The organism is Bradyrhizobium diazoefficiens, assembly GCF_016616885.1.
GTDB classification, from domain to species: Bacteria; Pseudomonadota; Alphaproteobacteria; order Rhizobiales; family Xanthobacteraceae; genus Bradyrhizobium; species Bradyrhizobium diazoefficiens_F.
This window is the reverse complement of sequence record NZ_CP067102.1, coordinates 1,020,586-1,076,198: the sequence shown is the minus strand read 5'-3', so window position 1 is coordinate 1,076,198 and position 55,613 is coordinate 1,020,586. Positions and strand designations below refer to the sequence as shown.

The 55,613-nt window shown below is 64.9% G+C and carries 53 protein-coding genes, 1 rRNA gene, 1 pseudogene and 1 riboswitch (2 of these 56 only partly in view); of the genes and pseudogenes, 23 read left to right on the top strand and 32 right to left on the bottom strand.

All coding sequences use genetic code 11. The features are described from left to right. Positions 1-70 (bottom strand): 16S ribosomal RNA (locus JJC00_RS05015) (it extends 1,419 nt beyond the left edge of the window). Between the two features lie 1,035 nt (positions 71-1,105). Here JJC00_RS05015 and JJC00_RS05010 point away from each other — a divergent pair. Further along, positions 1,106-3,184, top strand: a complete 2,079-nt coding sequence (locus tag JJC00_RS05010) for a M23 family metallopeptidase (RefSeq protein WP_200471634.1) — start codon at positions 1,106-1,108, stop codon at positions 3,182-3,184. 33 nt (positions 3,185-3,217) lie between these two features. Here JJC00_RS05010 and JJC00_RS05005 read toward each other — a convergent pair whose 3' ends face one another. After that, a complete protein-coding gene (locus JJC00_RS05005; protein WP_200471633.1) occupies positions 3,218-3,631 on the bottom strand; it encodes a hypothetical protein in 414 nt (137 codons plus the stop codon). Between the two features lie 268 nt (positions 3,632-3,899). On the opposite strand from JJC00_RS05005, the gene JJC00_RS05000 reads away from it, so the two are divergent. Next, positions 3,900-4,166, top strand: coding sequence for a hypothetical protein (locus tag JJC00_RS05000; protein ID WP_200471632.1), 267 nt, complete (start codon positions 3,900-3,902; stop codon positions 4,164-4,166). 80 nt (positions 4,167-4,246) lie between these two features. Here the strand turns inward: JJC00_RS05000 and clpB are convergent, their stop codons facing one another. Further along, complete coding sequence (gene clpB / locus JJC00_RS04995; RefSeq protein WP_200471631.1) at positions 4,247-6,886, bottom strand: ATP-dependent chaperone ClpB; 2,640 nt, start codon at positions 6,884-6,886, stop codon at positions 4,247-4,249. Between the two features lie 244 nt (positions 6,887-7,130). Between clpB and JJC00_RS04990 the strand changes: the two genes are divergently transcribed. Next, positions 7,131-7,919, top strand: a complete 789-nt coding sequence (locus tag JJC00_RS04990) for an MOSC domain-containing protein (protein WP_200471630.1) — start codon at positions 7,131-7,133, stop codon at positions 7,917-7,919. A 208-nt stretch (positions 7,920-8,127) separates the two neighbouring features. On the opposite strand, the gene JJC00_RS04985 is transcribed toward JJC00_RS04990, so the two are convergent. Then, positions 8,128-8,784 (bottom strand): TIGR02594 family protein, encoded by a 657-nt coding sequence (locus JJC00_RS04985; RefSeq protein ID WP_200471629.1) that lies wholly within the window; start codon positions 8,782-8,784, stop codon positions 8,128-8,130. Between the two features lie 218 nt (positions 8,785-9,002). Between JJC00_RS04985 and JJC00_RS04980 the strand changes: the two genes are divergently transcribed. Continuing rightward, positions 9,003-9,866 (top strand): alpha/beta fold hydrolase, encoded by an 864-nt coding sequence (locus JJC00_RS04980; protein WP_200471628.1) that lies wholly within the window; start codon positions 9,003-9,005, stop codon positions 9,864-9,866. A gap of 111 nt (positions 9,867-9,977) precedes the next feature. Here the strand turns inward: JJC00_RS04980 and metW are convergent, their stop codons facing one another. After that, the gene (gene metW / locus JJC00_RS04975) at positions 9,978-10,640 is read right to left on the bottom strand and encodes a methionine biosynthesis protein MetW (RefSeq protein ID WP_200471627.1); all 663 of its coding nucleotides are present in this window, start codon (positions 10,638-10,640) and stop codon (positions 9,978-9,980) included. 15 nt (positions 10,641-10,655) lie between these two features. Beyond that, positions 10,656-11,858, bottom strand: coding sequence for a homoserine O-acetyltransferase MetX (gene metX / locus JJC00_RS04970; RefSeq protein ID WP_200471626.1), 1,203 nt, complete (start codon positions 11,856-11,858; stop codon positions 10,656-10,658). Positions 11,859-11,951: 93 nt separating this feature from the next. Continuing rightward, positions 11,952-12,031, bottom strand: a riboswitch (SAM riboswitch). Between the two features lie 205 nt (positions 12,032-12,236). Here metX and JJC00_RS04965 point away from each other — a divergent pair. From JJC00_RS04965 to JJC00_RS04955, 3 genes are read left to right on the top strand one after another with little or no spacing between them, the layout of a single operon-like run. Then, on the top strand, positions 12,237-13,085 hold the full coding sequence (locus JJC00_RS04965; RefSeq protein WP_200471625.1) for a chorismate mutase: 849 nt from the start codon (positions 12,237-12,239) through the stop codon (positions 13,083-13,085). Between the two features lie 34 nt (positions 13,086-13,119). Further along, positions 13,120-14,214: a histidinol-phosphate transaminase gene (hisC, locus tag JJC00_RS04960; protein ID WP_200471624.1), complete on the top strand. Its 1,095-nt coding sequence runs from the start codon at positions 13,120-13,122 to the stop codon at positions 14,212-14,214. Further along, entirely contained in the window at positions 14,211-15,152 is a 942-nt protein-coding gene (locus JJC00_RS04955) for a prephenate/arogenate dehydrogenase family protein (protein ID WP_200471623.1), read from the top strand. The genes hisC and JJC00_RS04955 overlap by 4 nt, the downstream gene beginning before the upstream one ends. Here the strand turns inward: JJC00_RS04955 and JJC00_RS04950 are convergent. From JJC00_RS04950 to JJC00_RS04940, 3 genes are all read right to left on the bottom strand, one after another. Further along, positions 15,149-15,592: a hypothetical protein gene (locus tag JJC00_RS04950; protein WP_200471622.1), complete on the bottom strand. Its 444-nt coding sequence runs from the start codon at positions 15,590-15,592 to the stop codon at positions 15,149-15,151. The genes JJC00_RS04955 and JJC00_RS04950 overlap by 4 nt on opposite strands. 17 nt (positions 15,593-15,609) lie before the next feature. Continuing rightward, positions 15,610-17,181, bottom strand: coding sequence for a hypothetical protein (locus JJC00_RS04945; RefSeq protein WP_200471621.1), 1,572 nt, complete (start codon positions 17,179-17,181; stop codon positions 15,610-15,612). 439 nt (positions 17,182-17,620) lie between these two features. After that, positions 17,621-18,805, bottom strand: a complete 1,185-nt coding sequence (locus tag JJC00_RS04940) for a DUF2125 domain-containing protein (protein ID WP_200471620.1) — start codon at positions 18,803-18,805, stop codon at positions 17,621-17,623. A gap of 110 nt (positions 18,806-18,915) precedes the next feature. Between JJC00_RS04940 and JJC00_RS04935 the strand changes: the two genes are divergently transcribed. Further along, positions 18,916-19,527, top strand: a complete 612-nt coding sequence (locus JJC00_RS04935) for a gamma-glutamylcyclotransferase (protein ID WP_200471619.1) — start codon at positions 18,916-18,918, stop codon at positions 19,525-19,527. Here the strand turns inward: JJC00_RS04935 and JJC00_RS04930 are convergent. The 4 genes from JJC00_RS04930 to ftsE form a co-directional block, all read right to left on the bottom strand. After that, on the bottom strand, positions 19,524-20,297 hold the full coding sequence (locus tag JJC00_RS04930; RefSeq protein ID WP_200471618.1) for a lysophospholipid acyltransferase family protein: 774 nt from the start codon (positions 20,295-20,297) through the stop codon (positions 19,524-19,526). The genes JJC00_RS04935 and JJC00_RS04930 overlap by 4 nt on opposite strands. An 11-nt stretch (positions 20,298-20,308) precedes the next feature. Beyond that, entirely contained in the window at positions 20,309-21,013 is a 705-nt protein-coding gene (locus tag JJC00_RS04925; RefSeq protein ID WP_200471617.1) for a YdcF family protein, read from the bottom strand. Positions 21,014-21,085: 72 nt separating this feature from the next. Next, a complete protein-coding gene (locus JJC00_RS04920; protein WP_200471616.1) occupies positions 21,086-22,054 on the bottom strand; it encodes a cell division protein FtsX in 969 nt (322 codons plus the stop codon). Then, positions 22,047-22,706: a cell division ATP-binding protein FtsE gene (gene ftsE / locus JJC00_RS04915; RefSeq protein WP_092288863.1), complete on the bottom strand. Its 660-nt coding sequence runs from the start codon at positions 22,704-22,706 to the stop codon at positions 22,047-22,049. Before ftsE ends, JJC00_RS04920 begins: the two co-directional genes overlap by 8 nt. Before the next feature lie 187 nt (positions 22,707-22,893). Between ftsE and JJC00_RS04910 the strand changes: the two genes are divergently transcribed. Both JJC00_RS04910 and JJC00_RS04905 read left to right on the top strand, forming a co-directional pair. Next, complete coding sequence (locus JJC00_RS04910) at positions 22,894-23,772, top strand: MJ0042-type zinc finger domain-containing protein (RefSeq protein ID WP_200471615.1); 879 nt, start codon at positions 22,894-22,896, stop codon at positions 23,770-23,772. A 36-nt stretch (positions 23,773-23,808) separates the two neighbouring features. After that, on the top strand, positions 23,809-24,183 hold the full coding sequence (locus tag JJC00_RS04905) for a response regulator (protein ID WP_200471614.1): 375 nt from the start codon (positions 23,809-23,811) through the stop codon (positions 24,181-24,183). Between the two features lie 149 nt (positions 24,184-24,332). Here JJC00_RS04905 and JJC00_RS04900 read toward each other — a convergent pair whose 3' ends face one another. Continuing rightward, positions 24,333-26,951: a TIGR02302 family protein gene (locus tag JJC00_RS04900; RefSeq protein ID WP_200471613.1), complete on the bottom strand. Its 2,619-nt coding sequence runs from the start codon at positions 26,949-26,951 to the stop codon at positions 24,333-24,335. A 169-nt stretch (positions 26,952-27,120) separates the two neighbouring features. Between JJC00_RS04900 and JJC00_RS04895 the strand changes: the two genes are divergently transcribed. The 3 genes from JJC00_RS04895 (at position 27,121) to JJC00_RS04885 (ending at position 28,877) form a co-directional block, all read left to right on the top strand. Then, positions 27,121-27,504 carry a carboxymuconolactone decarboxylase family protein gene (locus JJC00_RS04895; RefSeq protein ID WP_200471612.1) on the top strand — a complete coding sequence of 128 codons (384 nt, stop codon included), beginning with the start codon at positions 27,121-27,123 and terminating at the stop codon, positions 27,502-27,504. A 214-nt stretch (positions 27,505-27,718) separates the two neighbouring features. After that, a complete protein-coding gene (locus JJC00_RS04890) occupies positions 27,719-28,627 on the top strand; it encodes an NAD(P)-dependent oxidoreductase (protein WP_200471611.1) in 909 nt (302 codons plus the stop codon). A gap of 85 nt (positions 28,628-28,712) precedes the next feature. Continuing rightward, positions 28,713-28,877 carry a hypothetical protein gene (locus tag JJC00_RS04885; protein WP_210347355.1) on the top strand — a complete coding sequence of 55 codons (165 nt, stop codon included), beginning with the start codon at positions 28,713-28,715 and terminating at the stop codon, positions 28,875-28,877. A 39-nt stretch (positions 28,878-28,916) separates the two neighbouring features. Here JJC00_RS04885 and lysA read toward each other — a convergent pair whose 3' ends face one another. The 3 genes from lysA to argH form a co-directional block, all read right to left on the bottom strand. After that, positions 28,917-30,182 (bottom strand): diaminopimelate decarboxylase, encoded by a 1,266-nt coding sequence (lysA, locus tag JJC00_RS04880; RefSeq protein ID WP_200471609.1) that lies wholly within the window; start codon positions 30,180-30,182, stop codon positions 28,917-28,919. A 23-nt stretch (positions 30,183-30,205) separates the two neighbouring features. Further along, positions 30,206-30,496: an LPS translocon maturation chaperone LptM gene (gene lptM, locus JJC00_RS04875; protein WP_200471608.1), complete on the bottom strand. Its 291-nt coding sequence runs from the start codon at positions 30,494-30,496 to the stop codon at positions 30,206-30,208. Between the two features lie 93 nt (positions 30,497-30,589). Further along, positions 30,590-31,987, bottom strand: coding sequence for an argininosuccinate lyase (gene argH / locus JJC00_RS04870; protein ID WP_200471607.1), 1,398 nt, complete (start codon positions 31,985-31,987; stop codon positions 30,590-30,592). A gap of 101 nt (positions 31,988-32,088) precedes the next feature. On the opposite strand from argH, the gene tlpA reads away from it, so the two are divergent. Continuing rightward, on the top strand, positions 32,089-32,754 hold the full coding sequence (gene tlpA / locus JJC00_RS04865; RefSeq protein ID WP_200471606.1) for a thiol:disulfide interchange protein TlpA: 666 nt from the start codon (positions 32,089-32,091) through the stop codon (positions 32,752-32,754). A 5-nt stretch (positions 32,755-32,759) separates the two neighbouring features. Here the strand turns inward: tlpA and JJC00_RS04860 are convergent, their stop codons facing one another. From JJC00_RS04860 to JJC00_RS04835, 6 genes are all read right to left on the bottom strand, one after another. Beyond that, the gene (locus JJC00_RS04860) at positions 32,760-32,954 is read right to left on the bottom strand and encodes a hypothetical protein (protein ID WP_148751685.1); all 195 of its coding nucleotides are present in this window, start codon (positions 32,952-32,954) and stop codon (positions 32,760-32,762) included. Between the two features lie 76 nt (positions 32,955-33,030). Further along, positions 33,031-33,912: a 3-hydroxybutyryl-CoA dehydrogenase gene (locus JJC00_RS04855; protein ID WP_200471605.1), complete on the bottom strand. Its 882-nt coding sequence runs from the start codon at positions 33,910-33,912 to the stop codon at positions 33,031-33,033. 208 nt (positions 33,913-34,120) lie between these two features. Beyond that, entirely contained in the window at positions 34,121-35,071 is a 951-nt protein-coding gene (locus JJC00_RS04850) for an electron transfer flavoprotein subunit alpha/FixB family protein (protein WP_200471604.1), read from the bottom strand. Further along, positions 35,071-35,820 carry an electron transfer flavoprotein subunit beta/FixA family protein gene (locus JJC00_RS04845; RefSeq protein WP_200471603.1) on the bottom strand — a complete coding sequence of 250 codons (750 nt, stop codon included), beginning with the start codon at positions 35,818-35,820 and terminating at the stop codon, positions 35,071-35,073. Before JJC00_RS04845 ends, JJC00_RS04850 begins: the two co-directional genes overlap by 1 nt. 126 nt (positions 35,821-35,946) lie before the next feature. After that, the gene (locus JJC00_RS04840; protein ID WP_200471602.1) at positions 35,947-36,519 is read right to left on the bottom strand and encodes a cob(I)yrinic acid a,c-diamide adenosyltransferase; all 573 of its coding nucleotides are present in this window, start codon (positions 36,517-36,519) and stop codon (positions 35,947-35,949) included. A 67-nt stretch (positions 36,520-36,586) separates the two neighbouring features. Then, complete coding sequence (locus JJC00_RS04835) at positions 36,587-36,781, bottom strand: twin transmembrane helix small protein (protein WP_200471601.1); 195 nt, start codon at positions 36,779-36,781, stop codon at positions 36,587-36,589. A gap of 164 nt (positions 36,782-36,945) precedes the next feature. On the opposite strand from JJC00_RS04835, the gene JJC00_RS04830 reads away from it, so the two are divergent. Beyond that, positions 36,946-37,839, top strand: coding sequence for a YihY/virulence factor BrkB family protein (locus JJC00_RS04830; RefSeq protein WP_200471600.1), 894 nt, complete (start codon positions 36,946-36,948; stop codon positions 37,837-37,839). Here the strand turns inward: JJC00_RS04830 and JJC00_RS04825 are convergent. Together JJC00_RS04825 and gluQRS are read right to left on the bottom strand one after the other, a co-directional pair. Beyond that, the gene (locus tag JJC00_RS04825) at positions 37,766-39,049 is read right to left on the bottom strand and encodes an ATP-binding protein (RefSeq protein WP_200471599.1); all 1,284 of its coding nucleotides are present in this window, start codon (positions 39,047-39,049) and stop codon (positions 37,766-37,768) included. The genes JJC00_RS04830 and JJC00_RS04825 overlap by 74 nt on opposite strands. Before the next feature lie 73 nt (positions 39,050-39,122). Next, positions 39,123-40,028 (bottom strand): tRNA glutamyl-Q(34) synthetase GluQRS, encoded by a 906-nt coding sequence (gene gluQRS, locus JJC00_RS04820; RefSeq protein ID WP_200471598.1) that lies wholly within the window; start codon positions 40,026-40,028, stop codon positions 39,123-39,125. Between the two features lie 172 nt (positions 40,029-40,200). On the opposite strand from gluQRS, the gene JJC00_RS04815 reads away from it, so the two are divergent. The 6 genes from JJC00_RS04815 (at position 40,201) to JJC00_RS04790 (ending at position 46,692) form a co-directional block, all read left to right on the top strand. Then, positions 40,201-40,866: a DNA-3-methyladenine glycosylase family protein gene (locus JJC00_RS04815; protein WP_200471597.1), complete on the top strand. Its 666-nt coding sequence runs from the start codon at positions 40,201-40,203 to the stop codon at positions 40,864-40,866. Between the two features lie 75 nt (positions 40,867-40,941). Further along, positions 40,942-42,027 carry a DUF2855 family protein gene (locus JJC00_RS04810; RefSeq protein ID WP_200471596.1) on the top strand — a complete coding sequence of 362 codons (1,086 nt, stop codon included), beginning with the start codon at positions 40,942-40,944 and terminating at the stop codon, positions 42,025-42,027. Positions 42,028-42,246: 219 nt separating this feature from the next. Beyond that, positions 42,247-42,804: an HNH endonuclease gene (locus JJC00_RS04805; RefSeq protein ID WP_018316280.1), complete on the top strand. Its 558-nt coding sequence runs from the start codon at positions 42,247-42,249 to the stop codon at positions 42,802-42,804. Positions 42,805-43,036: 232 nt separating this feature from the next. Beyond that, positions 43,037-44,281 carry a glycosyltransferase family 87 protein gene (locus tag JJC00_RS04800; protein ID WP_200471595.1) on the top strand — a complete coding sequence of 415 codons (1,245 nt, stop codon included), beginning with the start codon at positions 43,037-43,039 and terminating at the stop codon, positions 44,279-44,281. Between the two features lie 107 nt (positions 44,282-44,388). Continuing rightward, positions 44,389-44,610, top strand: a complete 222-nt coding sequence (locus JJC00_RS04795) for a dodecin (protein WP_200471594.1) — start codon at positions 44,389-44,391, stop codon at positions 44,608-44,610. 180 nt (positions 44,611-44,790) lie between these two features. Beyond that, positions 44,791-46,692: a sensor domain-containing diguanylate cyclase gene (locus JJC00_RS04790; RefSeq protein ID WP_200471593.1), complete on the top strand. Its 1,902-nt coding sequence runs from the start codon at positions 44,791-44,793 to the stop codon at positions 46,690-46,692. 13 nt (positions 46,693-46,705) lie between these two features. Here JJC00_RS04790 and JJC00_RS04785 read toward each other — a convergent pair whose 3' ends face one another. Both JJC00_RS04785 and JJC00_RS37790 read right to left on the bottom strand, forming a co-directional pair. Next, entirely contained in the window at positions 46,706-50,107 is a 3,402-nt protein-coding gene (locus tag JJC00_RS04785; protein WP_283816796.1) for an autotransporter domain-containing protein, read from the bottom strand. Continuing rightward, positions 50,068-50,589, bottom strand: coding sequence for a hypothetical protein (locus tag JJC00_RS37790; RefSeq protein WP_246774332.1), 522 nt, complete (start codon positions 50,587-50,589; stop codon positions 50,068-50,070). Before JJC00_RS37790 ends, JJC00_RS04785 begins: the two co-directional genes overlap by 40 nt. Positions 50,590-50,744: 155 nt before the next feature. On the opposite strand from JJC00_RS37790, the pseudogene JJC00_RS38675 reads away from it, so the two are divergent. Next, positions 50,745-51,428: pseudogene (locus JJC00_RS38675) on the top strand (AraC family ligand binding domain-containing protein); the annotation flags it as partial. Here JJC00_RS38675 and JJC00_RS37780 read toward each other — a convergent pair. After that, positions 51,372-51,575, bottom strand: coding sequence for a hypothetical protein (locus tag JJC00_RS37780; protein ID WP_246774087.1), 204 nt, complete (start codon positions 51,573-51,575; stop codon positions 51,372-51,374). The pseudogene JJC00_RS38675 and the gene JJC00_RS37780 overlap by 57 nt on opposite strands. A 31-nt stretch (positions 51,576-51,606) precedes the next feature. Here JJC00_RS37780 and JJC00_RS37775 point away from each other — a divergent pair, with 31 nt between their 5' ends. Further along, on the top strand, positions 51,607-51,951 hold the full coding sequence (locus JJC00_RS37775; RefSeq protein ID WP_246774086.1) for a helix-turn-helix domain-containing protein: 345 nt from the start codon (positions 51,607-51,609) through the stop codon (positions 51,949-51,951). Positions 51,952-52,353: 402 nt separating this feature from the next. Here the strand turns inward: JJC00_RS37775 and JJC00_RS04775 are convergent, their stop codons facing one another. The 4 genes in view from JJC00_RS04775 to JJC00_RS04760 are tightly spaced (each overlapping or abutting the next) and all read right to left on the bottom strand, a layout consistent with a single transcriptional unit that may run on beyond the window. Then, on the bottom strand, positions 52,354-53,322 hold the full coding sequence (locus JJC00_RS04775; RefSeq protein WP_200471592.1) for an ABC transporter ATP-binding protein: 969 nt from the start codon (positions 53,320-53,322) through the stop codon (positions 52,354-52,356). After that, a complete protein-coding gene (locus JJC00_RS04770; protein ID WP_200471591.1) occupies positions 53,319-54,314 on the bottom strand; it encodes an ABC transporter ATP-binding protein in 996 nt (331 codons plus the stop codon). Before JJC00_RS04770 ends, JJC00_RS04775 begins: the two co-directional genes overlap by 4 nt. Further along, positions 54,314-55,231, bottom strand: a complete 918-nt coding sequence (locus JJC00_RS04765; protein ID WP_200471590.1) for an ABC transporter permease — start codon at positions 55,229-55,231, stop codon at positions 54,314-54,316. The genes JJC00_RS04770 and JJC00_RS04765 overlap by 1 nt, the downstream gene beginning before the upstream one ends. Then, positions 55,197-55,613: the 3' portion of an ABC transporter permease gene (locus JJC00_RS04760; protein WP_200471589.1), read on the bottom strand. It continues 543 nt past the right edge of the window; 417 of the gene's 960 nt are visible here — the last part of the coding sequence; its start codon lies off the right edge, out of view — the gene reads right to left on this strand; it ends in the stop codon at positions 55,197-55,199. Before JJC00_RS04760 ends, JJC00_RS04765 begins: the two co-directional genes overlap by 35 nt.

The window sequence follows — 55,613 nt, the reverse complement described above, 5'->3', positions numbered from 1 at the left end:
CCCGCTCGACTTGCATGTGTTAAGCCTGCCGCCAGCGTTCGCTCTGAGCCAGGATCAAACTCTCAAGTTGGACTTGAACTTTGAACCGGCTGATCACAACGTTTGACGAGGTCCCACCATTTTTTCATCGACCGAAATCGATGTGCTGCCTGCGATTCACATCGCTGGCAACGATGGTGTTTCCTTTGAAACGTGTACCGCCGAAGTCTTTCGTCCGGTCTCGATCAGAAAAGCCGAAGCTTTCGAGATGCGAGACCCGCAAGGACTCCGCCGTCCACGTTTCTCTTTCTTCATCTTCACTTGTCAAACAGCCCGGGACCAGGAGGCCCCAACCTTCCAGAGTGGAAGGGTTCCGACACCCTTACCGGCGACGAATGAACTCCAACCGATTTGTGTCGGCTGTTGTGCACTCAACGAGGTGAGGAGCATCAGTGGCGCGTTCGCTCGCCTTGGTCAGTGACCCGGCGGCGCCGCGCTCAGTGGTCGGGTTATAGGCCCCCCCGCCCGGGATTGTCAACGCCCATCGTCAACAAAACGTCGCACAGTGGATTGTCGAAAATAATCCAGCGATTCCAGTCGATTAGAAGATCGTGGAGGCGGCGGAGCGAAGCCGCCCGGTAAAAAATCTGAAAAAAATTGGCTCGCAGGGGGCTGGGAAAGGGCTCCGGAGGGGCCCGGGTGGGAGTCCGGGATCGGGCATGGGCGGGGACTTGGGAAGCGGCTTGCGGCGCCCTCGGCCTGGGGCCCTCGCGCCCGGCCGTTCAGGAAACTTTTTCCATATTAGGCGCCGTACTTGAGCCACATTCCCGCGGCGTTCTGATAAGAGACAAGCTTGAATCGCGCGGATGCCAGTGAGGGCTGCCCGCGATTTTCATGGGGTTCAGAGAAGGCGATCTGATGATGACGCGGCCTTCTTCGGACATTCGAAAGACATCGAGAGACCTTCACCTGCCTTGCTGTTCGTAAATTCGGCCGGGCCCTCATCCGGGGCCTACTGAGCGCGAACACCTGTGCGGCACGGCTTTTTCCGCGATACCCCTGCAAGAGGGCGACCGGAGAGAGGGGTGAGGCGAAGGATCTCGGGTCGTTGATTGGGGGACTTGGGTTGAACCAGAGGACGTCACGCGGCGCTTACGGGCGTGAGACCGGGATCATCGATCTCGGTCACGAGCCGCCGCTGTCGGTCGATGGTTCCGAGGCCGCCGTCATCGATCGCCGTCGCGTCTCGGTGCAATGGTTCAGCGGCACAATTCTGACCGGACTCTGCGGCGCAGCCCTGATCGGCGGCGCCGTTTTCGCGTCTCTCGACGGCGAAATGACCTTCGCCAAGGTGCCGGAGCGGGTCGAGGGCGCGCTGCGTGGTGCATTCGGCGCCGCCGATCGCACCGCCACGCTGCACAAGAGCGACCGCCTGCCGCCGCCGAACGACTCCACCGCCTCGCGCAACATCGTGCGCGTCTCGACGGTCGCCCGCGTCGGCAACCGCGACGTGATGCGCGTGCGCCCCTTCGTCCGGATCGCCGGCAATCTGTCGATGACGACCAGCGACCTGTCGGCGAAGATTCCGCCGTTCAATGCGCAGCGTCTGCTCACCGACGTCGGCTCCGATCCGAAGACCGCCGCTGACGATCCGAACAATCCTGAAGCCGTCGAGCCCGACGCCGAGGTCTCCTTCGTCACCAAAGACCTCTCGCCGGTGCTGCCGAAGGCCAAGATTTCCGCCGTGGTGGCGCTCGACGACATCCTGATGCGGGTGCGCGACGCCGCCAATTGGCGCGGCAATGGCGGGGTGCGCTACGCCTCGCTCGCAAATGCCACCGCCGACGTTTCCGGCGTGACTGGCAAGTCTGACATCAACAGATCCGACATGAAGATGGCCTACGCCACCGAAGTGTCGCCGTCCGATCCCTATGCCGGCTTCGAGACCCGCGTGGTGCCGGAAAACGTCACGCTGCTGCCGAAAACCAAAGAGCAGATCACCGGCGGCAATCCCAACGGCGAGCGCGTCCACGTCGTCAAGAAGGGCGACTCGGTCTCCTCCGTGCTGCGCGATCTCGGCGCCACGCCTGACGAAATCAAGTCGATCGCCGCAACGCTCGGCCCCCGCGGCCGCGACGGCGGCATCAAGGAAGGCGAAAAACTTCGCATCCTGATGGCGCCCGCAAGCCCCGGCGCACGGCTGCAGCCGTTCCGGGTCATCGTCGCCAACGACACCACGGTGCAGGCCATCGCCGCGCTGTCCGATCTCGGCAAATACGTCGCGGTCGACGTCTCCAGCATGAACACCGTCGCCGAGGCGACCGCAAACGCCAACAGCGACGACGATGAGGATGATGACGGCAGCGGCGTGCGGCTCTACCAGAGCATCTACGAGACCGCGATGCGCAACAAAGTGCCGATGCCGGTCATCGACGACATGATCAAGATCTACTCCTACGACGTCGATTTCCAGCGCAAGGTGCAGCCGGGCGACTCGTTCGACGTGTTCTATGCCGGCGAAGACGAGGGCTCGACGGCGGTCGACAAGAGCGAAGTGCTGTTCGCCTCGCTCACGGTTGGCGGCGAAACCAAGAAATATTATCGCTATCAGAGCTCCGATGACGGCGTCGTCGATTACTATGACGAGACCGGCAAAAGCGCGAAGAAGTTCCTGGTCCGCAAGCCCGTCAACAGCGCCATCATGCGCTCCGGCTTCGGCGGCCGCCGCCATCCGATCCTCGGCTTCGTGAAGATGCACACCGGCGTCGACTGGGCCACCGCCTACGGCACGCCGATCTTCGCCGCCGGAAACGGCGTGATCGAAAAGGCCCAGCTCGAAGGCGGTTACGGCAAATACGTCCGCATCAAGCACAACAACGGCTACGAGACCGCCTACGGCCATATGTCGGCTTTCGCCAAGGGCATGGAGCCCGGCAAGAAGGTGCGCCAGGGCCAGGTTATCGGCTTCGTCGGTTCGACCGGCCAGTCGACCGGCCCCCACGTGCACTACGAAATCCTCGTCAACGGCCGCTTCGTCGACCCGATGCGCGTGAAACTGCCGCGCGGCCGTTCGCTGGAGGGCCCGATGCTGGCGGGCTTCGAGAAGGAACGCGACCGTCTCGACGGCATGATGAGCGGCCGCAACGGCGCCATCGCCCGCATGTCGGACGCCACCGGTGGCCCGCTCCAGGTCAGCAACCGCTAGGCCGGCAATCCCTCGCCTCTGTTGACCTTGCGGCTAGGACAAGACCTGCGCCCGCACGATCACGAAGACGATCCCGATCGCCGTCAGGCCGAGCGACACGGCCATCAGCGGCAACAGGACGTCGATCGCAGCGTGCGAACCGCGAAGTCTTGCGCCCCAAACCTTGAATTCTCCGGCCTCCCAGTCGTGCAGCGGCATCGGCCGGAGGTGCGGTTCATGCGGCATCCGGTACCTCCTCCAGACCCGCGACAATGTCCACGGCAGCAGGATCGCGACCACGAACAGCAACGTGACCAAGCCGAGGGACAGGCTGACATCACTGCTGCGGTCGAACAGCAGCCAGGCCATCAGCGCGAACCAACCGACAAGGCCGGCTGCGGCCGCGTAGATCTTGGGATGAAGCTCGTCGAAGACAGGATGTTTGGGAGCGACGAGATCTCGTTTCATGGCGATATCCTGAGCTGGCTATGAGCAGGCTTCGCCGACGATGATTATGCTGACACCGATCGATCAGCAGGGATCTTGGCACTTGATCGCAGCACCTGATTGCAGCACTTGGATTGCAGCACTTGGCGGCGAACCTGTGTATGGGGCAATCCCGGTTCACGGCGACGGTTTCATTAAATCGAATGGCACGGATAGCCAGCTGGACCGGTGGAACTGTTAGGCGATCTTCACGATTGATCGGTGCGAGTCCGCCAAGAGGAGAACGACCATGCCGCACCTCTCACGCGACGACGTCACCAAGGCCGTCAGCGGAGCTGACGACGTCACGATTGCACAGATCATCGGAACCGGCGCGACCGTCGAGGAACTCGCCGAAGCCCAGGCCTGGCTCGCCAATGACGAGCCCATGATCAACGATCTCCGCCCGCTCGCGCGTGGTCGTGTGCGCGAGCTCGTGGACATCCTGTCGGAACTCGAACAGGACGGCGACGAGGAAGGGCCAGCATCCCCCGGATCCGTCTCTCCAGTCAGCTAGTCAATAGGCCTGACTAAACAATTCGCCCCGGAGAGAATGACCTCTCCGGGGCGATTTTATCTAGCGGTGCACGCCGATGCTCAGTTCAGCTTGCGCTTCGATACCGGCGCTTCGAACTGGGCGATTTCCGCGGTCTGCGGCGCCTTGCCGTTGAAGGTCAGCACGTTGCCTTCGGACGAGATCGCGACCGTGTCGCCATCCCTGACGTCGCCGGCCAGGATCATCTCGGCGAGTGGATCCTGGAGATAGCGCTGCACCACCCGCTTCAACGGGCGAGCCCCGTAGGCGGGATCCCAGCCCTTTGCGGCGAGCCAGTCGCGCCCCGAGGCATCGAGCGTCAGCACGATCTTGCGATCGGTCAGCAGCTTCTGCAGCCGCGCGAACTGGATCTCGACGATCCGGCCCATCTCGCTCCGCTGCAGGCGATGGAACAGGATGATCTCGTCGATGCGGTTCAGGAACTCGGGGCGGAAATGTCCGCGCACCATCCCCATCACCTGCTCACGCACGGCAGACGTGTCCTCACCCTCGGGTTGATTCACCAAAAACTCCGAACCGAGGTTCGAGGTCATGATGATCAGCGTGTTGCGGAAATCGACGGTACGGCCCTGGCCATCGGTCAGCCGGCCGTCGTCGAGCACCTGCAACAGGACGTTGAAAACATCCGGATGCGCTTTCTCGATCTCGTCGAACAGCACGACCTGATAAGGCCGGCGCCGCACCGCTTCGGTCAGCGCGCCGCCCTCGTCATAGCCGACATAGCCCGGAGGCGCGCCGATCAGCCGCGAGACCGAATGCTTCTCCATGTATTCGGACATGTCGAGACGGACCATCGCGGTCTCGTCGTTGAAGAGATATTCGGCGAGCGCCTTGGTCAGCTCGGTCTTACCGACGCCGGTCGGGCCTAAGAACATGAACGAGCCGGTCGGCCGGTTCGGGTCCTGCAGGCCTGCGCGCGAACGGCGCACGGCGGTCGCGACCGCGCGCACGGCCTCTGCCTGGCCGACGACGCGCTGTCCGAGCTGCTCCTCCATCTTCAGGAGCTTCTCTTTCTCGCCCTCCAGCATCTTGTCGACAGGCACACCGGTCCAGCGCGAGACCACCTGCGCGACGTGGTTGGCGGTAACCGCCTCCTCCATCATCTCACTGGTGCCGTCACGCGCCTCGATGTCGGCGAGCTGCTTCTCGAGCTGTGGGATCCTTCCATAGGCCAGCTCGCCGGCCTTCTGGAATTCGCCGCGCCGCTGCGCGTCGGCAAGGTCGACGCGCAGGGCGTCGAGCTCCGACTTCAGCTTCTGGGCGTTGGAGAGCTTGTTCTTCTCTGCACTCCAGCGCGCGGTCAGCGCCGCGGACTTCTCCTCGAGCTCGGCCAGCTCCTTCTGGAGCGACTCGAGACGGGACTTGGAGCCGAGATCGCTTTCCTTCTTGAGGGCCTCCTGCTCGATCTTGAGCCGGATGATCTCGCGGTCGAGCGAATCCAGCTCTTCCGGCTTGGAATCGACCTGCATCTTCAGCCGCGCAGCCGCCTCGTCCATGAGGTCGATCGCCTTGTCGGGCAGGAAGCGGTCGGTGATGTAGCGGTTGGACAGCGTCGTCGCTGCCACGAGCGCGGAATCGGTGATCCGCACGCCATGGTGCTGCTCGTACTTGTCCTTCAGGCCGCGCAGGATCGAGATCGTGTCCTCGACAGAAGGCTCGCTGACGAAGATCGGCTGGAAACGCCGCGCCAGCGCCGCATCCTTCTCGACATGCTTGCGGTACTCGTCGAGCGTGGTCGCGCCGATGCAGTGCAGCTCGCCGCGCGCGAGCGCGGGCTTGAGCAGGTTGGAGGCGTCCATCGCGCCATCGCCCTTGCCGGCGCCAATCAGCGTGTGCATCTCGTCGATGAACAGGATGAAATTGCCGTCGCTCGCGGTCACTTCCTGGAGCACGGCCTTCAGCCGCTCCTCGAACTCGCCGCGGTATTTTGCACCCGCGATCAGTGCGCCCAGGTCGAGCGACAGCAGCTTCTTGTCCTGGAGGCTCTCCGGCACGTCACCATTGACGATGCGCAGCGCGAGCCCTTCCGCGATGGCGGTCTTGCCGACGCCGGGCTCGCCGATCAGGACGGGATTGTTCTTGGTCCGGCGCGAGAGCACCTGAATCGTACGGCGGATCTCCTCGTCGCGGCCGATGACCGGGTCGAGCTTGCCGTCCCGCGCAGCCTGGGTCAGGTCGCGGGCATATTTCTTCAGCGCGTCATAGGCGTTCTCGGCCGTGGCGGAATCCGCGGTGCGGCCCTTGCGCAGCGCCTCGATCGCGGCGTTGAGATTTTGCGGGGTGACGCCGCCCTTGGCGAGGATCGTACCGGCCTCGCTGGTCTTCTCCAGCGTGAGACCGAGCAAGAGCCGCTCGACGGTGACGAAGCTGTCGCCGGCCTTCTCGCCGGCCTTTTCGGCCGCGTCGAAGGTACGGGCGAGCTCGGGCGCCAGATAGATCTGGCCGGCACCGCCGCCACTGACCTTCGGCACCTTGTTGAGGGCGTCCTCGGTCGCCTTCAGAATTGCGCGGGAATTGCCGCCGGCGCGGTCGATCAGACCGGAAGCCAGGCCCTCATTGTCGTCCAGCAGAACTTTCAGGACGTGCAGGGTCGAAAACTGCTGATGCCCTTCGCGCACCGCAAGCGACTGCGCGGACTGGACGAAGCCCCTGGAGCGTTCGGTATATTTGTCGATATTCATGTCGTTTCTTTCCCTCGGCCTGCCCTTGGGGCCCTCTAAGGCACCCCGAACGGCATCTTCATTGGGTTTCCGCTTGATAACGTTGACGTTCCTCAACGCATCAGGCGGTCGTTATCAGCCGACGCTGGCGCCGGCCTGACCGAGATGTGGGAAGCGTGCCCTCGGATCGAAAGAGGCGGCTTCACAATTTCGTGCGTGGATCGGCCTGCTTGGCAGGCGCGAGGCGAATCCCCTAAGTAGGCCTATGACAACCAGCCAGACCGCCGAGATCACCGGCCTTTACCGCTACCCGATCAAGGGCCTGACGCCGGAATCCCTGCCCCGGGTCCCCTTGCGAACCGGCCAGACCCTCCCCGCCGACCGCCGCTACGCCATCGAGAACGGCCCGAGCGGGTTCGATCCCGAGGCTCCGGCCTGGAAGCCGAAAATCCAGTTTCTGATGCTGGCCCGCAATGAGCGGCTGGCGTCCCTCGACAGCCGGTTCGAGGACGCGACCAACAGCCTCATCATTCGAAAGGACGGCCAGATCGTCGCCAGCGGCGATCTCGAGACCGCGGCGGGGCGCGCCGCCATCGAGGACTACTTCACGGAGAATTTCCAGCCGGAGCTGAACGGCCCGCCGAAGGTGCTGTCTGGCCGGGGCCACAGCTTTTCCGACGTCGCCCGCAAGGTCGTGTCGATCATCAATCTCAACAGCGTCCGCGCCATCGAGACCATGCTCGGCGGCGTCGCCGTCAATCCCCTGCGCTTCCGCGCCAATCTCTACGTGAAGGGCTGGCCGGCCTGGTCCGAGCTCGACCTGGTCGGCGAGACGCTCGCGATCGGGCAGGCCCGGCTGAAAGTGGTCAAGCGCATCGTCCGCTGCCCGGCTACCAACGTCGATCCCGACACCGCCATACGCGATCTCGAGATCCCGCCGACGCTGTCGCGCAATCTAGGCCACATGGATTGTGGCATCTATGCCGAGGTGGTGGCGGACGGCGAGATCGGCGTGGGTGATGCAGTTGTGGTGGAAGAGCCGAGATTGGTGTGAACTTCTTCTCGTCATCCCGGACAAGCGCGCCCTTAAGCGCGCGCCGATCCGGGACCCATAGCCACGGGGAGTGGTTTGGCGAAGACTCGTGGTTGCCAACTCGCGCGACGATGCGAGCCTGTGGTTATGGGTCCCGGATCTGCGCTGACGCTTGTCCGGGACGACAACCTCATGTGACGCGAGGGCCCGCCAAACCTACGATCTCACCTCAATTCGGCATCACATACGCATAGATCCGGCCGCGCGAGATCGGGGCCTCGCGGACGCGGTTGCCGTTGTTGCCGGAGATCATGATCGGATTCCCCTGCGCATCGATGCCGGTGATGATGCCGACATGACCGCCGCGGCGGCCGCGCGACATCACCGCGATGGCGCCGACCTGCGGGCCGGAGACACGCGTGCCGTAACGCGCGAACGAGCTCGCCATGTCGGAGCCGGTGCCCTGATGGCCGGTGTGCTGCAGCACCATGTTCATGAAGCGCGCGCACCACAGGCTGCCGCGTCCCGTCGGATTGCCGCCGATATAACGGCGCGCCTCCGACACGAGGCCCGACCCACCGCCGAAGCCGCCGCTGGCAGCCATGCCGTTGTTGGCCATGCCACTATTGGCGTTCGGATCATAGCTGGCCTGCGTGTTGCCGAATCCACTCGTCTGCAACTGCGCGGCGCTGCGCTCGAAGCGCGATCCGCGTGCATGGTGGCGATAATGATGATGTCTGGCGTGATGCACGTAACCGTGCCGCTCTGCGCTATGACGATGATGCGGCCGCGCTGAGGCCGGAGAAACGAACGCGGCAACCGCCGCGAAGACAATCGCCAGCGCGACAACAGAACGCGACAGGCGAGACGCAAACAACTCGAACATACTTCATCCTTCGTTGACACCCCCACTTCCAATCGGCCCCGTGCCGTGGCCGACATCCGTCCGGCCGTTAAGCCGCCCGATGTGGCGAGAAAAAGACGCCGCTAGCGGCGAATAGCTGCGATGATTTTGCGTCAGTGCTGGCTCGAGGCCGCCTCATTGCGGACAACAGCATTAACTGCGATCCTCGAAATGCGGCTTGAAGAAAGGGAAAACAGTTAATGCCCCACGCCACGACCAGGGACGACGTCCGCATCTATTTCGAAGAGGCGGGTCAGGGAACGCCGATACTTTTTCTGCACGAGTTCGCGGCCGACTACACCAATTGGGAGCCGCAGATGCGTTACTTCTCGCGCGGCCACCGCTGCATCACTTATTCCGCGCGCGGCTACACGCCATCTGACGTGCCTGATGGCGAGGTCTACACCTACAAACATTTCTACACCGACACGCTCGCCGTGCTCGATCATCTCGAGATCGAGCGCGCGCATCTCGTCGGCCTCTCGATGGGCGCCTACTCATCGCTGCAGATCGGATTGAACGCGCCGCAGCGCGCGCTGTCGATGACGCTCGCCGGCGTCGGCTCAGGCTCGGAGATCCAGAATCTCGACAATTGGCGCAAGCAGTGCCGCGCCAATGCCGAGCAATTCGAGACATCAGGCTCTGCCGAGGTCGCAAAAGTCACGCGCGAGGCCCCGAGCCGGATTCCCTTCCTGGTGAAGGACCCGCGCGGCCACGCCGATTTCTACGCCGCGCTGGCGCGGCACGACGCCAAAGGCTCCGCCAACACGATGCGCGGGTTTCAGGGCGGCCGCCCCTCCATCTACACGCTGACGGACGCGATCAGAGGCGTTGTCACGCCGGCACTGATCATCTGCGGCGACGAGGACGACCCTTGCGTCGGGGCGAGCCTGTTCCTGAAGAAGCATCTACCGGCGGCAGGCCTCGCGATGTTTCCGAAGTCTGGCCACGTGCTCAATCTCGAGGAGCCTGCGCTGTTCAACGAGAGCGTGGAGCGGTTCGTGACGCTCGTGGAAGCCGGACGGTGGCCTGTGCGCGATCCAAGGTCGCTGGCTGTTGGTTAGTCGTCGTTCCGGGGCGCTCGAAGAGCGAACCCGGAACCTCGAGATTCTCAGGTGCGCAAGAGCGCACCATAGTTCGATGCTTTGCATCGCCCCGGAATGACGCCCACGGCGTCACTTCCCCTGCCCGCGGCTCAGCAGAAACACGCCCTGCTCGCCGAACAGATTCCACACCCACCATGGCAATCGCAGCCGCAGCGGGCGGCCGTAGAGGTCGAGCGCCTCGGCGCGCTCCATCTTGACGTGGATTTCGTCGCAGAGCTCGACGAAATCCTTGATGGTGCAGAAATGGATGTTGGCAGTGTCATACCAGCTCGCCGGCAGATTCTCCGTGCGCGGCATATGGCCGCCGACCAGGAGCTGCAGGCGCATCCGCCAGAAGCCGAAATTGGGGAACGACACGATGGCGCGGCGGCCAATGCGCAGGAGATTCTCCAGCACGACCTTGGGCTGACGCGTTGCCTGCAGCGTCTGCGACAGGATCACGTAGTCGAAAGCATCGTCCGGATAATTCACGAGATCGGTGTCGGCATCGCCCTGCACCACCGCGAGGCCCTTTGCCACGCAGCGGTTGACGCCCTCGCGTGACAGCTCGATGCCGCGGCCGTCGATGCCGCGGGTCTCCAAGAGCTGAAGCAGATCGCCCTCACCGCAACCGACGTCGAGCACTTTCGAGCCCGGCTTGACCATCTCGGCGACCAGCAGATGGTCGGCGCGAAATGGGCCGGACTGTTCAGAGGCAAGGCCGTTCAGCGGCAGCACTTCCTGTACAGACATCGCTAGCTGTCCTTGTCAGTCATTCTTGCCGGTGAGCCCGCGCGCCTTGCCTGCCGATTGCAGGAAGGCACGGGAGATGTCGAAGAATTCGGGCACGTCGAGCAGGAACGCATCGTGGCCACGATCGGTCTCGATCTCGGCGAACGACACCCGCGCGCTCGACGCGTTCAGCGCGTGCACCAGCGCGCGCGATTCCGAAGTCGGGAACAGCCAGTCGCTGGTGAAGGAGACCACGCAGAAGCGCGTCTGGACTCCGGCGAACGCCTTTGCCAGCACGCCGCCGTGGTCGGCGGCGAGATCGAAGTAGTCCATCGCGCGGGTCAGATAAAGATAGCTGTTAGCGTCGAAGCGCTCGACGAAGGACGAGCCCTGGTAGCGCAGATAGGACTCGACCTGGAAGTCGGCGTCGAACGAGAAGGTCGGCAGCTCGCGGTCCTGCATGCGGCGGCCAAATTTGCGATGCAGCGCGGCGTCCGAGAGATAGGTGATATGCCCGGCCATCCGCGCCACCGCAAGGCCGCGATGCGGTTGCGTCCCTTGATCGACATAGCGACCGCCGTGCCAATCCGGATCGGCCATGACCGCCTGCCGGCCGAGTTCGTGGAAGGCGATATTCTGTGCCGAGTGGCGCGTGCTGCACGCGGTCGGGAGCGCGGAGAACACGCGTTCCGGATAGGCCGCGGTCCATTGCAACACCTGCATGCCGCCCATCGAGCCCCCGACAACACAGAGCAGCGTGTCGATGCCGAGGCGGTCGAGCAGCATGGCCTGCGCCCGCACCATGTCGGGGATGGTAATGACCGGGAAATCCAGCCCCCAGACCTTGCCGGTCGCCGGATTGGTCGAGGCCGGGCCGGTCGAACCCATACAGCCGCCGATCACGTTCGAGCAGATGATGAAGTACTTGTCGGTATCGAGCGGGCGGCCGGGGCCAACCATGATTTCCCACCAACCCGGCTTACCGGTCAGCGGATGCACATTGGCGACGTGCTGATCGAGCGTCAACGCATGGCAAATCAGAATAGCGTTGGAGCGATCGGCGTTGAGCTCGCCATAGGTCTTGTAGGCGATCTGGAACGGGGTGAGATCGATGCCGCAGTCGAGCCGCAGCGGCTGGTCGGCGCCGAACTTCGCGACCTCCGAACTCGGATGATCGACCTCATGGGACCGATCGTCGGCACTGATCGCGGGACTGGGGACAGACTTGACGCCAACCATCTCTGACCATCGACCTCGTTTGCGATCGGACTTCAGATCGCGACTGACATCAGGCCATAAAAAACCCGGCCTGAACGATAGGTTCGGCCGGGATCGAAAGCGTCCCCGGCCTGTTTAGCGAGTTTTTTAACGTGGCTGCAAGCCGGCCGGCTCAAATGACCACGGAACGGACAAAAACCTACCGGCTTGGGCGCTTTTCGTCAAGTCGTGGTCCGGATTAGCCAAAATTGTCTCTCTATGGGCAGCCTGGCAGGTCGTCATTTCTCTTTGCTTTCGCCGCCCTGACTGCCTAATCAGGACAGTGACCGCAGCTGATCCGGCCTTACCAGTCTCGTTGCCCGATCCGCATTGGAATGCCTCTCAACAGTCTTGTCAGATATGTCCCAACGTCCGCCCGCGCCACCATCGCTCCAGGAATTGCGCAAGGAGATCGACGCGATCGACGAGGGCATGCATCGCCTGTTGATGCAGCGCGGCGACATCATCGACCGCCTGATCCAGGTGAAGCAGACCCAGGAGGTCGGCTCAGCGTTCCGCCCGGCGCGCGAAGCCTCCATGATGCGTGACATCGTGCAACGCCATCGCGGCATCCTGCCGCTCGACACGGTCGAGAGCATCTGGCGCGTCATCATCTCGACCTTCACCTATGTCCAGGCGCCGTTCTCGGTGCATGCCGACATCTCGGTGAGCGAGCCGGCGATGCGCGATTCCGTGCGCTTCCATTTCGGCTTCACGGTGCCTTACGTTGCGCATTTCAGCGCGCAGGCCGCGGTCGAAGCGGTGGCGAAATCCAAGGGCGATCTGGCGCTGGTCTCGGCGACCTCGAGCCGCACGCCATGGTGGCTGGAGCTGGAAGCGGACGGCGCGCCGAAGATCATCGCGCGGATGCCGTTCGTCGAGCGTGCCGACCATCCGGCCGCACTGCCGGTGTTCGCGATCTCGCGCGTCGCCGACAGCGCCGTGGTGACGGAGGTCGAGACCTTCAGCGTGCGCGTGTCCGGGTGGAACGCCGAGGTCGCGCGGGCGCTGTCGCCGCTCGCCGAGATCGTGGCGGTGCCCGATACCGCATTTGACGGCGCGGCGCTGCTGATCTCGGTCACGAGCGCCACCAGCATCGACAAGATCAAGGCTGCCCTGATCGACGCGGGGGCCTCGGTGCGCTCCACGGCCCTCGTCGGCAGCCACGCAACGCGCTATACGGTGCCCCCGACCGGGTCGAAATCGTAAATCGCGAACTGACCTAGCCTTTCCGGAGTTGAAGATGTCCCGCCCCGTGCCGAATCCCGGCATTCTCGATATTGCGCCCTACACGCCCGGCAAGAGTCCGGTCGCGGAGCCGGGCCGCAAGGTGTTCAAGCTCTCGGCCAACGAGACGCCGTTCGGACCCTCGCCCAAGGCGATCGAGGCCTTCAAGAACGTGGCGGACCATCTGGAAGACTATCCGGAGGGAACCTCGCGCGTGCTGCGCGAGGCGATCGGCCGTTCGTTCGGGCTCGATCCGAACCGCATCATCTGCGGCGCCGGCTCGGACGAGATCCTCAACCTGCTCGCCCACACCTATCTCAGCCATGGCGACGAGGCGATCTCGACCACGCATGGCTTCCTGGTCTACCCGATCGCGACCATGGCGGTCGGCGCCAAGAATGTGATTGCGGCCGAGAAGAACCTGACCTGCGACGTCGACGCCATCCTCAAGGCGGTGACGCCGAAGACAAAGCTGGTCTGGCTCGCCAACCCCAATAATCCGACCGGCACCTATATCCCGTTCGACGAGGTCAAGCGCCTGCGCGCCGGCCTGCCCTCGCACGTGCTGCTGGTGCTGGACGCCGCCTATTGCGACTATGTCTCGCGCAACGATTACGAAATGGGGATCGAGCTCGTCGCCACCACCGACAATACGGTGGTGACGCACACTTTCTCCAAGATCCACGGCCTTGCCGCCCTGCGCATCGGCTGGATGTTCGGTCCCGAGCACATCATCGACGCGGTCAACCGCATCCGCGGTCCCTTCAACGTGTCGACGCCGGCGATGTATGCCGCGGTCGCTGCGATCGAGGACACCGCGCACCAGGCGATGTCGAAGCAGTTCACCGAGACCTGGCGCAACTGGCTCACCGAGGAGATCACCAAGCTCGGGCTGAAGGTGACCCCGGGCGTCGCCAATTTCGTGCTGATCCATTTCCCGCAAGAAGGCAAGACTTCGGACGCGGCCGACGCTTATCTCACCAAGCGCGGCCTCGTGCTGCGCGCGTTGAAGAATTACGGCCTGCATCATGCGCTACGCATGACCATCGGCACTGAGGAGGCCAACCGCCTCGTCGTCGGGGCCTTGCGCGACTTCATGGCCGGCAGATGAGCGTGGACCCGCACTTCCAGCGTGTCGCGCTGATCGGATTCGGTCTGATCGGCGGCTCGATCGCCCGCGCCGCGAAGCTTCAGGGCTTGGCTTCCGAGATCGTCACCACCGCGCGCTCGGAGAAGACGCGCGCGCGGGTGATGGAGCTCGGCATCGTCGACCAGGTCGTGGCGACCAATGCGGAAGCGGTGAAGGATGCCGATCTCGTCATCCTCTGCATTCCCGTCGGCGCCTGCGGGCCGGTGGCGCAGGAGATTGCTGGCTTTCTCAAGCCCGGTGCGATCATTTCCGACGTCGGCTCGGTCAAGGGCGCGGTGGTCAAGGACATGGCGCCGCATCTGCCAAAGACCGTTCATTTCGTGCCGGCGCACCCGGTCGCGGGCACCGAGCACTCGGGGCCGGATTCCGGCTTCGCCGAGCTCTTCATCAACCGCTGGTGCATTTTGACGCCGCCGGAAGGCACCGACGCCGCGGCCACCGCGCATTTGCGCGCCTTCTGGGCGGCGATGGGCGCCAAGGTCGAGGTGATGACGCCGGATCACCATGATCTCGTGCTCGCGATCACCAGCCATCTGCCACATCTGATCGCCTACACCATCGTCGGCACCGCCGACGAGCTGCAGCAGGTGACGGAATCGGAGGTCATCAAATTCTCCGCCGGCGGTTTCCGCGACTTCACCCGCATCGCGGCCTCCGATCCGACGATGTGGCGCGACGTGTTCCTCGCCAACAAGGACGCCGTGCTGGAGATGCTCGGCACTTTCACCGAGGATCTCGCAAAACTCACCCGCGCGATCCGTCGGGGCGACGGCGAGGCGCTGTTCGATCACTTCACCCGCACCCGTGCCATCCGCCGCGGCATCGTCGAGATCGGCCAGGATTCGGCGGCTGCAGACTTCGGCCGCCAGCACGGCCAGCTCGACAAGAAACCCGACTAACCGCGGTCCTTGACCCGCGCGATACGGCGCCGGCCGGCAAGACCGGCGCCGATCTGCATGCACACGCCCAGCATCCAGGTGGCGCCGAACAGAAGATTGCCGGCGGGATCGGACGTCTCGTCGAGCACGAACGCATAGAGCGCGAGCAGGCCCGCTCCGGCGGCGAGGAACGTGCCGGTCGCGCTGGCGAGACCGATCGCGAGCGATCGGTGCGCCGGCCCCGCCTGAAGCTGCGGCCAGCGCGGGATGTCGATCCCGAGATAGGCGCCGATCATTCCGAGCACAATCAGCAGGACAGTGAATTCGACGGTGTCGAACCAGGGCAGCTCGACCCGCATCAGCAGTGCGGCGACGAAGGTGGCGCCGACCGCACCCGTCATCGCCAGGCCAAGCCGGGCGACGACGTGTGCGAGCCGAAGGATCAGAAGACCGTCGGACAATTGCCGTCCTCTGGAGATTAGAACGGATAGTATCGGATCTGCGTCATGACGATGTTGTCGTCAGTCTTGGGCGCGCCGCCGACACCGGCGAAGGCGAACCGCTGCGTGTAGGAATACTGCACGCCGGCTTTGAGCGTGCCGTAATTGCCCTGGTAGATGGTGTCGTAGATGCCTGCGGTGACCTGCCGGACTTCCCTGGTGTTCCCGTTGCAGGTCGCGGCCGGCGTGTTCTCGGTGAAGCAGCCGGTGTTGTTGTAGAGCGGATTGCCGTAACCGAACGGCGTGGTCCCGACATTGGCGAAATTGGCCTTGGCTTTTTCGAGGCCGGCGTAGCTGTAGACGTCGAGGCTCGGCGTCGCGTGCCAGATCAGGCCGACCGCGGCCGCCGTGATCGTCAGCGGCAGCACCGTGCCGTCCTGCGCCACCGCCGCATCGGGGAACGGCGTCGCCGTGAAGCGGCCGAGCACGCCATGCGCGCCGTAGAGCTGGAGGTCGAGGGTCTTCGGAATCAGCTCCGCGAACACGTGGCCGCCAAAGCTGCCGGTGTCGTAGGTGTGGTTGGTGCCATTGAAGCGGTCGAACAGCTGGCGATAGAGCGCCCAGGCTTCGACATGCAGCTTGTAAGGTCCGAGCCGCGGATCCCACGCCGCCTTGACGGTGACGTCAGGCACCTGATTCAAGCTGACATTGTTGAGGTTGTTGAAGAAGCTGCCGCCCGGCCCGGTCAGATTGACCTGAAGGTTAGGGTTGAGCACGCCCTGCGGGCCCACCGCCGGCGTGCCGACCGTCGGCGTGTTGCCGCCGAAGAACGCGGTCTGCGGATTTTCGACCGACGCGGCGAGCTTGAACTCGGGCCCGAGATCCTTCCAGACGCGCAAACCAGGCTGCCGTGCCGCCAAGAATCCCGGAACGGATTCGAAGTCGATGACGCCGGGCGCATCGACGCCGCGCGGATCGATGCCCGTCTTGGTCGGCGCGTTCAGCGACCAGGATTGGCCGGCGAGGAAGTGAAGGCCGAGATCGGCCCGGTCGAGTTCGAGACTGAGCTGCCGCATCCGCGGATTAAACGAGTTGGTGGCAACCGAGCTCGCCGTCTGCGCCGCGCCCTCGAAATCGATTTCGCCGTAGCCGGCAAGATGCGTATCGGGATCGGCGTTGCCTTCGGCCAGGACCGAGAACCGGCTCTGGCGCGCGGAGAAGCGCGCCTCCGGGAAGTAGAAATTGTGGCTCTGCTGATAGGGGATGAAGTTGTAGACCGAGCCGGTGTCGGAGGCGATGTTGCGCGAGCGGTAGATGCCGGTGAGATCGACCCAGCCACCGAATGTCAGCGTCACCCCCTTGTAGCAGACCTTGCCGCCCGCACATGCCTCGACGGGCAGCGCCTTGTAGGTCCCGGGCATCGGCATGACCTTGGCCTGCACCGCTTCGACCTGGCGCGTCTTACGCGCCTCCGAATCGACCCTCTGCTGCAGCTCCTTCAGCTTGGTCTTCAGCGCCTGGATTTCGGTTGCGACATTGTCGTCGGCACGCGCCTGTCCCGAACAGGCAGCGAGTAGTCCCAGCATCAGTCCGTAGTTGATGATCCGCACGTAAGCCTCCCTCCACTTGGGAAGCAGGTGCACTTGGTTGCGCCCCCGGCGCGTGCATGCTTCCCTGGTGTGGAGTGATGCGAATGGGCCGGCTGCTATTCTCGGCGAGGCGCATCTTCTGCATCACGTTTTTCCTGACGATCATGTTCGGAATATTTTCGTCGCTTCGCCGATCCGCATGCGCGATTGCTGCGCCTACTGGGCTTGGTAGGCGGCCGGCTCATGCGACTCCCACTGCGCGAACGCAGGCGTCGCGAGTGCAGTCGAGATGGCGATGGCGGCAACGAACAGCTTGGACGTCGTCACGGTCTTCTCTCCTGCCTGGGCGGCCCGCTTCATCGTGCAGCCGACATGGAGAGAGAGCGGAGATCGCGGCTCCGCATTCCCGATGCGAAGTCGCCTCGTCATCACGTTGGCGCGAAGGCGCCGTGACCGCCGATCAGTACAGCGGCGGAATCTGGCCGACCGTGACCGGGCCGAGCAGCACGGCGCCGTCGACGAATTTCAGCGGGAAGCTGCGGGCCTTCTTGCCCTCGAGCGTGCTCTCGGTGCCGATCGAGTTGATGCCGGCGGCAACGCCGGCGTTGGCGTTCTGCTTGATGACCTTGCCGAGGCCGGGAACGGCGCGGTCGAGCGCGCCAAAGAGATTGTTGAGGTCCTTTGACTTCACGCCGGGCGCGACGCGATCGAGCGTTGCCTGCGGCACGCCCTCTTCCAGCATCTTCTCGATGCCGAGCGCCGGGATGACGCGTTCGAGACCGGCCACGGTCATCTGCAATTCGCCATCCAGTCGGCCATTGGCCGAGAGGCCCAGCGTGCCGGCCGCGACCGCGATCATGTCGCCCTGCTGGATCCGCGACTGCACGATCTCGATGTGACCGCCGGCGGCCTGGATCTCGCGGAAGCGCTGCGGCCAGGGTTTTGGGGTGAGATCGGAGAGCCCGGTAATCTTCGCGCGCGTGTCGGCTTCGAAAGGCTCGGCGAGCAGCGGGTGCACGCCCTGGATCGAACCCTGCGCGACCTGGAGCACGGTCTCGATGACGGGGTGGTCAGCCGGCGATCCGTCCGCGATGCGCCCATGCAGCTCAATCTGCTTGGCGCGCGCGAGCGGCACCTGCACCGAGCCATCGAGCCTGTTGAGGCTCGGATCGTCGAACACGATGGAGGCGCGTTCCGGGATAGCCGGCAAGCCGATCACGCTGCTTTGGCCCTTGCTCCAGTTCACCACGAAGGTGTTTTGCGTGACGCCATCGGTCAGCGTTGCCGGCGCGGAAAACTCGGCGATGACGTGCTTGGGGTCATAGACCTGCGCCAGAACCAGAATGTTGTCGAGCTTGGCCGTGAACGGCGTCTTGCTCGCATTCTGCGACACCAGGGCGACGCTGGCGCCGGAGCACTGAACCTCGAAGCGGAACGGGAAGCCCGCGATCGAGCGCTTGGCGCAGTCGTAGATGCGGCCGGATTTGGCCTCCTGCGCGCGCCAGGCATCGGCTGCGACCTCGGCCTGCGAGGCCGCATAGAACCAGAAGCCGCTCCAGGCGGCCGCAAGGATCAGGAGGAGGACGGGAGCAATGAAGAGCCCCCAACGGGAGCGCCGGCCTGCGGCAATGGTCATATTGGACATGCGGCGACCCTTTGACCCCGGATTTTGTCAAATGTAAGCGAGGCTGGCCCCCGACGAAAGGCAGAGAATTCGCTTCGCTTGGGGGCACGGTTCTGGTAGCCGTGCCCGAAATGTCGGAAATCACCCTCCCCTCCGTCACATCAGCCAAGGGCGACCTCTGGGTGTTCGGCTACGGATCGCTGATGTGGCGGCCTGGCTTCGAATTCGAGGAGCGCGTGCCGGCGCGGCTGGTCGGCGAGCACCGCGCGCTGTGTGTCTATTCCTTCGTGCATCGCGGCACGCCGGAGCAGCCGGGCCTGGTGCTTGGGCTCGACCGCGGCGGCGCCTGCCGCGGCATCGCCTTCCGCGTCGCTGAAAAGGACCGGGCCGACGTGGTCGCCTATTTGCGGGCGCGCGAGCAGGTGACGTCGGTCTATCGCGAGGTGATGCGCTCGGTGTGGCTGGAGAACGAAGCGCGTGAGCGCGTCTCCGCGCTCGCCTATGTCGTCGACCGCGGCCATGTGCAATATGCCGGCCGGCTCTCGCTCGCCGACCAGCACCGCCATGTGCTGCAGGGTCACGGCCAGTCCGGCGCCAACCGCGACTATGTGACGGCGACCGTGAAGGCGATCGAGGCCGAAGGCTTTCGCGACACGCAATTGCATCAACTCGTGACGATGCTGCATGGCGACGCGCATTCGCTGCACGCGCCCGCTCCCGCAGAAGATCGAGAGAACCGCTAGCTCTCCGAGGGAGCGTAGCTCGGCGCGCTGCCGATCAACTGCTCCTGCTGCTTGCGGCCCGCTTCGACGAGGCGGCCGGTCGCATCTTCGATCGCAGTCTGCACGCGGGAGAGAAACTCATCCTTGGGCAGGCCCGGCGGCAGCGGATCGAGGAACTCCACCACCAGCGTGCCGGGATAGCGCATGAAAGTTCGGCGCGGCCAGAACAGGCCGGAATTGAGCGCGATCGGCAGGCACTGCACGCCGCAGGATGAATAGATCTGCGCAAAGCCGGTCTTGTAAGCCGGCGGCGCCCCCGGCGCGCGGCGCGTGCCTTCCGGAAAGATGACGAGCTGGCCACCCGCGCGCACCGCCTCGCGCGCGCGCCGCGTCATGTCCAGCAGCGCCTTGACGCCGGCCTTGCGGTCGATCGCGATCATGCCGGTCTTGACCAGGAACTGACCAAACACCGGGATCTGCATCAGCTGGCGCTTGAGGATGAAGATCGGGTGATCGAAGAAACCCGGCAGCACGAACGTCTCCCAGAACGACTGGTGCTTTGCGGCGATCACCAATGGTCCCGTCGGGATTTTCTCGACGCCGCGGAATTCCACCTTGATGTTGCAGATCACCCGCATCAGGACCATCGTCGCCTTTGCCCACCATTTGGCAATCGTCAGCATGGCGCGCGGCGGCAAGGCGAAGGTCGGCAGCGCTACGATCGCGAGGCAGACCAGCACGGCATAGAACAGCACGTTGAACAGCAGCGAGCGCAGGAAAATCAGGAACATCGAAAATCCGATCAATTGGCCTGCGCGGTGGCAGGCCGCCTGGATTGCAGACCTGCTGGCTGCTCCGACACTTCGGGCGAAAGGTCAATCCCGAAATCCTCCAGCCGCACCCTGAGCTCGGCGGCGATGTACTTGACATATTCGGACAGGAGCAGCCGCAGCGTCGAGGCCGAGGTCCACCACGGCTCCTCGCGCCATTTGTCGCCGACCACGGCGAACGGGACCAGCGTCGTCTCCGGCATCGCATGCGAGAATTCCACCAGCGCGCGCGGCATGTGATAGTTCGATGTGACCACGATCAACGATTTGAAGCCGCGTCCCTCGGCCCAGCGCCGCGCCTCGGCTGCGTTGCCGCGGGTCGTGAGCGCGGTGCGGTCGAGATCGACGCAGCAGGTCATGAAGGACTGGTTCTCCGGCAGCGTCCGGGAGATGTCGCTCGCCGTCGACGTCGGGTGCACGCCCGAGATCAGCAGACGCCTGCCGTAGCCGGCCGCCAGCAGCTCCATCGCATCCGGCACCCGAGATGAGCCGCCGGTCAGGACCACGATGCCGTCCGCCTTGCGGTCCGGCGCGATCTCCGCGCCGCGCAATTGCGACAGGAACGCCACGAAGCCGGCCGCCGCGCCGACGAAAACGAACGCGACCGTCGACACCACGGTCGCGCGCAGCCAGCCGCGCGGCAAGTTCGGCGTTTGATCGTCGGTCGGCGAGGTCATGCGATGTCGGTGATCCCTTCCCCGGATTATTTTAAGACGTTTTGAGGCGATGTGGAGTCCGGTTTAGCGGGCTTAATCGACGTCGTTCAATGTCGCGAACAGCGTCTGTCGCGAGGCGACCGCGGTGATCGCGCCGATCAGGACGGCCTGCACTGCGAGCACCACATAGCCGGACGGCCGCAGCGAGAAGGTGCCGAGCAGGGCCGCGAACTGGTCGCCGACCGGGGTGCCGGAGAACCAGCCGGCGATCGACTCGGAGAAGCCGAACAGCAGCATGGCGACGCCGCCGCCGATGACGCCGCCTTCGAGGCCGAGCCTGAGGAAATGCCGCAGGAAATGATTGGCGATGTAGCGGTCGCCGGCACCGACGAAATGAAGGACCTCGACGATCGGGCGGTTCGCCGCCATCGCGCCGCGGGTCGCGAACGAAACCGAGATGATGGTTGCGACGATGACGAGTGCGAGGATGCCGATGCCGGCGAGCACGGTGGCATTGGTCATCGAGCGCATCCGTTCGATCCAGGCGCGGTGATCGTCGACGCTGGCGCTTGGCGCCACTTGCGTCACGCGGGCGCGCAAGGCGCCGAGATCGAGCGCGGTGCCCGGCTGCACGCGCGCGATGATCATGCGCGGCACCGGCAAATCGTCCATCGAGAGTCCGGTGCCGAGCCAGGGCTCGAGCAGCTTGCCGCTCTCCTCCTTGGTGAACGGCTTGACTTCGACGATGCCGGCTTGTGCGCGCATCGCCTCGGTGACGGCAGCGGAATCGCGCTCGATGTCGCGGCCGGATTGCGGGCGGACCTGGATGGTGATCTCGCTCGCGACATCGGACTGCCATTCCGCGGCGGAGGCGCTGACCAGCAGCACCGTGCCCGTCGTCATCGAGGCGAGGAAGGTCATGATGGCGACGACAGCGACCAGCGCGCGGCCATGGATCGAGGCGCGCGGCACGATCGGCGACATGTTGCGCGCCCTGGCCGGAAGCTGCGGACGTTCCTGCCCGAGATCGACCAACACGCCGCGCTCGTCGGTCTTATTCATAGACGTGCAGCCGGCCCTGATGCAGCACGAAGCGGCGCGCTTCGTACTGGTCCATCAGTGCAATGTCGTGGGTCGCGATAATGACGGCCGTGCCTGACTTGTTGAGCTCGATGAAGAGACGCAGCAGTCGGCGCCCGAGCGTCGGATCGACGCTGCCGGTCGGCTCGTCCGCGAGCAGCAGTTGCGGCCGCGAGATCACCGCGCGCGCGATCGCCGCGCGCTGCTTCTCGCCGCCGGACAGGATCGGCGGCAGCGCATCCATGCGATCGCCGAGCCCGACCCAGCGCAGGAGGTCGATCACCTCCTTGCGATAGCTCGATTCGCTGCGGCCCATGACGCGGAACGGCAGCGCCACGTTCTCGTAAGTCGTCATGTGATCGAGCAGGCGGAAATCCTGGAGCACGATGCCGATGCGCTTGCGCAGATCAGCGATCTCGTCCTTGCCGAGCTGGGAGACGTCGTGACCGAACAGATTGACGAGGCCGCGCGTCGGCCGGTGCGACAGGAACAACAGGCGCAGCAGCGACGTCTTACCGGCGCCGGACGGGCCGGTGAGGAACTGGAAAGAGTGCGCCGGGATCTGGAAGCTGAGGTCGCGCAGGATCTCCGGCCCCAGACCGTAACGCAATCCGACATTTTCGAACCGAACCAAGCTCAGCTCCGTTCGAGAGGGGACGTAGAGCGCACGCTAGCGAGGTTTCGCCGCATGCGATCAAGGGGTTGTGCGACCGTTATGGTTTCCGGTTCGTTAACGGTCGCGCTGTAGCATCCCCGGCAACATCCTTAGAAGTCCCTTTGGCGCCCGGTTCAGCGCGACAAGGTCATCGTCGAGGCCGCCCATGCATATCGTCTGCCCCCATTGTACGACATCCTACGCCATCAAGCTTGCGAGCCTTGGGGCCAACGGGCGGACGGTCCGCTGCTCCCGCTGCAAGGAGACCTGGATGGCGCATCCCGACGATGCCATCGGGGAGGCGGCCGTGCCGGCCATGGCCGCGGCCAGCCAGGCCGACGACCAGTCCGACCTCGCCGAGCAATGGAACTCCTACGCCAGGGACGACGCGGCTGCCGACACCCCGGTGGTCGAAAGCCCCTCGATTGCCAGCGACTGGCCGACCGAGGACGCCGTCGAGCCCGAGGACGAGTGGTCGGCGGCGGCCCGCGCCGCCGAGGAGGAGATCGTCGGCGCCCAGCACCAGTCCTGGTTCAGCGGCCTGTTCAGCCGCCGCGGGGCAAAGGTGAGCCACCCGGCCCCTGCCGTGGTTCGGCGGAAATCCCATTTCGGCCTGCCGACCGTCTGCGCCGCCATGGGCGCGCTGGTGTTGGCGCTGGTGGTCTGGCGCGGCGACATGGTCCGCCTCCTGCCGCAGACGGCGGCCTTCTACAAGATGGTCGGCTTAGAGGTGAACCTGCGCGGGCTCGCCTTCAAGGACGTCAAGCTCTCGAGCGAAACCGTCGACGGTAAGGAGGTGCTGGTGATCGAGGGCGTGATCGTCGGCCAGGGCAAGAAGCCGCTCGATATCCCGCGCCTGCGCTTTGCCGTGCGCGACGCGCAAGGCGCCGAGATCTACGCCTGGAATTCGTTGCTGGAGCAGACCGTGCTGCAACCCGGCGAGCGCGCCTTCTTCCGCTCGCGCCTGGCCTCACCGCCGCCGGAAGGCCGCAATATCGACGTTCGCTTCTTCAACCGGCGCGACATCGCCGGCGGCAGCGTGTAATCAGCCTGTAGGGTCCCGCACGGGAAGGTTCGTCCCATGCCAAAAGTGTTGATCGCCGATGACGAGGATTCAATGCGCCAGCTGGTGGCGCGCGCCGTCGCCATGGACGGCCACGAGATCGTCACCGCACAGGACGGCGCCGAGGCGCTGGAGATCCTGACCCGCGAGGACGGTGCGTTCGATCTGTTGCTCACCGACATCCAGATGCCTGTGATGGACGGCATCGCACTCGCGCTCTCCGCCGCGCGTGACTTTCCCCAGCTGACCATTTTGCTGATGACCGGCTTTGCCGATCAGCGCGAGCGCGCCTCGAATCTCAATGCGCTGGTGCATGACGTCGTGACAAAACCGTTCTCGGTCGCGGATATCCGCACGGCGGTGGCGGATGCGCTGGCGGCGAAGAAGGGGTAACGGCCCCTGCCACGTATTCCGCTGTCATGCCCCGGCTTGACCGGGGCCCAGTACGCCGGGGGGCCTCACGCTTCAATCACTGATGTCTCTGGAATACTGGGATCGCCCGCCTTCGCGGGCGATGACAGCGAGCTTGTGGTGACTTTGCCTCAAAAATCCTTCAGCAGCCGCTCGATATAATCGAGCTCGATCTGCGGGCGCGAGGGGTCGCCGAGGCGGCGACGGAGTTCTTCGAGGATGCGGCGGACCCGTTGCACGTCGATCTCGCCGGGAATCTTGACCGTGTAATCGTCGCCGAATTCGCGGCCGTGCAGCGGACGGCCGAGCGGGTCGGTCTGGTTGCCGCCGCTCTGCTGGCGGCCGACGCGATTGCCGGGACCGTCGCCCTGACCGTCGCCGTCGCCCTGCTGCATCGCCTCGGCCATCTTCTGCGCGCCCTTGCGCATCGCATCCAGCGCCTTGCCCTGGGAATCCACCGCGCCGTCGGCATTGCCGTCGCCGAGTTTTGAACCCGCATCGCCCATGGCGTTGTCGGCGGAATCGAGCCCGCCGTCATCATCACCCTGGTCGGCGTCCTGATCGCCATCCTGGCCGGGCTGGCCCTGGTCGCCTTGCTGACCCTGCTGGCCCTTCTGTCCCTGCTGGCCTTTCTGGCCCTTCTGCGAGAGGCCGCGCTTGGCCATTTCATCCTGGAGCTTCTTCAAGCGGTCGCGCAACGCCTGCTGGTCCTGCTGCAGGTCCGACATCGACTGGTCGCCCTGCTGCTGCTTGCCGCGCATGCGATCACGCCGGGAGTCCTGGCCCTGCTTGTAGGTCTTGTCGCGCAATTGCTGCTGCTTGCGGATCATGTCGCCGAGCTCGTTGAGCGCCTGCTCCATGTCGCTCTCGCCGGATTGTCCCGGCTGCGCCATCTGAAGGCCCTCCAGCATCTGCTGGAGCTGGTCGAGCAACTGCTTGGCCGCGTCCTTGTCGCCCGAGCGCGACAGGCGCTCCATGCGGTCGATCATGTTCTGGAGGTCCTGCTGGCGCAGGATCTTGGTGTTCGGATCAAGCGGACGCGCGAGCTGCTGGGCGTCCTTGTTGTTGCGGAACTGCTCGGCGAGCTGGCGCATGAAATTGTCGAGCGCCGCCCGCAGATCCTGCGTGAGCTTCTTGATCTCCTCGTCGCTGGCGCCGCGCTCCAGCGCCTGCTTGAGCGCGTCCTGCGCCGCGCGCAGTGCCTTCTCGACGTCGGAGATGTTGCCGTCCTCGATCGTCACCGCGAGCGCCCACAGGCTCGCCACGACCTCGCGCAGTGAATCATCCGTGCGCGCGGCCTCGAGCTGGCGCGCGACACTGTAGAGGCCGAGATATTGCCCGGCCTCCTGCGTGAACAGCTCAGGCGCGATCATCAGCGCGTCGAGCGCGGTGTAGACGTCGGAATTCTTGTTGGCGTCGAGCGCGAGGATGCGACGCTGCTCGATCAGCGCGCGTGCGAGTGGCTTGGTGAACAGACGCTCGGGCAGCCGCATGTTGAACGGCTCGCTCTTCGCCTCGTTGCCGGCCTCGTCCTTGGCAGTGAGCGTCAGCGTGACATCGGCGCCGGCATAGGGATCCTCGCTGAGATCCTTCACCGTCTGGCCGACGCCGTTACGGGTGCGCGCATTCGGCAGCACGAGCGGAAATTGCGGCGGCTGGAACAGCGGCCGCGCCGCGGTCTTGCTATCGCCGTCCTTGCCCGCGTCGGCGGAACGCGGGGCGACGTGTGCCTCGGCGCCGGTGACGCCGTAATCGTCCTCGATCTTGTAGACGAGCTGGAGCGCGCCGCGCGCCTGGCGCTCCGGATCCTTGGCAAGCGCGATCGTCGGCGGATGGTCCGGTGTCGCCGCGAAGGCCCATTGCGGCTGGCCCGAGGGCGCGCGGACATGCGCGGTGCCGTCGCCGGTGATGGTGAAATGCTTCTCGTTGGTGCCCTTGGGCGTGGCCTCAGTCGGCGCGACCTCCTTGAGACCGCCGGACACCACGACATCCAGGCTGCCGCCGGAGGAGCGCACGATCAGCGTTGAGCCAGCGGGAACGCCGAGCGGGCCGGAGGCCGGAAGCGCTGCGGCTTCCTTGTTGGCGGCCGACAGGATCACCGGCGGCTTTCCGGTGTAGAGCGGCGGCGTGACCCAGGCGTCGACGCGGACATTGGTCGGCGCCAGCACGCCGTTCCAGTCGAAGGCAGCGCCCAATCGTAATCCGCGCTCGTCGCCAGCGGCGAAGAAGGTCGCGACCAGCATCACCATGACCAGCGCACGCAGCGCCCAGGGGTCATGGATGGCGAGGCGCGGGTGCGGCAAACCGGCACGGATGCGCTTGAGCGAGGCCAGCGTGCGCTCGCGCTGCGCCTGCCAGAGCGCCTGCGCGACCGGATCCTGTGAGGTCAGCGTGTCCGTGAGCGTCGTGGCGGGGCGATGACGGATGCCCGAACCGCGATCGAGCCGGGCGAGCGCCTCTTCGCGGCTCGGCCAGCGAAACCGAATCAGGGGGAACAGGGCGGCAGCCGCAAGGCCTGCAAAAATGACGAGACCGATGGCGCGGACGACAAAGGGCAGCGCCAGCCAGAGTCCGGCCCAGGACACCACCAGAAACAGGCCGACAACGGTGAGGACACGCGCCAGCCCCGGCCAGGCACGCTCCCACGCGATGGCATAAGTGGCCCGCTCAAGAGCCTGCGCCAGCTTCAGCCGCGACAGAGCGTCGCCGTCGCGGATCGGGTCTGACGGGTCGGGGGTGACGCCGTTCAATCAACTCTCCAAGTTACCCGGCGGAGTGAAGCGTACCACAACGGCAGCAGTGAGGCATCCGTTCCCGTACGGGACATCCCCCTTTTCCCGCATAACACGAGGACGTGACTGCTCCGGCCCAACCCCGTAGTTTCCGCGGCGCCATCCAAGGGAAGTAAAAGGAAACGCCATGGACAAGAAGATGCACGACAAGGGCCTGGAAGTCCGCAAAGCGGTGCTGGGCGAAGCCTATGTCAACAACGCGCTGAAGAACGTCGACGATTTCAACCGTCCGTTCCAGGAGATGCTCAACGAATATTGCTGGGGCACGGTGTGGGGCCGCGAGGAGCTGCCGCGCAAGACCCGCAGCATGCTCAACATCGCGATGATCGCGATCCTCAATCGCCAGCACGAGTTCCGCGCGCATCTGAAGGGCGCGCTCACCAATGGCGTCACCCGCTACGAAATCCGCGAAATCCTGATGCAGGTCGCGATCTATGGCGGCATGCCGGCCGCCGTCGACAGTTTTCGCATCGCGCGCGAGGTGTTCGCCGAGATCGACGGCAAGGCGTGAAGTCGAACTCGGGGTGATGGACGCACCGTCTCTCCCCAACGTCATCCTGGCGAAAGCCAGGACCATAACCACCGTCGGATGTGGTTATGGGGACTCGGAGTTATGACGTCGCATCGCGACTCCTCCCTGGGGTAATGGCTCCTGGCTTTCGCCAGGACGACATCGAGGGAGGGGCACCGCCGATCAACAAACAACGAAGAACAAAGGAAACACCATGGACATCGGATTCATCGGCCTCGGAAACATGGGTTTCCCGATGGCGCGGCGGCTGATCGAGGCCGGCCACAAGCTCGTCGTGTTCGACACCCGCAATGAGGTCGTCGACAGGCTTGTCGCGCGCGGCGCCACCGCTGCGACATCGCCGAAGGATGTTGCCGACACGGTCGAGACCGTGATGGCGAGCCTGCCGTCGCTGCAGGCCTCGCTCGAGGTCGCAACGGGCGCGAACGGCGTGATCGAGGGTAGCCGCGCAAAACGCTTCATCGATCTCTCGACCGTCGGCTCGACGATGGCTTCGAAGATTCACGGCCTGCTGGCCAAGCGCAACATCGTGCAGATCGACTGCCCGGTGTCCGGCGGCGTCGGCGGCGCCGAGAAGGGCACGCTGGCGGTGATGGTGTCGGGGCCGAAGGCGGAATTCGAGCTGCTCAAGCCCGCGCTCGACGTGATCGGAAAGGTGTTCTTCATCGGCGAGAAGCCGGGTGCTGCACAGACCATGAAGCTCGCCAACAATTTTCTCTCCGCGACCGCCATGGTGGCGACGTCGGAAGCGGTGGTGATGGGCGTGAAGGCCGGGCTCGATCCCGCCGTGATGATCGACGTTATCAATTCAGGCTCAGGCATGAACACGGCGAGCCGCGACAAGTTTCCGCGCTCGGTGCTGCCGCGCAGCTTCGACTTCGGCTTCGCCACCGGGTTGATGGTGAAGGACGTGCGGCTGGCGCTGGAGGAAATGAAACAGCTCGGCCTGTCGATGGAGGTCGCGGATGCGGTCGGACGGCTGTGGGAGACGGTGATCAGCGCGGAAGGCGCCGAGTCCGATTTCACCGCCGCGATCAGGCCGATCGAGAAGAAAGCCGGCGTCGTGGTCGGCGGCAAGACCGGCGGATTGGCGGGAGAGTAGCCGCTCGGCCCGATTGTCGAGCCGTCATCACCACTGGTCAAATGGGTCGAGCGTCGCGCCGGAGACGATTCTCGCCAGGAAGTTCGTGGCCGATACGCCGCCGGCGGTTCAGATGACCCGGCCGCTCTGCGTCTTCCCCAGGGTCGCGAAGCACAACGGCAGCGGCGACACCAACAACGCAGCGAACTTCACCTGCGTCACCGACGAGAACGATTTCAACCAGAAACCGGCTCCGAAATACGGGCCGTGACGCACCCGCAGCGCCGGCGGGTTCACCTCGCCGGCGTCCTCACAGCCACGGCGCCGGCGTATCCATCGCGATCAGCTGCTCGACCTCGATGCGCGGGCGCACGACCGCGTATTGATCGCCCTTCACCAGCACCTCCGGCACCAGCGGCCGCGTGTTGTAGGTGCCGGCCTGCACGGCGCCATAGGCGCCTGCGGTCATGACGGCGATGAGATCGCCCGGCTTCGGCGTCGGCAGCGTACGATCGAGGGCGAGGTAGTCGCCGGTCTCGCAGACCGGACCGACGACGTCGGTCATGATGGTTGCCGCGCCCTTTGCCGGCTGCGTCACCGGCAGGATGTCGTGATGCGCCTCGTACAGCGTCGGGCGGATCAGGTCGTTCATCGCGGCGTCGATGATGACGAAGTTCTTGCCGTCGCCGTGCTTCACATAGATCACCTTGGCGACCAGGATGCCGGCATTGCCGACGATCATGCGGCCCGGCTCGAACATCAGCGTGCAGCCGAGATTGTGGCTGACGCGCTTGACCATCGCGGCATAGGCGTCCGGCGCCGGCGGCGCTTCGCGATCCATGTAATAGGGGATGCCAAGGCCGCCGCCGAAATCGACGTGGCTGATGTTGTGGCCGTCGGACCGCAGCGTCTGCACGAATTCGGAGAGGATGCGGAACGCGGTCTCCATCTTGGACAGGTCGGTGATCTGGCTGCCGATATGCACATCGGTGCCGGTGACCTCGATGCCCGGCAACTTCGCGGCACGCGCATAGACCTCGCGGGCGTGGGCGATCGGGATGCCGAACTTGTTCTCGGACTTGCCGGTGGAGATTTTTGCGTGCGTACCGGCGTCGACGTCCGGATTGACGCGGATCGAGATCCGCGCGGTCTTGCCCGTCTCGGTCGCAAGGCGCGAGAGCAATTCGAGCTCGGGCTCGGATTCGACGTTGAGACAAAGGATGTCGGCCGCGAGCGCAGCGCGCAGCTCGTCTTCCGTCTTGCCGACACCGGAGAACAGGATCTTGCTGGCGGGAATGCCGGCGGCCAGCGCGCGCTTCAATTCGCCGCCCGAGACGACGTCAGCGCCGGCACCAAGCTTCGCCAGCGTGCGCAGCACCGACTGGTTGGAGTTCGCCTTCATGGCGTAGCAGACCAGCACCTTCTCGCCGGCAAAGGCATCGGCGAAGACGCGGTAATGCCGCTCAAGCGTGGCGGTCGAATAGCAATAGAACGGCGTGCCGACGGTTGCGGCCAGCTCGGACAGATTCACAGCCTCGGCGTGCAGCACGCCGTTGCGATAGTCGAAATGGTTCATGGCATTGGCTCAGTTGCCCCAGCCTATCGGTTGGGCTTTTCGTCCAGGAGCGGATCGAGGATAAACGGTTTCTTCCTGCCCTTGGTCGCCGCCGGTGGGGCATCCGCGCCATAGGTCGGATTGAACACGCTCGGCGTCTTCTGGGCTTCGGTCTCAGTGTCGGTCGGCGCGGCGATGTTGGCCGTGGACGCGTTGGAGGCAGTCGGCGGCAAGTCGAGCGGGCCCTTGCGGCCGCATCCGGCGAGCGCAAGCGCGCTCAGGCTCAAGACAATGATGGCCCACCCCGAGCCGGCCGGGCGAAACTTTGACGTCACGACGAAATCCCCACTACGCGGGCCACACCATACAGAGATTGGCGCGCTCTGGCGAGAGCCGGATGACCATGAAACATAAGCGAAATTTTGCCTTCAGCCCAATTTTCGCTCTTTTTCCAGCCGCTTCGCCCAGGCCTTGGCCTGCGACGTCACGTTCTTCGGCGCGGTGCCGCCGAAGCTGGTGCGGCTCTTCACCGACGATTCGACCGAGAGCACGCCAAGCACGTCCTTGGTGATCTTGGGCTCGATCGCCTGCATCTCCTTGAGCGGCAACTCGTGCAACGCCACGCCGCCGTCGGCGGCCTTGGCCACGATCCTGCCGGTGACGTGATGGGCCTCGCGGAACGGCATCTTCAGCGTCCGTACCAGCCAGTCGGCGAGATCGGTCGCGGTGGCATAGCCCTCGCCGGCAGCCGCCTTCATCTTGGCTTCGTCAGGCACGAGATCGCGGACCATGCCGGTCATGGCGCGGATCGCCAGCGACAGCGCGGCAAAGCCCTCCATTGCGCCCTGCTTGTCCTCCTGCATGTCCTTTTGGTAGGCGAGCGGCAGGCCCTTCATCACGATCAGGAGGCCGTTGAGCGCACCGATGACGCGACCGGTCTTGGCGCGCACCAGCTCGGCGGCATCAGGGTTGCGCTTTTGCGGCATGATTGACGAGCCGGTGGTGAACTTGTCGCTGAGGCGGATCATGCCGACCAGCGGCGAGGTCCAGATCACGATTTCCTCGGCAAAGCGCGACATATGCACGGCGCAGATAGACGCGGCCGACAAGGTCTCCAGCACGAAGTCGCGGTCGGAGACCGCATCGAGCGAGTTCGCCATCGGACGGTCGAAGGCCAGCGCCTTCGCGGTGGCATGACGGTCGATCGGGAACGAGGTGCCGGCGAGCGCGGCCGCACCGAGCGGGGATTCATTGAGCCGCTTGCGCGCATCCTGGAAACGGCCGCGGTCGCGCGCGGCCATCTCGACATAGGCAAGCAGATGGTGACCGAACGTCACGGGCTGCGCGGTCTGCAGATGCGTGAAGCCGGGCATGACGGTGCCGGCATGCTCGAGCGCGCGGTCCACCAACGCCTGCTGGAACGCGCTGAGCGCCGCATCGGTCTCGTCGACGATGTCGCGGACATAGAGACGGAAGTCGGTCGCGACCTGGTCGTTGCGCGAGCGCGCGGTGTGCAGGCGGCCGGCGGCGGGCCCGATCAGCTCCGACAGGCGGCTCTCGACATTCATATGAATGTCCTCGAGCGCGCGCTTGAATTCGAAGCCGCCGTCCCCGATCTCTGACAAAATCGTGTCTAGACCCTTGCCGATATTTTTCGCATCAGAAGCCGTGATGATGCCCTGGCTGGCAAGCATCGCGGCGTGGGCCTTGGACGCGGCAATGTCCTGGGCAAAGAGGTGACGATCGACGTCGATGGAGACGTTGATCTCTTCCATGATCTCATCGGGACGTTCCGAGAACCGGCCGCCCCACATCTTGTTGCTCATGATCCCCTGCTCACGCCTTGCTTTGCCGCATGTTTGCTGGTGGAGGCCAGCCGTATTAAGAGGCCTCTGATAGCCATATCTGCGACCGGATGACAAACGATATGCTCGACCAGAAGCCCTCCGCCACGCGCCGGATCCCCATCGTCATCGCCACCGTGGTGGTCGGCGGGCTGGCCGGCTTCGCCGCGCTGTATGGGCTCGGCCTGAGCCGGCCCCCGTCAGGCGATCCGGCCTGCCGGGCGGCGGTGGCCACGGCCCAAAAGATCGCCCCGCTCGCCCATGGCGAGGTGGCGGCGCTGACCATGGCGACCGCCCCCCTGAAGCTGCCCGACCTGGCCTTCGAGGATGCCGAGGGCAAGCCGAAGAAGCTCTCGGATTTCCGCGGCAAGACGCTGCTGGTCAACCTTTGGGCCACTTGGTGCGTCCCGTGCCGCAAGGAAATGCCGGCGCTCGACCAGCTCCAGACCAAGCTTTCGGGCCCGAATTTCGAGGTGGTGGCGATCAATATCGACACCCGCGACCCCGAGAAGCCGAAAAACTTCCTGAAAGACGCAAACTTGACCAGGCTCGGCTATTTCAACGATCAGAAAGCCAAGGTTTTTCAGGATCTTAAGGCCGTAGGCCGGGCCCTGGGCATGCCGACCTCGGTGCTGGTCGACCCGCAGGGCTGCGAGATCGCGACCATCGCGGGGCCAGCGGAATGGGCGAGCGACGACGCGCTCAAGCTGCTGCGGGCCGCGTTAAGGCCGGCTGCTGCGTCCCTTTAGGGAGTTCAGGCGGTGATGTTGAGGTTGCCGCCAACACCAGCTCCGACATTGGCGAGCGAGGGCTGACCGGCGCCCAGCAGCGTCAGGACGGCGGATTTCTCCGCGTCCGCGTTCTGCTTCATCAGCGTCGCCGAGATATTCGACTGCAGCGCGCCTTGCTGAGAGGCCAGCATGGTGCTGACCATCGCCATCGTGTCCATTACGCGAGCCCCCGTACCGGCCGTAACCTAGACGCGAGGCGTTAACGCGACATAAATTGTCACGAAGCGGATCGGATTACCTTGTCGGAACCGGCTTGGCGCCGCGGTAGTCGTAGAAGCCGCGCTGGGTCTTGCGGCCGAGCCAGCCGGCCTCGACGTACTTCACCAGCAGCGGGCACGGGCGGTACTTGGAGTCGGCCAGGCCCTCGTGCAGCACCTGCATGATCGAAAGGCAGGTATCGAGGCCGATGAAATCGGCGAGCTCCAGCGGGCCCATCGGATGGTGGGCGCCGAGCTTCATCGCCGCGTCGATCGCCTCGACGTTGCCGACGCCTTCATACAGCGTGTAGATCGCCTCGTTGATCATCGGCAGCAGGATGCGGTTGACGATGAACGCAGGGAAATCCTCGGAGACTGCGACCTGCTTGCCGAGCCTGGCGACGAATTCCTTGGAGGCCTCGAAGGTGGAATCGTCGGTGGCGATGCCGCGGATCAGCTCCACCAGCTCCATCAGCGGTACCGGATTCATGAAGTGAATGCCGATGAAGCGCTCGGGCCGGTCGGTGGCGGCGGCGAGCCGCGTGATCGAAATCGACGACGTGTCGGAAGCAACGATCGCCTCCGGCTTCAACACCGCGCAAAGCTCATGGAAGATCTTGCGCTTGACCTCTTCTTTCTCGACCGCGGTCTCGATCACGAGATCGCAATCGGCGAGGTCGTCGAGCTTCTCGGCGAGCTTGATACGCGCGACCGCCTTGGCCTTATCGTCCTCGGTGACGCCCTTCTTGGAGACCTGGCGCGCCAGATTGCCGTTGATGGTCGCCATGCCTGACTTGAGGCGGTCGGCCGAGATGTCGTTGAGCACCACGTCGAAGCCGGCCAAGGCCGCGACATGCGCAATGCCGTTGCCCATCTGCCCCGCGCCGATCACGCCGACCTTCTTGATTACTGCCGCCATAATGTCATCCACCGGAACGGCGCGCATGTCGCGCCCTGCCTATCCCCTGAGCCGGGAGGTCTGATTTATCAGAAGCTCGATTAGATCAGAATCCTGGCCCGAAACCTAGATTGGATCGCTTCGAAGGCGTGCCCCACGCCAAAGAAAACGCCTCGAAAAAGCAACACCGGCCGGAGTTTATACCTCCGGCCGGTGTTTTTAACGCGTTTTACTTGCCGAGCTTGCCGAGTTCGGCGGTCAGCTCCGGAACGGCCTGGTAGAGGTCGGCGACCAGGCCGTAGTCGGCGACCTGGAAGATCGGCGCGTCCTCGTCCTTGTTGATCGCGACGATCACCTTGGAGTCCTTCATGCCGGCCAGATGCTGGATCGCGCCGGAAATACCCACCGCGACATAGAGCTCGGGGGCCACGACCTTGCCGGTCTGGCCGACCTGCCAGTCGTTGGGCGCATAGCCGGCGTCGACCGCCGCGCGCGAGGCACCGACACCGGCGCCGAGCTTGTCGGCGAGCGGCTCGATGTACTTGGCAAAATTCTCGCGGCTCTGCATGGCGCGGCCACCGGAGACGATGATCTTGGCCGAGGTCAGCTCGGGACGGTCGCTCTTGGCGACTTCCTCGCCGACAAACGACGACAGGCCCGGATCGGCCGCAACCTGAACGCTCTCGACCGGCGCGCTGCCGCCGGCAGCTGCCGCCGCGAAGGTCGAGGTACGGACCGTGATGACCTTCTTGGCGTCCTTGGACTTCACCGTCTGGATGGCGTTGCCGGCATAGATCGGACGCTCATAGGTGTCGGGGGCGACGACCTTGATGATCTCCGAGACCTGCATGACGTCGAGCAGAGCTGCGACGCGCGGCATCACGTTCTTGAAGCGCGAGGTCGCGGGCGCGACGATCGCGTCATAGGACGGCGCCAGCGAGACGATCAGCGCAGCCAGCGGCTCGGCCAGATCGTGCGCGTAGGGCTCGCCTTCGGCGACCAGCACCTTGGCGACGCCAGCGAGCTTCGAGGCCGCCTCGGCCGCGGTCTTGGTGCCCTGCCCGCCACCGGCGACCAGCACATGAACGTCGCCGCCGAGCTGGGACGCCGCGGTCAGCGCCTTGTTGGTGGAGTCCTTGAGGACTTCGTGTTCGTGTTCAGCAATCAGCAACGTCGTCATCAGAGCACCCCGGCTTCGTTCTTGAGCTTCGACACCAGCTCGGCGACGTCCTTTACCTTGACGCCGGCCTTGCGGCCCGCGGGCTCAGCCGTCTTCAGAACTTCGAGGCGCGCAGTGACGTCGACGCCGTAATCGGCGACGGACTTGTCCGCGATCGGCTTCTTCTTGGCCTTCATGATGTTGGGCAGCGAGGCATAGCGCGGCTCGTTGAGACGCAGATCGGTGGTGACGATCGCCGGTCCCTTGAGCTTGACGGTCTGCAGGCCGCCGTCGACTTCGCGGGTGACCTTGAAGTCGGAGCCTTCGACCTCGAGCTTCGAGGCGAAGGTCGCCTGCGACCAGCCGAGCAGCGCGGCCAGCATCTGGCCGGTCTGATTGCTGTCGTCGTCGATCGCCTGCTTGCCGAGAATGATCAGGCCGGGCTGCTCTTCTTCAGCAACCTTCTTCAGGATCTTGGCGACGGCGAGCGGTTCGACGGTGCCCTCGGCCTTCACCAGGATGCCGCGATCGGCGCCCATGGCGAGACCGGTGCGGATCGTCTCCGACGCCTGCGCCGGTCCGATGGAGACCACCACGACTTCGGTCGCCTTGCCGGCTTCCTTCAGGCGCAGCGCTTCCTCGACTGCGATTTCGTCGAACGGGTTCATCGACATCTTGACGTTGGCGAGTTCAACGCCCGATCCATCGCCCTTGACGCGGACCTTGACGTTGTAATCGACCACCCGCTTTACCGGCACTAAGACCTTCATCGATCCTCTTTCACTCAATTTGAGAGGGGGGCTATTCAACTGGCGGGGAACCTAAAGGCCTGATCCGGCCCGGTCAACGCGCGACAGGGCCGAATTTTAGACTTTAGAAATGCGCTGCTCAATGGGTCAGCGGTTCTGGCCCGGAACCCAGAGCACGTCACCGGCGCCATTATGGTTAGCGGTGCGGCTGGCCACGAACAGGAAGTCCGATAGGCGATTTACATACTGGATGCCAGCTGCGCTGACCGGCTCTCCGTGCTGGGCCGCCAGTTCCACCATTACGCGTTCCGCCCTGCGGCAAATCGTGCGGGCGACATGGAGGTAGGCGGCGGCCGGCGTGCCGCCCGGAAGCACGAAGGAGGTGAGCGGCGCGAGCTTGTCGTTGAGCGCGTCGATATCGCGCTCGAGCCGCTCGACCTGACTTTCCACCACCCGCAGCCGTTCCGCCTTGCCCTCGCGCTCCGGTACCGCGAGATCAGCGCCGAGATCGAACAGATCGTTCTGGATGCGGCCGAGCATCGCATCGAGCTCCGGCGCATCCTTGGTGTAAAGGCGCACCACGCCGATCGCGGCATTGGTCTCGTCGACCGTGCCATAGGCCGCAATGCGCAGATCATATTTCGGACGACGCTCGCCGGTTCCGAGCGCTGTCGTGCCGTCGTCACCTGTCTTCGTATAGATTCGGTTCAGGACAACCATGTTGGCCTCGTTATTCTCAGGGCATGATCTTATCGGAAAACCGCTTCACACTTTTCCGGATCATGCCCTACCGCCCAATCGCCCAGACCGCGATCATGGCGATGACGATCGCGATGAACTGAAGCAGCACGCGCCAGCGCATCAATTTCTGCGAGGTGTTGGGCGAGCCGCCACGCATCATGTTGACGAGCCCGAGCAGCAGCACGATCGCCACGGCGCCGGCTGCCACCGGCAGGATGAAAGTAGTCAGGAGAGATGCCATTTGGGGGTGATAACACCGTGTGCGGCGCTCCGCCATGGCGTTCCCAATCTGGCTTTTAGGCCAATAATGTCAGAAGCTGGCCGGATGATTTCCGATTTGCGCGCATGGCCTGCCGTCTTCGCCTCTCCAGCCTTGTGGGGAGAGGGAGCATTACGGAGCAGGCCGTGAAGGTGATCCGCACCATCTACATCGTCGTGGAGGACGCCTTCTACACGTTCCTGGCCGACGACGGCTGGGCGATCGCGAGCCACATCGCGCTGTCGACGCTGATGGCGCTATTCCCGTTCCTGATCGTGCTGACGTCGCTGGCCGGCTTCTTCGGCTCCAAGGAGCTCGCCGACCAGGCGGCCGGGCTGATGCTCCAGGTCTGGCCGAGGCAAGTGGCGGATTCACTGTCCGGCGAGATCCACGACGTGCTGACTACCACCCGCACCGGTGTGCTGACGATCGGCGCGGCGCTGTCGGTCTATTTCGCCTCGAACGGCGTCGAGGCGCTGCGGGTCGCGCTGAACCGCGCCTATGCGGTGGTGGAGATGCGGCGCTGGTACTGGCTGCGGCTGGAATCGATCGGCTACACGCTGGTCGCGGCCTTCACCGCGCTCGCCATGGCGTTCCTGATCGTGCTCGGCCCGCTCTTCATCGAGGCGGCGCGGCGCCACATTCCGCTGTTCGTCGAATCCAACGAGAGCATCCTCACCTGGCTGCGCTACGGCATCACCGTCGGCGCGCTGGTGGTGGCGCTGCTCATCCTGCACGCTTGGCTGCCGGCGGGACGGCGCGGCTTCCTCCAGATCCTGCCCGGCATCGTCTTCACCATCGTGGCGTCGCTGATCTCGGGCGTCGTGTTCGGACAATATCTGGCGCGCTTCGCCAACAATTACGTGACGATGTATGCAGGCCTCGCCTCGGTGATCATCGCGCTGGTGTTTCTGTATTTCATCGCCGCGATCTTCGTCTTCGGCGGCGAGCTCAATGCCGCGATCATCAAGTCGCGGCTTCCTCACGGCGTCTCGCTTCAAGCAGCGCAGTCGCTAAAGCCCGCGGGGACACAGGCTTGACCAGGAAGGCGTCGGCGCCGGCCTCGCGCGACGCCGCCTCGTCTTCGCCGCGACCGGATACGCCGATGATCGGGATCTGAGCCTGCGGCGCTTCCATCGTACGGATCCGCCGGATTGCCTCGACGCCGTTGATGCCCGGCAAAACCATGTCCATCAGCACCGCATCGAAGCCGCCTTGCGCGAGCCGGTTCACCGCGTCCTCGCCGCGCCCGATGAACTCGGCATGATGGCCGAGCTCGGTCAGAATCGTGTTGAGCACGACACGGCCAAATGGATTGTCTTCAACGCTGAGCACGCGCAGCGCCGCGAGCGTATCCGCCTCATTGCCGTTGGCCTTGCGCGACTTCGCCGGCCCCGCCGCATCCAGCGCGACGGTCAGCGTGAATGTGGCGCCACCACCGCGCCGCGGCGCGACCGTGATGTCGCCGCCCATCGCGCGCGCCAATTGCTTCACCGAGGACAGACCGAGCCCGGCGCCGCCGAAGCGCGAGGAGATGGTGACATTGGCCTGGGTGAACGGGCGAAACAGCCGCTTGATCTCGGCCATGGTCAGGCCGATGCCGCTGTCGGACACCGCGAAGGCAACGCCCACCCGGTGCTTGGCTTTATCCTTGCCCCTTCCCTTGCTTTTGGCGGGACGCCACGGCACCGCCGAGATCGCAACGCCACCCTGGTCGGTGAATTTGACCGCATTGTCGATCAGGTTCTCGAGCGCGGCGCGGAGGCGGACGGGATCGCCAACGACGAGGCCCGCGAGCTTGTCGGAGATCTCGACCTCGGCCTGGAGCCCCTTGGCGGCGGCGCGGCCGGCAAGCGAATCGCCGGTGCTGCGGGCAAGCGCCCGCAGATCGAACAAATCCTGCCGCAATGTGCTGCCGCCCGCGCCCTTGCCGGTCTTGGCGGCATCGACGAACAGCGTGGCAAGGTTCGCCAGATGCTCGGCACCGGCCTTGATGGTGTCGGCCCAGCGCCGCTCCCGCTCGCCGAGATCGGAGGTCGACAGCAGGTCGCTGATTGCGAGAATGCCGGTCAGGGGCGTGCGGACCTCGTGGGCAAACGCCGCGAGCGCCGCCTGGATCACGTCGGGCGCGACGGACATTGCGCCAATTTTGGTGCCGCGCTTGCGCAACCTCCCGGCCGCCCCGGACCGCTTCCGAGGCGGTTGCCTGGACTTTCGCGTGGTGCGCGCTGCGCGCGTTTTCGCCGCCATAATTCCCCTTCGAAGCATCCCCTTCGAACCCCGGGCTCCCGGGGCCAAGCATGGCACGGCGGAACCCCCGGAGTCACGGCGGCGTTTGGCTAACCCCCAGAGAAACTTGACCTAATCCCACCAGCTGACAGATGGCGGCAGGCGTGGCGCCGGCGGCGCGCAACTCCCGCAGACCCATTGCCTGACTCGATTTCGACAGCTTCCGCCGGTTGGCGTCGCGAATCAGGAGGTGGTGGCGGTAGACGGGCTCCGGCAGGCCGAGCAAAACCTGGAGCAGGCGGTGGACCGAGGTGGCATGAAATAGGTCCTGGCCGCGCACGATCTCGCTCACGCCCTGGAGCGCGTCGTCGACCACCACGGCCAGATGGTAGCTGGTCGGCGTCTCCTTGCGCGCCAGGATCACGTCGCCCCACGCCTCGGGCCGCGCCGCGACCATGCCGCGCTCGCCATCAGGGCCCTCGCCCAATTCGATCCAGGTCAGGCCGGCGACGCGCCGGCAGGCCGCCGCCATGTCGAGCCGCAGCGCGTAAGGGGCGCCGGTATCGATCAGACGCGACCGCTCGCTGGCCAGCAGCGATTTCGCATCGCCAGGATAGAGCGGCGCGCCGTCGGGATCGCGCCGCCATGGTCCATCGGCCTCGCGCGCAGCCACGAGCTTGGCGATCTCGGCGCGGCTCTCGAAGGCGGGATAGACGAGGCCGAGCGCGGCGAGTTTTTCCAGCGCAGCGCGATATTCGGCGAGATGCTCCGACTGCCGCCGCACCGGCGTCTCCCAGGCGATCCCCAGCCAGGCGAGATCCTCGTAGATCGCCGTCTCGAACTCCGGCCGGCAGCGCGTCGCGTCGATGTCCTCGATCCGCAGCAACAGCCGCCCGCCGGTTTCGCGCGCACGGTCGAAATTGAGTAGCGCCGAATAGGCGTGGCCGAGATGCAGCAAGCCGTTCGGGCTGGGGGCAAATCGGAAAACGGGTGGCTTCATATACAAAGATCTCGTCATGGCCGGGCTTGACCGCGACGGCCGTCATTCCGGGGCGGTCCGCAGGACCGAGCCCGGAATCTCGAGATCCCGGGTTCGGTGCTTCGCATCGCCCCGGAATGACGGAGTAAGATATTCGGCACGGGGTCAAGCCCGCATGACAAACAGAGCAACAATGCCTATCCACCTCGAAACCCAGTCCGATCTCGAAGAAGCCGTCCACGCGCTGGTCAAGCGCGATCCCCGCCTCAAGCCCGTGCTCGAGATCGCCGGCATGCCCGCTTTGCGGCGGCGCGAGCCGGGTTTCACGGGGCTTGCGCACATCGTCTGCGGACAACAGCTCTCCACCGCGAGCGCCGCGGCGATCTGGGGGCGGCTGTCGGCCGCCTTCGATCCGTTCGATCATGAGGCGGTACGCCGTGCCCGCACCGACCGGCTGGGACGGCTTGGCCTGTCCGCGGCCAAGATCAAGACGCTGAAACATCTCGCGCGCGAGCTCACCGCGCAGCGGCTGAACCTCGACGTGCTCGCGGAAGAAGACGCCGAGGCCGCGCACCATACACTGATTGCGCTGCCGGGCATCGGGCCGTGGACGGCCGATGTCTATCTGCTGTTCTGCCTCGGCCATGGCGATGCCTGGCCGGCCGGCGACATCGCCGTGCAGGAGGGGATCAAGGTTGGCCTGGGGCTGAAGGCCCGGCCGACGGAAAAGCAGATGGCGCCGCTTGCAGAACCATGGCGGCCGCTGCGCGGGGCCGCGGCGCATCTGTGGTGGAGCTACTATCGCGCGATCAAGAACCGCGAAGGCGTGATCGCGGGCAGGCCGCCGAACAACGTTTAAAACTATGTTGCTGTTGTAAACGACACGTGCGTGATCGATGAGATGCCCGCACAGACCCAGCCGGGATCCGACATCATGACAGCCACCGACTTCATCGTTGCGCGCGACGATTTTGAAACGTGCAAGACGATCGCAACCACGCTCCCTGAGATCGACACGCTGCCGCAAGATGCGCTGCTGGTGAAGGTCGACCGCTTTGCGCTGACCGCGAACAATGTCACCTATGCCGTGCTCGGCGAGGAGCTGAAATACTGGCAGCTGTTTCCCGCACCCGCGGGCTTCGGCAACATTCCGGTGTGGGGCTTTGGCGACGTCATCGCCTCGAAACATCCGAATGTGCCCGTCGGCGAGCGGCTGTTCGGCTATTTTCCGATGGCGACGCATCTGGTGATCGAAGCAACCGATGTCAGCAAGCGCGGCCTGCGCGACGGTGCCGCGCACCGGCAAGGCGTGGCGCCGGTGTATAACGCCTATGCGCGCATCGGCGGCGACGCCGCCTATGCCGGCAAGCAGGGCGACTATCAGGCGCTGCTGCGGCCGCTGTTCATGCTGTCGTTCCTGGTCGATGACTTCCTGACTGAAAACGACGATTTCGGCGCGCGCACCGTGCTGCTCTCGAGCGCGTCGAGCAAGACTGCGTTCGGGCTCGGCCATCTGCTGCACATGCGCGGCTGCAAGGTGATCGGCCTGACTTCGGCCGGCAACACCGGCTTCGTCACCTCGCTCAGTTGCTATGACGAGGTCGTCACTTATGATCGCATCGCGTCGCTGCCAGCGGATGCGCCCGTCGCTTTCATCGATATGGCCGGCAACAGCGCACTGCGCGCCGAACTGCACCGGCATTTTGTCGATCAGATGAAATGCTCCATGCGCGTCGGCTTGACGCATCGCGCCACCGAGCCCGACGAGGGCGAATTGCCCGGCGCGAAGCCGCGGTGGTTCTCCGCTCCCGACCAGATCCCCAAGCGTGCCAAGGAATGGGGTCCGGGCGGCATCGAGCAGCGCTTTGGCGCGGCATGGTCGGGCTTTGCACCGATGCTGCAGCGATGCCTGAGTGTCGTCGAGAGCCGCGGGCCCGACGCGGTGCGGCAGGTCTATCTCGACACGCTGAAGGGGCGCATTCCGCCTGAGCAGGGCCACATGCTCTCGCTGCTCGGGTAAAGCGGCGGCTACGCAAGTCACGAGGGCTGGTCGATGCAGTTCCGCGCCGGCTCCCTGGCGCCCTCCCCAAATCGCGGCGTTTTTGAGCGCTTGCCACCCCGCCGCCGTATTGCTTGCACCTGAATAAGTCGCTCAACGGGCTTCACAATCCCGTCACGCTGCATGTAGTATGTCAATACATGCTGCTTCGCAGCGTATATTGGAGGCCGGGAGCGTTACTTGAACGCACATGTCTCGCAAGGCAGTTGGCCGGTGCTGGTCCTGAACGCGGACTTCCGGCCGCTGAGTTACTACCCACTGTCTCTGTGGTCGTGGCAGGACGCGATCAAGGCGGTGTTCCTCGATCGCGTCAATATCGTCGCGCATTACGATCAGGCGGTTCACAGCCCCACGCTGCAAATGCAGCTGCCGAGCGTGGTCTCGCTCAAATCCTTCGTCAAGCCGACTACGCATCCCGCCTTCACCCGGTTCAACGTGTTCCTGCGCGATCGTTTCGCCTGCCAATATTGCGGCTCGCCCGAAGACCTCACCTTCGATCACATCATCCCGCGCAGCAAAGGCGGCCAGACCACCTGGGAAAACGTGGTCGCGGCGTGCTCGCCCTGTAACCTGCGCAAAGGCAATCTCACGCCCGTGCAGGCCAAAATGTTTCCGCGCCAGCACGCTTTCGCCCCGACCGTGCACCAGCTCCATCGCAACGGCCGCCTGTTCCCGCCGAACTACCTGCACGACAGCTGGCTCGACTATCTCTACTGGGATACGGAGCTGGATCCGTAGGGATTTATCTCACACTCCGATCGCATTCCTATTTCCGCCGGGCCATTGCCGACCCGCGACGTCAGCATTTCGTTAATGACGATGAGCGCCTGGGCGTCCAGTTTTCTGGTTCACTGCGATTCTGGGCAGACACGAACGGTTCGTCACCGTCCGTTAAGCCTGAGCCGGCAAGCTCGGCCGCAGAGTTCCGTGGCACGTCCACCATCGCATCACGCCAGGTCGCTTCATTCTCATGTTCGCCGAAACGCTGGAGTCCGTTCGATCGCAGGCGTCGAAGCGCACGCTCTATGAGCGCGTCGTCGTTGGGGCACTGGCGACAATCTTTGCTCTGAAGATTTACTGGTTCTTCCGGTGGGGTTTCCGGTACGACCAGCAGGTGCCCGATTTCGCGGCCTTTCACCTCGTCGCACAACGGATCTGGCTCGGCGATCTCGATCTGACCTACCAGTTCGCGGCGTTCATGAAGATGCAGGCGAGCCAGCCGGGCGGCGCCACCGGCTTCATGCCCTGGACGTACCCGCCCCAATTCGACCTGCTGCTTGCGCCGCTCGCTTTCCTGCCGACCTGGGCGGCCTACGCGTTGTTCACCGGAACGACGCTCGTGGCTTATCTGATGACGCTGCGCAAGCTTGCGGGAGAGCACTTTGCACAGGTCCTCGTCATCCTGTTTCCGGCGATCGCGATCACAATTGGCTGCGGACAAAATGGATTCCTCACAGGTGCGCTGATCGGGCTCGTCTGCATCCATGCCGAGAGACGCCAGGTGCTCGCGGGGCTCGCGCTCGGCGCCATGGTCATCAAGCCGCATCTCGCCGTTGCCATCAGCCTCTATCTGCTCGCGAACCGGCGCTGGGCGACGATCGCCGTCGCCGCAGCAGTCGTGCTCGTGAGCTCGCTTGTTTGCACCCTCGCCTTCGGGCCGCAGACTTGGCTCGCGTGGCTGGGTGCGATCAAGGAGTCGGCGAGCTTGCTCGAGCAGGGCTTGTATCCCCTGTTCCGGATGATCTCGGGCTATGCGGCGCTGTACAATTCCGGCGTCCCTGCAAGCGGTGCGTTCTGGGGCCAGGCCACGATTGCGGGCCTTGCGCTCGCGATCGTCGTACTTGGCATTGTTCGCGCGATGCCTTCCTCGTTCACGCTCGGCATCGCCGCGCTGGTCTCGGTGATGATCAGCCCCTATGCCTATGACTATGACCTGCCCATCACAGGAATTGGTCTGGCGCTGATCCTCCCGGATCTCCCCAAGGTGGCCAGCCCGCGCGAGCGTAGCCTCATGTACGCCCTGTTGATGCTGGCCGGCGCTTACGGCTTGCTGCAATCGACGAGCCTCGCCTCCGGCTTCGACGAGAGCTTCAAGCCGGCGATCGCCGGCGCCGCGCTGATGGTCCTGCTGGCGATGCTGCTGATGATGATGTGGCGCAACGCGCTGCCGGCCACCGCTGCCGAGGTTGGCGCGCCGGCGCGCGTCCTCGAATAGCCCGCATATGGGCCGCGGTGGACGACGGAACCGGAAAGGCAGGCTGCCCGTTCAGTTGAAAGGCCGCGCGGTGGCGCGTGGCGCATCAGAACCGATGGAGGCCCACCATGCCCGCAGCCGAGAAGGATCATGTCTACAAGATCCTGGAACTGGTCGGATCGTCCGAGACCTCGATCGAGGACGCGATCAAGAACGCGATCAGCCGCGCGTCCAAGACCGTGCGAGAGATGAAATGGTTCGAGGTGGTGCAGACACGCGGCCACATCGAGAACGGCGCCGTGCGGCACTACCAGGTGACGCTGCGCGTCGGGTTCACGCTGGATGAGTGACGCGGCGAACGCGAGGCAAGCCATCCCGCCGCGGCAGCGTGGTTAACATCCGCCGACGAGAGTTGATAAAAACGCCGACAATCCTCACCGGTTGACTACGGCCCCGCGCAATCGTCACGGTTCTTGCAACAGGCCGTTAAGGCCAAAGTGAGAGGTTTGCACCGAATTGGAGCAGACCCGATGGTCACCAGCCGCGAACTCGGCAAGGCGCACCTACCGCTCTGGGCGGCGGGGTTCGTCGCGCTGATCTGCGTGACGATTCTCGGCTTGAGCGCCTGGCGCGAATGGGAAACGCGCAATGCGGAGCTCAGGAGCGCCGAGATCGACGTCGCCAATCTGGCGCATTCGCTGATCCAGCACGCTGACGACACGTTCGAGCTTGCCGATACGATCCTGGTCGGGCTGGTCCACCGGCTCGAGCTCGACGGATTGGGCCCGGACTCGATCGCAAAGCTCCAGGCCTATTTGCCGATCCGCAAATCGTCGGACCGCATTCGCGGCATCTTCGTCTATGACGAGACCGGCCGCTGGCTTGCCACCACTGAGCATGTCGACTTCTCCGGGCTCAACAACAGCGACCGCGAATATTTCCGGCAGCACCGCGACTCCCCGGAGAAGGGCACGCTCATCGGCCGCCCCGTCAAGAGTCGCTCCGGCGGTCAGTGGATCATCACGGCGTCGCGCCGGATCAACCATCCCGACGGCAGCTTCGCCGGCGTGGTCCTGCTCACGATCGACGTCGCCTATTTCGCAAAATTCTACGAACGATTCGACGTCGGGCCTAATGGCTCGGCATCGCTGCTCAACAACGCCGGCATCATGCTGGCGCGGGCCCATGACGAGAGCGGAGCTTACGTCGGGCGGGACCTGTCCAACGCGCCGTTGTTCAGGGAACGGGAAAGTCGTCCCGCCGCGGCGGTCTACTATTTCAGATCGCCGATCGATGGCGTGCAGCGGCTGAGCTACTACCAGCGCAGCAGCAACTATCCGCTGATGGTGCTGGCGAGCAAGTCGCAGGACGACGTGCTGGCCCCCTGGCGACACGCCGCGGCCACCCGCATGATCTTCGTCCTGGGGCTCGTGCTACTGATCGCGGTGATCGGCCTTTACCTGGTCCGTCAGTTGCTGCACCGGCAGCGCATGGCACAGGCCCTGGCCGCCAAGGAAGCAAATTTCCGCCTGCTGGCCGAGCAATCCAGCGACATGGTGACCCGGATCGGGCTGGATAACCGGCTGATCTACGTCTCTCCCTCGTGCGTGCGCATCACCGGCTGGTCGGCCGAAGAACTGCTGGACACGTCGGCCCTGGCCGGCATCCACCCGGATGACATGGAACGGGTCGAGCAGGTCATCTCCGCGCTGAAGAACGGCGAGGCCGAGGAGGCGCGGTTCGTCTATCGCCAGCGTCATCGCGACAAGGGCGAGATCTGGGCCGAGGCGGCACTGCACGTGACCCCGGCGGCTGACAATGGCGAGATCGACGGCGTCGTCGCTGTCATGCGCGATATCACCGAGCAGAAGGATCTTCAGGACAAGCTCGCCTCGCTTGCGGCCACCGACGCTCTCACCGGCCTCGCCAACCGGCGCGCATTCGACGAACACCTCGCCGACGAATGGGCGCGCGCCCGGCGCGACGGCACGCAGCTATCGCTCCTGCTGATCGACGTCGACCATTTCAAGAAGTTCAACGACCATTACGGACATCTGGCAGGCGACGGGTGCCTGCGCGCGCTGGGCCGGATTCTATCCGCTATCGCCAGGCGCCCTGCCGACCTCGCCGCGCGCTACGGCGGCGAGGAGTTCGCCGTGCTGTTGCCGAACACCGGTCCGGACGGCTGCGTCGAGGTCGGCGAAGGGATTCGCCAGGCGCTGCACGATCTCGCCATGCTGCATGCGCAGAATCCGCCCTCCCGGCTGGTGACTGTCAGTGTCGGCGCCGCGACGAGCCTTCCGTCCCAGGCCTCGGACTCAAGCACGCTGGTCGCTGCCGCGGACCGCGCGCTCTACGCCGCCAAGGACAGCGGCCGTGACCGGCTGGTGGTGTCGGGACAGGTCGTCCCCTGGCCCGCGAAGAGCGCGTGACGGGATCGACCGCTCACCAGGCATAGCGCACGCTGCCCTTCCCTGCGTAGCTGCGCGTGACATTCGAGAACTCGCCTTCGAACGTCGCCGCCGCCGACCAGCCATTCGTCCATTTCATCTCGACTGATGCGGTGGTGAGTGCCGAGTTGCGCGCCAGCGCCGCACCGTTGACGACGAAGCTGGCACCGGGCAGCGCCTGGAAGGTCGCCGCGACCGAGCGGTCCGGGTTGAAGTCGCGCGCCCAGCCGGCGCGGCCGCGTAGCGTCAGCAGGCCGTCTCCCAGAGCGAAGGATTTGTCGGTACGCAGGCCGAGCTCGCTGCGGGTATCCGTCACGCTCTTGGATGCGTAGCTCAGCGCGAAGGCAGATGAGCCGGAGACGACCTGCTCGGCATAGGCCGGCAAATCGAACGTGGTGAACTGCGCCGCGCTATAGGGCGTGAGACCGATGCCGCCGATCCACGGCATAGCGAAGCGATAGCCGCCTTCGAGGCGGCCGGAACACGCATTGGCGTTAAACTCGGCGCGCAGGCGGTCCGTGCCGGCGATCGTCACCGTGCGATCGGTGGTAATGTCCTGCCAGCCATAGGCGACCGCAGCCGAGATGTAGGCCGGACCATTGGTGTGGCGCAGATAGGCGCCGGCCTGGAACAGATCAGAGTGGCCGGAGCCGAGGCCGTTGTCGACGCTGAAATTGGTCCCGCCGCCGGCCAGCGCAAAGCCGGCGAGCGTATCTGCCGAGAACCGGTAATCGGCCCCGGCGGCAGTCCCAAAGATGCGGCTCGTCGTATCGTTGGAGCCGACGATCGCATTGCCGCCCGTCGTCTGCGATCCGCCAAAACCTGCGGCCCACACGCTCCAGCGCTGTTCGAAAGTCCCCGGCGGCGCTTTCGTGATCATCGCGAACGCATCGGTGCGCTTGCGCGCAGCGTAGGCGCTGGCCTGATCCTCCTCCGCAAAAACGGTCACGCTGCCGATTGCCCCTGGTCCGCCGTTCTGCTGCGCGAAGGGATCGGTGAGCAGGCCCATGAACTGGCCCATCGCACTGAACGTCGTTTGCTGTGCGGAAGCGCCGAGCTCGCCGGAGGCTTGGGTCAGGCCGGCCGGCGTCAGCGCGCCGTAAGTGAGCGGAATGCTGCCGTTGGTATTGAAGAAATTGGTTAGGGCGTTGCCGACCGCCTGCTGATTGCGGTTCAGCCCGCCGGGAATCGCGAAGTTCAGGACCAGATTGAGATAGGCATTGTTTGCGTCATAGCTGAGGCTGGTGCTGAAGTTCGCCGGCAGGTTGGTGTTGACGACGTCGGACGCAAAGCTCTGCGAGATGCTGCCGGCCGTCAGGATGATGTAGGTCTTGCTGACATAGCTGCCGCTGGCGAACGCCGCGTTCACCGTCGCGCCGCCGAGGTTCGCGTTGCCGGTGACGGTCGTGTAAGATGCCGTGGTCGGATTGATCCGCACCAGATAGGTCGCGCCCGAGGACAACACGAGATTGCCCTCGATCGCCAGCGACGTGCCGGCCATGCCGTTGCCCGGCGCCAGCGTGCCGCCGGAGGCGATGGTCACGACGAGGGGATCGACCACGCCGGTGCCGGTCAGCACGCCACCGGCATTCATCGTGACCGCGGAGGTGCCGGTGATGGAGCCTTCGACATCGAGCGTGCCGCCGCTCACAATGGTGGCGCCGCTGTAGCTGTTGATGCCGAGCAGCGTCGTCGTCCCGGCCGTCGTTGTCAGGCTGGCGCTGCCGCCGATGCCGTTGAGCGTCCCGCCGGTCGAGGCGATCGACGCGTTCAGGCCGCCATTCTGGATGGTGCCGCCGGCGAGGTTGACCGCGCTCTGGGTCTGCGTGGTGTTGCCGAGATCGAGAATGCCGCCGGACACCGTTGTCGTGCCGGTTGCAGCACCCAGAGTGCCGGTGCCGGAGAGCTGCACCGTGCCGCCCGATACCATCGTGCCGCCGCTATAGGTGTTGGCGCCGGAAAGGACAACAGCACCGCTGCCCGTCTTGGTCAGCGCGCCACTGCCGGCAAGGACGGCGGAGATGGTGCCAGCCTGCACGTCGAACGCGCTGCTGGCCAGCATGCCGTTCTGGATGGTGCCGCCGGTCATCGTCAGGGCGCCGGTCGCCTGGGATGTGGTGCCGAGGTCAAGCACACCACCCGACACGCCGAGCGTAGCGGTTGCGAAACCGAGTGTGCCGGCGCCTGAGAGCTGCAAAGTACCGCCGGAGACGGTCGTGCCGCCAGAATAGGTGTTGGCACCCGAGAGCACCAGCGTGCCCGGCCCGACCATCTCGAGAAAGCCGGGTGAGCTGCCGTCAGATATGACGCCGGAGATGGTCTGGGTCGTTCCGGAAGGTGGCGCGAAGGTTGGATCGCCCGAAATCGTGATGTTGTTGGCAACGGTGAAGTTGCCGGTGCTGGTAAACGAGAGTGTCGTCGCCTCCGCCATCGTGAGCGTCCCGCTGCCAAGCGCGTTGTTGTTGCCGATCACGAGCGTGCCGGCGTTCAGCGTGGTCCCGCCCGAGTAGGTGTTGCTGCCGGAGAGCGTCAGGATGCCCGATCCCGTCTTGGCGAGGGCAACACGACCGCCCTGGTTGGCGACATTGCTGCCGCTGCCCGGATTGGTGCCCCCCGAGCCGATGTAGTCGGCAATATCATTGGCAATCGATTGATTGCCGATGCCGAGGGCCAGCGTCGACGTGGCGCCGCTGTTGCCCTGATAGAAGATCCCGGAGCCGAAGGCCGATCCTGAACCGCCATTGTTGAAGCCGGTTCCGCCCGACACACTGCTCACCGATTGCGACAGATCGCCTTGAACGGTGACCGTTCCCCCGGCCTGAACAAAGATCGCTCCACCGGCACCGAGGCCGCCGCCGCCGGAGCTCGGCCCGGTCCTGCCGTTGCCGCCACCAAAGCCGGCGGTACCGCCAGCCGTCAATCCGGCTCCCCCACCGCCGCCGAAACCACCGCTGCCGCCGACGCCGACGGTCGCATAGCTAAGGGTAGCAGCGGAGCCGCCCCCGCCACCATAACCGCCGGCTCCTCCAGTGTTTGTGCCCCCATTGTTCGCGCCGCCGCCGCCGCCGCCGAAGCCGCCAGCGCCGCCTGTCGCGGTCCCGGAATCCGATGAGGCGCCGCCGCCACCGCTGGCAAAGCCACCAGCGCCGCCAGTCACGGTAGCAACTCCCGCTACTGCCACGGCCGCCCCGCCATTGGGTCCACCGCCGGCGCCCGAGCCGGGTGCGTTCGAGCCGGAGAGGAGCCCGCCGCCGCCCCCGGGCGTAAAAATACCGGACGCGCCACCCATGCCGCCACCGCCGCTAACCAGTGCCGAATGGTCGGCGACACCGCCGCCAGCAGCCCGCGTGCTCGACATCACGACATTCGACAGGGACAACGCGCCGTTGCTGGACACGAAGATCGCGCCGCCGAGACCGGCACCGGCGCCGGAGCCGTACCCGGTCCCCCTTGGGCCACCGCGTTGGCGATGGTCAGGTTCTTCAACGTCACGGAGTAGGTCGAGCCGGTGGTACCGGCGTCACCGATGAAGAATGGCCGGTAGGTGCCAGCGCCACTGATGGTAGGGTTGTTGCCGTTGCCATCGATTGTGACGTTCTTGGTGATATTCGGCAGCTCGCTCTGGAGCGTGATGGTGCCGCCGACCTGGAATTGGATGGTGTCCCCACTGGCGGCGCTGGCGATGGCCGCGCGCAGGCTGCCTGCGCCGCTGTCGGCCGTGGTCGTCACCACCAGCGTTGCGGCCCGTGCCTGGCGGGGCAGGCCGAGTGCCGTTGCCATGACCGCGACGCCGGCGAGCACTGCACGCCGATGGGCGATCAGCCAGGAATTCGTTCGCCCGATCGACAGGCACGAGAGCGGACGTAATCTGGTTGTCATGAAAGGCCTTGGACACAGGCCGCGCCAGGAACGAGGGCGCGCGGCGATGCTGGTGATCTCGGCGCGTCGTTAGCAGACCGGGCACCCGCGCGATGTGCCGGGTGTCTCAAGCACGGGTTTAAGCGAACACTGATGCATGTACGGCACATCGGGCGATGCCGCGCTGGTTGCCAACATTTTCATCAGCCCTCCGCTTCGTCCGGCGGTCGCTTGCACACTCATTTTTGAATGGCTACATGCTGGGGCGATGTTGGCGTGCCGCCGGTCTTCGAATATCCGGTCGACGCGGTCTTGCCTCGTCGAGGTGTGATGCGGACGAGACGGCGGTGAACAAACTCATGCTGGCGGACGACCCCGAGCGCGGGCCGAGCGCGCTGAGGCAATTGCGTGCGATGACCGTCGACATCTGCGATGTCATTGCGCTCACCGACGAGGACGATTTCCACGTCACGACCACAACGGTGATGACCGGCAACGCGTTGCTGGTCGATACACGCGCCACCGACCTGGAATACGACCGGACCCCCGCCCACATCGCACGCGGTGGCCTCGATCACTATCACATCACCCTCTGCGTCGAAGGCGAAATGCGGTTCAGCTCGGGCCGGCGCGAGGCGACGTTGGGACCGGGCGACATCTGCCTGCTCGACATGGCGCAACCAAACCGGACCGTGCTGCGCGCCGGTGGCGGCCGCACCCGTCTGATGGCGATCATCCTGCAACGTGCGATGCTGGCACCTCGGCTCGCGCACCCGGATTCGGCGACGGCGACCTTGCTGTCGTCAGACCACCCTCATGCCCGCCTGCTCGCCAGCCATTACGCGGCGCTTGCCCTGCCGCCCGAGCCCCAGGGAGGTAACGTTGAGGCCACGGTCGAGGCGATCACCGATCTCATGGCAGCCGCCGCCGGCGGGACGGCCGACATTGTGGCAGGCGTCGAACGCGCCGAGCGCCATCTTTATCTCGCGATAAATCAAGCGCCGCATTGCGAACAATCTCGAGACCGACGCGCTGACGGTGGAAGAACTTTGTCATCACTTCCGGATTTCGCGCGCGACTCTCTACCGGCTGTTCGAGGCCGATGGCGGGCTTGCGCACTACGTGAGGGAGCAGCGGCTCCATCTGGCGTTCCGGCGGCTGATATCCCCGGCAGCACAGGACGATCGTTTGATCGACCTCGCCGTGGGTATGCGCTTCAGCAGCGATTCCACCTTCATCCGCGCATTTCGCCGCAGGTTCGGCCTGACACCGGGCGAGCTGAGGGAGTTGGCAGAAACGTGGCTCCGCGAGACCGGGGCGGTGCCGGCCGTCGACACGGTGCTGCATCAACTGGCCCGCCGCGGCACGTCGCGACATCGGTGAAGGCGTCGAGGGCAGGCTCGGCCCGGGCAAAATCACCTGTCGTGGTTGGGGACCCATTCCTCCGCGGTCGAGTCCCAATGATGGGTCTCGTCGAAGTGCCGCCACGGGGGCCGCTGTGGTTTGCGCTCAGCGGGCTTTTTCCGCGGTTGGGGCATGAGCGAGCCAAGCCTCATCGTCCAGTCACGGGCGCTCTGTTCCCAGGTCGGCCTGTCGAAGGGTGTCAGCATCGGGGCCTCCTTCAAGCAAGAAAACCTAGCCATTTTAGCACCATCAGAAGCATTTGGTGTAAGATGCTTCACAGCCCGAAATGAGGTTTTCCGCTCACTCCTTCGCCCAATGGGCGGCCCGACCGGCACAGCGTCCGGCGGGCTTCGGTGTTGCGATCCTTTGCACGGACCACGCTCAGGCGAGATGGCACGCCACGAAATGCCCGCCTGCGCCTTCCTTCAGTTCCGGTGCACTTTCCGCACAGCGTGGCTGGGCGATCGGGCAACGGGTGTGGAAGTGACAGCCTGACGGCGGCTTCATCGGGCTCGGTACGTCGCCCTTGAGGCGGATGCGGTTGCGCTTGAGCTTGGGATCCGGCACCGGCACCGCGGAGAGCAGCGCCTTGGTGTAGGGATGCTGCGGATTGCGGTAGAGATCGCTCGCCTTCGCGAGCTCGACGATGCGGCCGAGATACATCACCGCGACGCGGTCGGAGATGTGCTCGACCACCGAGAGGTCATGCGCGACGAAGAGATAGGTGAGGTTCAGCTCGGCCTGGAGATCTTCCAGCAGGTTGATGACCTGGGCCTGGATCGAGACGTCGAGCGCGGACACCGGCTCGTCGCAGACGATCAGCTTCGGCTCGACCGCGAGCGCACGCGCGATCACGATGCGCTGACGCTGGCCGCCGGAGAATTCGTGCGGATAGCGGCGCATGTGCTCAGCCTTGAGGCCGACCTTCACGAGCAGACTTGCGACGCGCTCCTCACGTTCCTTGGCGGTTGATCCAAGCTTGTGAATAACGAGGGCTTCGCCGAGGATGGAGCCGACCGTCATGCGCGGATTGAGCGAAGCGAACGGATCCTGGAACACGAGCTGCATGTTCCGCCGCATCGCGCGCAGATCGTTGCCCCCGAGCTTGCCCACATCCTGGCCGTCGAACACGACCTCGCCGTCGGTCGGCTCGATCAGGCGCAGCACGCAGCGCCCTGTCGTCGACTTGCCGCATCCGGATTCGCCGACGAGACCGAGCGTCTCGCCGCGATTGACCGAGAACGACACGCCGTCGACCGCATAGACGGTGCCGACCTGGCGCGACAACAGGCCGCCGAGCACGGGGAAATATTTCTTCAGGCCGCTGACGCGGAGCAGGGGCTCGCTCATGCCGCGCCTCCCAACTGCGTATCTCCCAGATGGCAGGCCATGCGATGGCCGGGCGCGATCTCGCGCAACAGCGGCTCCTTCTCGATGCAGACGTTCATGGCAAACTTGCAGCGCGGCGCGAAGCGGCAGCCGACTGGCGGATTGATCAGGATCGGCACCGAGCCACCGATCGCTTCGAGCCGCGTCTTGTGCTCGCTGTCGAGATCGATACGCGGGATCGAGCGGATCAGCCCTTGCGTGTAGGGATGGCCGGGATCGGCGAAGAGAGCATCGACATCCGCTTCCTCCACCACCTTGCCGGCATACATCACCACGACACGCTGCGCCGTCTCGGCGACGACACCCATGGCATGGGTGATCAGCATCACCGCCATGCCGAAGCGTTCCTTCATGTCCTGCAGTAGGTCGAGGATCTGCGCCTGGATGGTGACGTCGAGCGCGGTGGTCGGCTCGTCGGCGATGATGAGCTTGGGCTTGCAAGCCAGCGCCATCGCGATCATCACGCGCTGGCGCATGCCGCCGGAGAACTGGTGCGGGTAGTTGTGCACACGGCCTTCGGCGTTGGGGATCTGAACCAGCTTCAGCATCTCGATGGTGCGCTCGAGCGCCTGCTTCTTGGTCACCGGCTCGTGGCGGCGCAGGCTCTCGGCGATCTGCTCGCCGATCGTCAGCACCGGATTGAGCGAGGTCATCGGCTCCTGGAAGATGAAGCCGATCTCCTTGGCGCGTATCTCGTCGAGCTGATTGCTCGTCAGCGGCACCAGGTCGCGGCCCTCGAAGATGATCTCGCCGGCCGCGATGCGGCCCGGCGGCATCGCGATCAGCTTCAGGATTGACATCGCGGTGACGGTCTTGCCGCAGCCGGACTCGCCGACGACGCAGAGCGTCTCGCCCTTGTTGATGGTGATGTCGACGCCGTCGACGGCCTGCAGGATGCCGTCGTCGGTGGAGAAGTGGGTCTTGAGACCCTTGATCTGGAGCAGCGGCGCCATCAGATCACCCGTCGCGCATCGAGCGCGTCACGCAGACCGTCGCCGATGAAGTTGATGGCGACCACCGCAATGAAGATCGCGCCGCCGGGAAACAAGGCCCAGTGCGGGCCGATGTCGAGAAAGTCCTTGGCATCGTACAGCAGCCGGCCCCACGTCGGGGTATCAGGCGGAAAGCCGAGGCCGAGGAAGGACAGCGTCGATTCCGCGATGATCGCGGCGGCAACGTCGATGGTGCCGGCGATGATCACCGGACCGAGCGCATTGGGCAGGATGTGCTTCACCACCTGCCGCACCGGGCTCGCACCGAGCGCACGCGCGGCCTCGACGAACTCCTTCTCGCGGATCGACAGGAACTGCGCACGCACGAGGCGCGCCACCGGCATCCAGCGCAGGCCTCCGATCACGAGGACGATCAGGATGAAGATGCCGCCCTCCGGGCCGAACACCTGCTTCAACCCGTCGCGGAAGAGATAGATCAGCAGCAGCAGCAGCGGCAATTGCGGCAGCGACAAGAACAGGTCGGTGAGCCACATCAGTCCGTGCCCGACCGCACCGCGCGACATGCCGGCGAGCGAACCAATCAGCGTGCCGATGAACACCGAGACCAGCATCGCGGCGAGCCCGACCGCGAGCGAGATGCGGCCGCCATAGATCATGCGGGCGAGGATGTCCTGCCCGAGATCGTCGGTGCCGAAGGGATGGGCGAGCGACGGCCCCTGCAGGCCCGCAACGATATCGATGTCGTCGATCTTGACCCGCCAGAGGAAGGGGCCGACCACCACCGCCAGAATCAGGACGAGGAGCAGGAACCCACTGACGACGGCAAGCTTGTGGCGGCTGAAGCGCCGCCACGTCTCGCGCCAGGGCGAGTAGACGCGCCGCTCAGCGGAGGGAGATGCGAGGGTCAAGCCAGCCATACAGCACATCCGCGATGAGATTAAAGAGCACCACCAGACAGGCGAACACAAAGGTCACGGCCATCACGACCGGGGTGTCATTGGAGAGAATGGAGGAGATCAGCAGCGAGCCGATGCCGGGAATGCGAAAAATCTGCTCGGTGACGATGGCGCCGCCGAACACGGCAGGCAACTGCAGCGCGATCAACGTGACGACCGGGATCATGGCGTTGCGCATCACATGCTTGACGATGACCTTGGCCTGTCCGAGGCCCTTGGCGCGCGCCGTGGTGACGTAGTCGAGCCGGATCACGTCGAGCATCGCCGAGCGCACGAAGCGCGTCATCGACGCTGCCTGGAACAGGCCGAGCACCGCCACCGGCATGATCGCCTGCCGGATCAT

What these genes read in the sequence shown, in the direction of transcription:
- JJC00_RS05005 (WP_200471633.1), bottom strand. Translation starts at nt 3,631, where the DNA reads ATGAAACGAGATCTCGTCGCTCCCAAACATCCTGTCTTCGACGAGCTT.
- JJC00_RS05000 (WP_200471632.1), top strand. Translation starts at nt 3,900, where the DNA reads ATGCCGCACCTCTCACGCGACGACGTCACCAAGGCCGTCAGCGGAGCT.
- clpB (WP_200471631.1), bottom strand. Translation starts at nt 6,886, where the DNA reads ATGAATATCGACAAATATACCGAACGCTCCAGGGGCTTCGTCCAGTCC.
- JJC00_RS04990 (WP_200471630.1), top strand. Translation starts at nt 7,131, where the DNA reads ATGACAACCAGCCAGACCGCCGAGATCACCGGCCTTTACCGCTACCCG.
- JJC00_RS04985 (WP_200471629.1), bottom strand. Translation starts at nt 8,784, where the DNA reads ATGTTCGAGTTGTTTGCGTCTCGCCTGTCGCGTTCTGTTGTCGCGCTG.
- JJC00_RS04980 (WP_200471628.1), top strand. Translation starts at nt 9,003, where the DNA reads ATGCCCCACGCCACGACCAGGGACGACGTCCGCATCTATTTCGAAGAG.
- metW (WP_200471627.1), bottom strand. Translation starts at nt 10,640, where the DNA reads ATGTCTGTACAGGAAGTGCTGCCGCTGAACGGCCTTGCCTCTGAACAG.
- metX (WP_200471626.1), bottom strand. Translation starts at nt 11,858, where the DNA reads ATGGTTGGCGTCAAGTCTGTCCCCAGTCCCGCGATCAGTGCCGACGAT.
- JJC00_RS04965 (WP_200471625.1), top strand. Translation starts at nt 12,237, where the DNA reads ATGTCCCAACGTCCGCCCGCGCCACCATCGCTCCAGGAATTGCGCAAG.
- hisC (WP_200471624.1), top strand. Translation starts at nt 13,120, where the DNA reads ATGTCCCGCCCCGTGCCGAATCCCGGCATTCTCGATATTGCGCCCTAC.
- JJC00_RS04955 (WP_200471623.1), top strand. Translation starts at nt 14,211, where the DNA reads ATGAGCGTGGACCCGCACTTCCAGCGTGTCGCGCTGATCGGATTCGGT.
- JJC00_RS04940 (WP_200471620.1), bottom strand. Translation starts at nt 18,805, where the DNA reads ATGTCCAATATGACCATTGCCGCAGGCCGGCGCTCCCGTTGGGGGCTC.
- JJC00_RS04935 (WP_200471619.1), top strand. Translation starts at nt 18,916, where the DNA reads ATGTCGGAAATCACCCTCCCCTCCGTCACATCAGCCAAGGGCGACCTC.
- JJC00_RS04930 (WP_200471618.1), bottom strand. Translation starts at nt 20,297, where the DNA reads ATGTTCCTGATTTTCCTGCGCTCGCTGCTGTTCAACGTGCTGTTCTAT.
- JJC00_RS04925 (WP_200471617.1), bottom strand. Translation starts at nt 21,013, where the DNA reads ATGACCTCGCCGACCGACGATCAAACGCCGAACTTGCCGCGCGGCTGG.
- JJC00_RS04920 (WP_200471616.1), bottom strand. Translation starts at nt 22,054, where the DNA reads ATGAATAAGACCGACGAGCGCGGCGTGTTGGTCGATCTCGGGCAGGAA.
- JJC00_RS04910 (WP_200471615.1), top strand. Translation starts at nt 22,894, where the DNA reads ATGCATATCGTCTGCCCCCATTGTACGACATCCTACGCCATCAAGCTT.
- JJC00_RS04905 (WP_200471614.1), top strand. Translation starts at nt 23,809, where the DNA reads ATGCCAAAAGTGTTGATCGCCGATGACGAGGATTCAATGCGCCAGCTG.
- JJC00_RS04895 (WP_200471612.1), top strand. Translation starts at nt 27,121, where the DNA reads ATGGACAAGAAGATGCACGACAAGGGCCTGGAAGTCCGCAAAGCGGTG.
- JJC00_RS04890 (WP_200471611.1), top strand. Translation starts at nt 27,719, where the DNA reads ATGGACATCGGATTCATCGGCCTCGGAAACATGGGTTTCCCGATGGCG.
- lysA (WP_200471609.1), bottom strand. Translation starts at nt 30,182, where the DNA reads ATGAACCATTTCGACTATCGCAACGGCGTGCTGCACGCCGAGGCTGTG.
- argH (WP_200471607.1), bottom strand. Translation starts at nt 31,987, where the DNA reads ATGAGCAACAAGATGTGGGGCGGCCGGTTCTCGGAACGTCCCGATGAG.
- tlpA (WP_200471606.1), top strand. Translation starts at nt 32,089, where the DNA reads ATGCTCGACCAGAAGCCCTCCGCCACGCGCCGGATCCCCATCGTCATC.
- JJC00_RS04860 (WP_148751685.1), bottom strand. Translation starts at nt 32,954, where the DNA reads ATGGACACGATGGCGATGGTCAGCACCATGCTGGCCTCTCAGCAAGGC.
- JJC00_RS04855 (WP_200471605.1), bottom strand. Translation starts at nt 33,912, where the DNA reads ATGGCGGCAGTAATCAAGAAGGTCGGCGTGATCGGCGCGGGGCAGATG.
- JJC00_RS04850 (WP_200471604.1), bottom strand. Translation starts at nt 35,071, where the DNA reads ATGACGACGTTGCTGATTGCTGAACACGAACACGAAGTCCTCAAGGAC.
- JJC00_RS04845 (WP_200471603.1), bottom strand. Translation starts at nt 35,820, where the DNA reads ATGAAGGTCTTAGTGCCGGTAAAGCGGGTGGTCGATTACAACGTCAAG.
- JJC00_RS04840 (WP_200471602.1), bottom strand. Translation starts at nt 36,519, where the DNA reads ATGGTTGTCCTGAACCGAATCTATACGAAGACAGGTGACGACGGCACG.
- JJC00_RS04835 (WP_200471601.1), bottom strand. Translation starts at nt 36,781, where the DNA reads ATGGCATCTCTCCTGACTACTTTCATCCTGCCGGTGGCAGCCGGCGCC.
- JJC00_RS04825 (WP_200471599.1), bottom strand. Translation starts at nt 39,049, where the DNA reads ATGGCGGCGAAAACGCGCGCAGCGCGCACCACGCGAAAGTCCAGGCAA.
- gluQRS (WP_200471598.1), bottom strand. Translation starts at nt 40,028, where the DNA reads ATGAAGCCACCCGTTTTCCGATTTGCCCCCAGCCCGAACGGCTTGCTG.
- JJC00_RS04815 (WP_200471597.1), top strand. Translation starts at nt 40,201, where the DNA reads ATGCCTATCCACCTCGAAACCCAGTCCGATCTCGAAGAAGCCGTCCAC.
- JJC00_RS04810 (WP_200471596.1), top strand. Translation starts at nt 40,942, where the DNA reads ATGACAGCCACCGACTTCATCGTTGCGCGCGACGATTTTGAAACGTGC.
- JJC00_RS04800 (WP_200471595.1), top strand. Translation starts at nt 43,037, where the DNA reads ATGTTCGCCGAAACGCTGGAGTCCGTTCGATCGCAGGCGTCGAAGCGC.
- JJC00_RS04795 (WP_200471594.1), top strand. Translation starts at nt 44,389, where the DNA reads ATGCCCGCAGCCGAGAAGGATCATGTCTACAAGATCCTGGAACTGGTC.
- JJC00_RS04790 (WP_200471593.1), top strand. Translation starts at nt 44,791, where the DNA reads ATGGTCACCAGCCGCGAACTCGGCAAGGCGCACCTACCGCTCTGGGCG.
- JJC00_RS37790 (WP_246774332.1), bottom strand. Translation starts at nt 50,589, where the DNA reads ATGACAACCAGATTACGTCCGCTCTCGTGCCTGTCGATCGGGCGAACG.
- JJC00_RS37780 (WP_246774087.1), bottom strand. Translation starts at nt 51,575, where the DNA reads ATGCGGCGCTTGATTTATCGCGAGATAAAGATGGCGCTCGGCGCGTTC.
- JJC00_RS04775 (WP_200471592.1), bottom strand. Translation starts at nt 53,322, where the DNA reads ATGAGCGAGCCCCTGCTCCGCGTCAGCGGCCTGAAGAAATATTTCCCC.
- JJC00_RS04770 (WP_200471591.1), bottom strand. Translation starts at nt 54,314, where the DNA reads ATGGCGCCGCTGCTCCAGATCAAGGGTCTCAAGACCCACTTCTCCACC.
- JJC00_RS04765 (WP_200471590.1), bottom strand. Translation starts at nt 55,231, where the DNA reads ATGGCTGGCTTGACCCTCGCATCTCCCTCCGCTGAGCGGCGCGTCTAC.